46 protein-coding genes are annotated in these 42,131 nt (G+C 58.5%); 19 read left to right on the forward strand and 27 right to left on the reverse strand.

What is annotated here, in order from left to right; genetic code table 11:
* The 3 genes from PROAA_RS01815 to PROAA_RS01825 all read left to right on the forward strand — a co-directional run.
* Nucleotides 1–1,438 (forward strand): hypothetical protein (locus PROAA_RS01815; RefSeq protein WP_186409679.1); only part of this gene is annotated, 1,438 nt, incomplete at its 5' end.
* A 234-nt stretch (nt 1,439–1,672) separates the two neighbouring features.
* Nucleotides 1,673–1,969, forward strand: a complete 297-nt coding sequence (locus PROAA_RS01820; RefSeq protein WP_186409680.1) for a type II toxin-antitoxin system RelE/ParE family toxin — start codon at nt 1,673–1,675, stop codon at nt 1,967–1,969.
* Between the two features lie 5 nt (nt 1,970–1,974).
* A complete protein-coding gene (locus PROAA_RS01825; protein WP_186409681.1) occupies nt 1,975–2,274 on the forward strand; it encodes an addiction module antidote protein in 300 nt (99 codons plus the stop codon).
* Nucleotides 2,275–2,357: 83 nt separating this feature from the next.
* Here the strand turns inward: PROAA_RS01825 and PROAA_RS01830 are convergent, their stop codons facing one another.
* Nucleotides 2,358–3,122 (reverse strand): GNAT family N-acetyltransferase, encoded by a 765-nt coding sequence (locus PROAA_RS01830; protein WP_186409682.1) that lies wholly within the window; start codon nt 3,120–3,122, stop codon nt 2,358–2,360.
* A gap of 157 nt (nt 3,123–3,279) precedes the next feature.
* Between PROAA_RS01830 and PROAA_RS01835 the strand changes: the two genes are divergently transcribed.
* From PROAA_RS01835 to PROAA_RS01850, 4 genes are all read left to right on the forward strand, one after another.
* Nucleotides 3,280–4,188 carry a cation diffusion facilitator family transporter gene (locus tag PROAA_RS01835; RefSeq protein ID WP_186409683.1) on the forward strand — a complete coding sequence of 303 codons (909 nt, stop codon included), beginning with the start codon at nt 3,280–3,282 and terminating at the stop codon, nt 4,186–4,188.
* Nucleotides 4,178–5,134 (forward strand): S1/P1 nuclease, encoded by a 957-nt coding sequence (locus PROAA_RS01840; RefSeq protein WP_186409684.1) that lies wholly within the window; start codon nt 4,178–4,180, stop codon nt 5,132–5,134. The genes PROAA_RS01835 and PROAA_RS01840 overlap by 11 nt, the downstream gene beginning before the upstream one ends.
* Before the next feature lie 102 nt (nt 5,135–5,236).
* Nucleotides 5,237–6,250, forward strand: a complete 1,014-nt coding sequence (galE, locus tag PROAA_RS01845) for a UDP-glucose 4-epimerase GalE (protein WP_186409685.1) — start codon at nt 5,237–5,239, stop codon at nt 6,248–6,250.
* 90 nt (nt 6,251–6,340) lie between these two features.
* Entirely contained in the window at nt 6,341–7,045 is a 705-nt protein-coding gene (locus PROAA_RS01850) for a 2-phosphosulfolactate phosphatase (protein WP_186409686.1), read from the forward strand.
* A gap of 95 nt (nt 7,046–7,140) precedes the next feature.
* Here the strand turns inward: PROAA_RS01850 and PROAA_RS01855 are convergent, their stop codons facing one another.
* The gene (locus PROAA_RS01855; RefSeq protein WP_186409687.1) at nt 7,141–7,977 is read right to left on the reverse strand and encodes a M48 family metallopeptidase; all 837 of its coding nucleotides are present in this window, start codon (nt 7,975–7,977) and stop codon (nt 7,141–7,143) included.
* A 251-nt stretch (nt 7,978–8,228) separates the two neighbouring features.
* Here PROAA_RS01855 and PROAA_RS01860 point away from each other — a divergent pair, with 251 nt between their 5' ends.
* Complete coding sequence (locus PROAA_RS01860) at nt 8,229–8,459, forward strand: hypothetical protein (protein WP_186409688.1); 231 nt, start codon at nt 8,229–8,231, stop codon at nt 8,457–8,459.
* Nucleotides 8,460–8,529: 70 nt separating this feature from the next.
* Here the strand turns inward: PROAA_RS01860 and PROAA_RS01865 are convergent, their stop codons facing one another.
* Nucleotides 8,530–9,096: a hypothetical protein gene (locus PROAA_RS01865; RefSeq protein WP_186409689.1), complete on the reverse strand. Its 567-nt coding sequence runs from the start codon at nt 9,094–9,096 to the stop codon at nt 8,530–8,532.
* 10 nt (nt 9,097–9,106) lie between these two features.
* A complete protein-coding gene (locus tag PROAA_RS01870) occupies nt 9,107–10,294 on the reverse strand; it encodes an alpha-hydroxy acid oxidase (protein ID WP_186409690.1) in 1,188 nt (395 codons plus the stop codon).
* A gap of 386 nt (nt 10,295–10,680) precedes the next feature.
* Between PROAA_RS01870 and PROAA_RS01875 the strand changes: the two genes are divergently transcribed.
* Nucleotides 10,681–11,055, forward strand: a complete 375-nt coding sequence (locus PROAA_RS01875; protein WP_186409691.1) for a surface-adhesin E family protein — start codon at nt 10,681–10,683, stop codon at nt 11,053–11,055.
* A gap of 80 nt (nt 11,056–11,135) precedes the next feature.
* Here the strand turns inward: PROAA_RS01875 and PROAA_RS01880 are convergent, their stop codons facing one another.
* The 11 genes from PROAA_RS01880 to ccmA form a co-directional block, all read right to left on the reverse strand.
* Entirely contained in the window at nt 11,136–13,229 is a 2,094-nt protein-coding gene (locus PROAA_RS01880; protein ID WP_186409692.1) for a putative bifunctional diguanylate cyclase/phosphodiesterase, read from the reverse strand.
* 5 nt (nt 13,230–13,234) lie between these two features.
* On the reverse strand, nt 13,235–13,855 hold the full coding sequence (locus tag PROAA_RS01885) for an MEDS domain-containing protein (protein WP_186409693.1): 621 nt from the start codon (nt 13,853–13,855) through the stop codon (nt 13,235–13,237).
* A 140-nt stretch (nt 13,856–13,995) separates the two neighbouring features.
* Nucleotides 13,996–15,237 carry a c-type cytochrome biogenesis protein CcmI gene (ccmI, locus tag PROAA_RS01890; protein ID WP_186409694.1) on the reverse strand — a complete coding sequence of 414 codons (1,242 nt, stop codon included), beginning with the start codon at nt 15,235–15,237 and terminating at the stop codon, nt 13,996–13,998.
* Nucleotides 15,234–15,758, reverse strand: a complete 525-nt coding sequence (locus tag PROAA_RS01895) for a cytochrome c-type biogenesis protein (protein ID WP_186409695.1) — start codon at nt 15,756–15,758, stop codon at nt 15,234–15,236. The genes ccmI and PROAA_RS01895 overlap by 4 nt, the downstream gene beginning before the upstream one ends.
* The gene (locus PROAA_RS01900) at nt 15,755–16,342 is read right to left on the reverse strand and encodes a DsbE family thiol:disulfide interchange protein (RefSeq protein ID WP_425393992.1); all 588 of its coding nucleotides are present in this window, start codon (nt 16,340–16,342) and stop codon (nt 15,755–15,757) included. Before PROAA_RS01900 ends, PROAA_RS01895 begins: the two co-directional genes overlap by 4 nt.
* 6 nt (nt 16,343–16,348) lie before the next feature.
* The gene (locus PROAA_RS01905) at nt 16,349–18,340 is read right to left on the reverse strand and encodes a heme lyase CcmF/NrfE family subunit (RefSeq protein ID WP_186409697.1); all 1,992 of its coding nucleotides are present in this window, start codon (nt 18,338–18,340) and stop codon (nt 16,349–16,351) included.
* A gap of 23 nt (nt 18,341–18,363) precedes the next feature.
* Nucleotides 18,364–18,843 carry a cytochrome c maturation protein CcmE gene (gene ccmE, locus PROAA_RS01910; RefSeq protein WP_186409698.1) on the reverse strand — a complete coding sequence of 160 codons (480 nt, stop codon included), beginning with the start codon at nt 18,841–18,843 and terminating at the stop codon, nt 18,364–18,366.
* A complete protein-coding gene (gene ccmD, locus PROAA_RS01915) occupies nt 18,840–19,067 on the reverse strand; it encodes a heme exporter protein CcmD (protein WP_186409699.1) in 228 nt (75 codons plus the stop codon). The genes ccmE and ccmD overlap by 4 nt, the downstream gene beginning before the upstream one ends.
* Before the next feature lie 18 nt (nt 19,068–19,085).
* Nucleotides 19,086–19,829: a heme ABC transporter permease CcmC gene (ccmC, locus tag PROAA_RS01920; protein ID WP_186409700.1), complete on the reverse strand. Its 744-nt coding sequence runs from the start codon at nt 19,827–19,829 to the stop codon at nt 19,086–19,088.
* Nucleotides 19,829–20,497: a heme exporter protein CcmB gene (gene ccmB / locus PROAA_RS01925; protein WP_186409701.1), complete on the reverse strand. Its 669-nt coding sequence runs from the start codon at nt 20,495–20,497 to the stop codon at nt 19,829–19,831. The genes ccmC and ccmB overlap by 1 nt, the downstream gene beginning before the upstream one ends.
* Before the next feature lie 70 nt (nt 20,498–20,567).
* Nucleotides 20,568–21,182 carry a cytochrome c biogenesis heme-transporting ATPase CcmA gene (ccmA, locus tag PROAA_RS01930; protein ID WP_186409702.1) on the reverse strand — a complete coding sequence of 205 codons (615 nt, stop codon included), beginning with the start codon at nt 21,180–21,182 and terminating at the stop codon, nt 20,568–20,570.
* A gap of 440 nt (nt 21,183–21,622) precedes the next feature.
* On the opposite strand from ccmA, the gene hypF reads away from it, so the two are divergent.
* A complete protein-coding gene (gene hypF, locus PROAA_RS01935) occupies nt 21,623–23,929 on the forward strand; it encodes a carbamoyltransferase HypF (protein ID WP_186409703.1) in 2,307 nt (768 codons plus the stop codon).
* 6 nt (nt 23,930–23,935) lie between these two features.
* Here the strand turns inward: hypF and PROAA_RS01940 are convergent, their stop codons facing one another.
* The 6 genes from PROAA_RS01940 to PROAA_RS01965 all read right to left on the reverse strand — a co-directional run bounded on the left by PROAA_RS01940 (nt 23,936) and on the right by PROAA_RS01965 (nt 30,684).
* The gene (locus PROAA_RS01940) at nt 23,936–24,973 is read right to left on the reverse strand and encodes a septal ring lytic transglycosylase RlpA family protein (RefSeq protein WP_186409704.1); all 1,038 of its coding nucleotides are present in this window, start codon (nt 24,971–24,973) and stop codon (nt 23,936–23,938) included.
* Nucleotides 24,974–24,999: 26 nt separating this feature from the next.
* Nucleotides 25,000–26,106, reverse strand: a complete 1,107-nt coding sequence (gene rodA, locus PROAA_RS01945; protein WP_186409705.1) for a rod shape-determining protein RodA — start codon at nt 26,104–26,106, stop codon at nt 25,000–25,002.
* A 3-nt stretch (nt 26,107–26,109) separates the two neighbouring features.
* Complete coding sequence (gene mrdA / locus PROAA_RS01950) at nt 26,110–28,011, reverse strand: penicillin-binding protein 2 (protein ID WP_186409706.1); 1,902 nt, start codon at nt 28,009–28,011, stop codon at nt 26,110–26,112.
* Between the two features lie 11 nt (nt 28,012–28,022).
* Nucleotides 28,023–28,544 carry a rod shape-determining protein MreD gene (mreD, locus tag PROAA_RS01955; RefSeq protein ID WP_186409707.1) on the reverse strand — a complete coding sequence of 174 codons (522 nt, stop codon included), beginning with the start codon at nt 28,542–28,544 and terminating at the stop codon, nt 28,023–28,025.
* Nucleotides 28,545–28,548: 4 nt separating this feature from the next.
* Nucleotides 28,549–29,478: a rod shape-determining protein MreC gene (gene mreC / locus PROAA_RS01960; RefSeq protein WP_186409708.1), complete on the reverse strand. Its 930-nt coding sequence runs from the start codon at nt 29,476–29,478 to the stop codon at nt 28,549–28,551.
* 162 nt (nt 29,479–29,640) lie between these two features.
* A complete protein-coding gene (locus tag PROAA_RS01965) occupies nt 29,641–30,684 on the reverse strand; it encodes a rod shape-determining protein (RefSeq protein ID WP_186409709.1) in 1,044 nt (347 codons plus the stop codon).
* Between the two features lie 100 nt (nt 30,685–30,784).
* Here PROAA_RS01965 and gatC point away from each other — a divergent pair, with 100 nt between their 5' ends.
* The 4 genes from gatC to gatB are packed head-to-tail and all read left to right on the forward strand — an operon-like array spanning nt 30,785 to nt 34,567.
* Nucleotides 30,785–31,072: an Asp-tRNA(Asn)/Glu-tRNA(Gln) amidotransferase subunit GatC gene (gene gatC / locus PROAA_RS01970; RefSeq protein WP_186409710.1), complete on the forward strand. Its 288-nt coding sequence runs from the start codon at nt 30,785–30,787 to the stop codon at nt 31,070–31,072.
* Between the two features lie 5 nt (nt 31,073–31,077).
* Complete coding sequence (gene gatA / locus PROAA_RS01975; protein WP_186409723.1) at nt 31,078–32,571, forward strand: Asp-tRNA(Asn)/Glu-tRNA(Gln) amidotransferase subunit GatA; 1,494 nt, start codon at nt 31,078–31,080, stop codon at nt 32,569–32,571.
* 5 nt (nt 32,572–32,576) lie between these two features.
* The gene (locus tag PROAA_RS01980; RefSeq protein WP_186409711.1) at nt 32,577–33,095 is read left to right on the forward strand and encodes a hypothetical protein; all 519 of its coding nucleotides are present in this window, start codon (nt 32,577–32,579) and stop codon (nt 33,093–33,095) included.
* 17 nt (nt 33,096–33,112) lie between these two features.
* Nucleotides 33,113–34,567, forward strand: a complete 1,455-nt coding sequence (gene gatB, locus PROAA_RS01985) for an Asp-tRNA(Asn)/Glu-tRNA(Gln) amidotransferase subunit GatB (RefSeq protein ID WP_186409712.1) — start codon at nt 33,113–33,115, stop codon at nt 34,565–34,567.
* Between the two features lie 39 nt (nt 34,568–34,606).
* Here the strand turns inward: gatB and PROAA_RS01990 are convergent, their stop codons facing one another.
* Both PROAA_RS01990 and pyrE read right to left on the reverse strand, forming a co-directional pair.
* Nucleotides 34,607–35,233 (reverse strand): hypothetical protein, encoded by a 627-nt coding sequence (locus PROAA_RS01990; RefSeq protein ID WP_186409713.1) that lies wholly within the window; start codon nt 35,231–35,233, stop codon nt 34,607–34,609.
* Nucleotides 35,217–35,864: an orotate phosphoribosyltransferase gene (pyrE, locus tag PROAA_RS01995; protein ID WP_186409714.1), complete on the reverse strand. Its 648-nt coding sequence runs from the start codon at nt 35,862–35,864 to the stop codon at nt 35,217–35,219. Before pyrE ends, PROAA_RS01990 begins: the two co-directional genes overlap by 17 nt.
* A 35-nt stretch (nt 35,865–35,899) precedes the next feature.
* Here pyrE and PROAA_RS02000 point away from each other — a divergent pair, with 35 nt between their 5' ends.
* From PROAA_RS02000 to PROAA_RS02020, 5 genes are all read left to right on the forward strand, one after another.
* Nucleotides 35,900–36,682, forward strand: a complete 783-nt coding sequence (locus PROAA_RS02000) for an exodeoxyribonuclease III (protein WP_186409715.1) — start codon at nt 35,900–35,902, stop codon at nt 36,680–36,682.
* Nucleotides 36,683–36,804: 122 nt separating this feature from the next.
* On the forward strand, nt 36,805–37,125 hold the full coding sequence (locus PROAA_RS02005; protein WP_186409716.1) for an ElaB/YgaM/YqjD family protein: 321 nt from the start codon (nt 36,805–36,807) through the stop codon (nt 37,123–37,125).
* Nucleotides 37,126–37,138: 13 nt separating this feature from the next.
* On the forward strand, nt 37,139–37,549 hold the full coding sequence (locus PROAA_RS02010; RefSeq protein ID WP_186409717.1) for a phage holin family protein: 411 nt from the start codon (nt 37,139–37,141) through the stop codon (nt 37,547–37,549).
* Nucleotides 37,530–37,850, forward strand: a complete 321-nt coding sequence (locus PROAA_RS02015; RefSeq protein WP_186409718.1) for a YqjK family protein — start codon at nt 37,530–37,532, stop codon at nt 37,848–37,850. Before PROAA_RS02010 ends, PROAA_RS02015 begins: the two co-directional genes overlap by 20 nt.
* A 26-nt stretch (nt 37,851–37,876) precedes the next feature.
* The gene (locus tag PROAA_RS02020; protein ID WP_245664118.1) at nt 37,877–38,185 is read left to right on the forward strand and encodes a hypothetical protein; all 309 of its coding nucleotides are present in this window, start codon (nt 37,877–37,879) and stop codon (nt 38,183–38,185) included.
* A 59-nt stretch (nt 38,186–38,244) separates the two neighbouring features.
* Here PROAA_RS02020 and PROAA_RS02025 read toward each other — a convergent pair whose 3' ends face one another.
* From PROAA_RS02025 to metX, 4 genes are read right to left on the reverse strand one after another with little or no spacing between them, the layout of a single operon-like run.
* Complete coding sequence (locus PROAA_RS02025) at nt 38,245–38,982, reverse strand: uracil-DNA glycosylase family protein (RefSeq protein WP_186409719.1); 738 nt, start codon at nt 38,980–38,982, stop codon at nt 38,245–38,247.
* Nucleotides 38,972–40,246, reverse strand: a complete 1,275-nt coding sequence (locus PROAA_RS02030; RefSeq protein ID WP_186409720.1) for an AmpG family muropeptide MFS transporter — start codon at nt 40,244–40,246, stop codon at nt 38,972–38,974. The genes PROAA_RS02025 and PROAA_RS02030 overlap by 11 nt, the downstream gene beginning before the upstream one ends.
* Complete coding sequence (metW, locus tag PROAA_RS02035; RefSeq protein WP_186409721.1) at nt 40,246–40,866, reverse strand: methionine biosynthesis protein MetW; 621 nt, start codon at nt 40,864–40,866, stop codon at nt 40,246–40,248. The genes PROAA_RS02030 and metW overlap by 1 nt, the downstream gene beginning before the upstream one ends.
* Nucleotides 40,863–41,990 (reverse strand): homoserine O-succinyltransferase MetX, encoded by a 1,128-nt coding sequence (metX, locus tag PROAA_RS02040; protein WP_186409722.1) that lies wholly within the window; start codon nt 41,988–41,990, stop codon nt 40,863–40,865. The genes metW and metX overlap by 4 nt, the downstream gene beginning before the upstream one ends.
* Between the last annotated feature and the right edge of the window lie 141 nt (nt 41,991–42,131).

Below are 42,131 nucleotides of genomic sequence, written 5' to 3' on the forward strand. Positions count from 1 at the left end.
ACTAGATGACCTTGTAGGGTTTGTCGGTACCGTGGCATCTGGGGCTGACTTAACGAAGCTAGAGGAAGTTCTTTCGCCGGACTACGCGTCACATGCAGAAGTTTTGAATACAATGACGCATCTTCGCGGAGCTAAGGACGAGGCGGTTATTTTTGCTGCTGATCATGTAAAGAACACCTTACCCAAGCTTTCGAGCGCAGTGAAGGAAGTTCTGAATATGGGCGCTGACAAAGCCTACACGAAGGTTTTTCAAGCGCTTGGCAATAACGTGCGGCGTTCGGGTAATGCGTTATCTGAGGTTGTCGATCCAAACGGTCTTCTGCTACTACCGTCTGCGATTACTCAAGTGATCAAGCTGTTCCGTTTACAGAATCGCTTACAGAGGGCGCAGCATAACTATTTCGCAATTGATGCGCTGCGACATCCTTTAGAAATACGCTATCTTAGGGAGCGCATTTCACCTTTCTACACGGTTGCAGTTTCTACCGACTCAACCAGCCGCCGCACGCGGCTTGTTGACCTTGGCTACGGAAAACAAGCAATTGACGAGCTTGATGCAAAAGAGTACCCATCAGAAGTAAAGGACTCTAGGAAGACCGCGATTGGTTACTCGGCATTCGTGTCACAGGACATACAGTCTTGCCTTGCAAGTTCCAGCATATATATCCGGAATTCCGGTACGCCTGAGGAGAAGGACTTTCGTGAGTTAGGTAGGCAACTATGCCGATATGTAGCATTGATGCAGCATCCTGGCCTTGTAACACCAACAGCTGTTGAACGCTGCATGCATGCGGCGTTTGCCGCAAAACTCAATTCTGGGTGCATATCTCGACAGGTTGGCGCTGTCGTCACAGATTCTAGCTATTCGATCAAGGCAGTCGGTTGGAATGACGCGCCACGCGGACAAGTGCCATGCCTTTTGCGAAATACGTCTCACGCGTTGAACAAGAAGTGGGATGAGATAGCCTACAGCAAATTTGAACTCGGGGACGATACGTTTCGCGCTGCATTATCCAAGACCCCGCTGGGAAAACTTGCTCAAGAGCATACTAATGGACGCAACATCACCTATTGCTTTAAGGCAATTTACAACGGCATAAAGAAGGATAAGAACCAAGTCCACACACGCTCACTTCACGCAGAAGAGAATGCGTTTTTACAGATTTCTAGAAGCGGTGGCCAAGGATTGGACGGAGGATGTCTGTTCACAACGGCGAGTCCTTGCGAATTGTGTGCCAAGAAAGCGTATCAGTTAGGGATTAAGCAAATCTACTACATTGACCCATATCCCGGGATTTCACTTGACCACGTTCTGTCTGGAGGAACCAGCCCGCCAGCTGTAACGCTTTTCTCTGGTGCGATTGGGCGTGCTTACCACGAGCTATATGAACCGACTATGGCCTATAAGGATGAACTAGATCGCCTCTGTTCGGGGTAGGCCTGTCGGCACAAGAGCTAGCGCAGGGTTCCGAACAAGTATCGGCAAACCTTCATAACCAGCGGGGTTGAGGATATAGAGCCATTGGGGTCAGAGTGATTTGGGTTCTGAAATGTCAATTGTCTCTGACCTCCATGGCTATTTCGTCTCGTCGCGACGATCCAGCCCGATTGAATACCCCAAAATGGCGCGTATGGCATTGACAGATTGTAGCCACAGGGCTACAGTCACGCTGTGATTGAAATTCGCAAAACCGTCCTCTTTGCTCAGTGGCTCGACGACTTGCGCGACCTCCAGGCGAGAGCGCGCGTCCAGGCAAGGATTGAAAGGCTCGCTGCTGGAAATCCCGGAGATGTCGAACCGGTTGGCGAAGGTGTCTCGGAGTTGCGAATCAACTACGGCCCCGGTTACCGGGTGTATTTCAAGAAGCGCGGGCGAGAGCTGATCATTCTGCTGGCTGGTGGCGACAAGACTACCCAAGCCAAGGACATCAAGGCGGCATTGCGCCTCGCACGTAATCTTTCGGAGTAGCAACCATGACCAAGACCGTTACCACTCGCTATGACGTCGCCGAGCACCTCAGAACCCAGGAGGAAATGGCCGCTTATCTTGAAGCCTGCCTTGAGGAAGCCGACGGGGATGCTGCATTCATTGCCAAAGCACTCGGCGATATTGCTCGCGCCAAGGGTATGTCACAGGTCGCACGCGATGCCGGGCTGTCTCGCGAAAGTCTTTACAAAGCGCTATCCGGTGATCGTAGCCCCGGCTTCGACACCATCCTTAAAGTCATCCGCGCACTTGGGCTGAAGTTGCATGCCGAAGCTGGTCACGGCTGACGAGGTGCCCAACCCTGCGGCGCGGGGGGCGCTGCGCGATGCCAGGATTCATGTTTCCTATCGCCACAACTTGAAGGGACGCTTCAGTCCTTGTTGCCCAGAAAGTGCTTGGCGTAGCGATTGTTCAGGCGCGACATTGGCATCAGGATCTGCAGGTCGGCGGTGTTGAAATCGGGGTCCCAGGCGGGATCGCCGCAAACGTAGGCGCCGGCGCGCAAGTAGCCTTTGAGCAGCGGCGGAAGTTCGGCCGGAAGGTCATTCCTCAAAGCCGCCAGCGGCAGCGGGCAACGCGGGAAGACGCGGTATTCGAGCGGACTCAGGTTTGCGTCAAGGCGCTTGTAGAGGCTTGCTGCGGCGTGTCCTCCATCGGCCATGCTGATGCTGGCACATCCGATCAGGTAGTCGTAGCGATTGTCCAGCATGTATTTGGCCAGTCCCGCCCAGAGCAGTGAAATCGTCGCTCCGCTGCGGTAGTCGGCGTGTACGCAGGAACGGCCGATTTCGACCATGCGCGGGCGCAAATGCTGCAAGCGGGTCAGGTCGAATTCGTTTTCCGAATAGTATCCGCCGATCTTGCGCGCATTGTCCGGCGACAGGATGCGGTAGGTGCCCACCACGGCGCCGGAGTTCTCGTCGCGCACGACGAGGTGTTCGCAATACGGGTCGTAGATGTCCTGATCGACGCCCGGCTGGCGCGTCGGCAGTCTGGCGCCGAGTTCGCCGGCAAAGATGTGGTAACGCAGCTTCTGCGCTTCAAGTATTTCCCGCTCGCTTCGGGCGAAGCCGACCGACAAATTGCGGCGTGCCGGCTTCTGGTGCTGGCGGGTTTCGGTTACGCTGGATGTCATGGTTTATCCCCTTGTTGCGTTGTTGTGCTTGGGGCGAACTTTAGAAAAACGCCATTACAGCGAGATTGCGCGACGGTTAAGTTTCTGTGCGACGCGAATGTGAGCTCATGTGGTTCTTTGTTCTTGCGTGGCCTGCGATAATGCAGCGATGAATGTCATGAGTCCCATAAGCCCCCCCTCCCTCAAGAACTACGCCTGGCTGTCGATCTGCGCCGCGCTGGCCACGATTCTGCTCAAGGGGATTGCCTGGTGGATGACCGGTTCGGTCGGCCTGCTTTCCGATGCGCTTGAATCCGTCGTCAATCTTGCCGGGGCGATGATGGCTCTGGCCATGATCACGGTCGCTGAACAGCCGGCGGACGACGATCACGCCTATGGGCACGGCAAGGCCGAGTACTTTTCCGGTGGCTTCGAGGGGCTGCTGATCCTGCTCGCCGCGGTCGGCATCGGCGTGGCTGCCATCGAGCGGCTGCTGCATCCGCAGCCGCTGGAGCAACTCGGTGTCGGGCTCGCGGTATCGGTGGTCGCCTCGCTCGTCAATCTGTTTACCGCCCGCATCCTGCTGGCTGCCGGACTCAAGTATCGGTCAATGACACTGGAGGCCGATGCCCATCACCTGATGACCGACGTATGGACTTCGGTGGGTGTGATTGCCGGGGTCGGGAGTGTCGCGCTGACCGGTTGGTTGTGGCTCGATCCCGTGCTGGCGCTCCTGGTCGCAGCGAATATCGTCTGGACCGGCTGGAAACTGCTGTACCGGTCGACGCAGGGTTTGATGGACGTGGCCCTGCCCAGCGAAGACAACGATTTGGTGCTGGCGATCCTGGACCGTTATCGCGAACAGGGGATCGACTTCCATGCCTTGCGCACGCGCGAGTCGGGTGCGCGCCGCTTTGTCGAGCTTCATGTTCTGGTTCCCGGCGAATGGACGATCCAGAAAGGCCATGAGCTCGCCGAGCGGCTGGAAGGCGATATTCGAGATGCGTTGCCGCGTGCGACGGTGCTCACGCACCTGGAGCCCCTGGACGACCCGGTGTCGCATGCGGATATTGAGCTTGACCGCTAGTCGGTTGGCGCTTTCGGCATTCCGCTGTTGGCGCCTGCTGTTGCCATGTACGCTGCTGCTGTTAATGCCAACGTCGGTGTGGGCGTGGAATGCCGCCGGACATCGGCTGGTCGCGAGCATTGCCTGGGAGAATCTTGACGCTCGCGCCCGTTCGGTGGCTGCGGATCTGTTGCGCGATCACCCGGACTACGAACGCTGGCGCAACAGGGCAGGGCATGACGACTCCGGCCGGGCGATCTTTATCGAGGCGTCGACCTGGCCCGACGATATCCGCAGCGACCCTCGCTTCTACAGCGCCGGCATTGACCCGGCAACTGAAACTCTGCCCGGCTTTCCGGACATGGAACGGCATCGCGATTGGCATTATGTGAATCGTCCGCTGGATGATTCGCCTTCGGCTGATCGGCAGCGGGAATCCCTATCCGGCTTGCTCGACCGGCAGCTCGTTGCGCTGGCCAAGGTGCTCGGTACGCCCGGCGCCCCCCGAAGCGAACGCGTCTATGCCTTGCCCTGGTTGATCCATCTGGTCGGCGATGCGCATCAGCCGCTGCACACCAGCATCCGGCTCGATCCGGATGGCAAATGGGACAAGCTGGGCAACGGCGTGCTCATAACCAATCCGTTCAATCCGCGCAAACGCTCGTCAACGCTCCACGCCTATTGGGACGATCTGCCGGGCCCGCCCTGGCTGCGCGGCGAACGACTCGACCGGGCAAGCCGGGCGCTGATCGGTGCATATACTTGCCCCGCGCGATCAAACTCGGCGCAGTGGATTGACGAAAGCTGGCGACTGGCACGCAGCAGTGCCTACCCGCCAGATGACGAATACATTCCAACCCTCAGTGCGGCGTTTCATGAGCAGGCAAAGCAGATCGCCAACCGGCGGGTTGCCGAAGCGGGGTACCGGCTTGCCGATTTGCTCAATGACGAGCTCGGCAAGCAATAGACGGGGGCAAGGCTTTCCCTTCCTGCTCGAAAGGTGCCCGCTGCCCGTTCGCGTTCGCCGAATGAATCGCGGATAATCACGCTTCAGTCTTTGGAGTACACCATGAGCATTCTGGTTACCGGCGGTGCCGGCTATATTGGTTCACACACCTGCGTCGAACTGCTCAATGCGGGTCATGCGGTTACGGTTTTCGACAACTTTTGCAACAGCAATCCCGAGTCGTTGGCGCGCGTCGAACGCATCACCGGCAAAAGGCCTGGCCTAGTTCGCGGGGATGTGCGCGACCGCGCGGCGCTGGTTTCCGCACTGCATGAGAGCGGGGCCGACGCGGTGATTCATTTTGCCGGGCTAAAAGCCGTGGGCGAGTCGGTGGAAAAACCGATCAGCTACTATGACAACAACGTCGTCGGAACCCTGCGCCTGCTTGAAGCGATGGGCGAGTGCGGCGTGAAAACCCTGGTCTTCAGTTCATCGGCCACGGTTTATGGCGACCCGCAGCGCCTGCCGCTGACCGAAGATCACCCCTTGTCGGCAACCAACCCCTACGGCCGCAGCAAGCTGATGATCGAGGAGATTCTGCGCGACCTGTACCGCAGCGATCCGACCTGGCGCTTGGGCCTGCTGCGTTACTTCAATCCGGTCGGGGCCCACGACAGCGGCCTGATCGGTGAAGACCCGCGCGGCGTCCCGAACAACCTGCTGCCCTTTGTCGCGCAGGTGGCGGTGGGGCAACGCGAGTTCCTCAATGTATGGGGTGACGATTACCCGACGCCGGATGGTACCGGCGTTCGCGATTATATTCACGTCGTCGATCTGGCACTCGGGCACCTCAAGGCTCTTGCGCGCCTGCAGACGCACGCCGAATGCCTGACGGTGAATCTGGGCACCGGCACCGGGTACAGCGTACTTGAGATGGTGCGGGCATTTGAACAAGCCAGCGGACGGCCCGTGCCTTACCGGATTGCCGCGCGCCGGCCGGGTGACATTGCCTCCTGCTATGCCGAGCCGAAACAGGCACTGGCCTTGCTGGGCTGGCAGGCCGAGCGCGGGCTGGATGCGATGTGTGCGGATGCCTGGCGCTGGCAGAGCAGCAATCCGAAGGGTTTTGAAGGCTAGAATGGTGGCCCATGCGCCGTCATACGTGATCCGTGATACTCCAGATACCGCGCGGGAATACTGAAGCGCAAGAAGGTCAGAAAATTCACCATGCGCACCAGCCGCCTTTATCTCAATCGTCTGAATCAGGCGCCCGACCACATCGATGCGGTGGTCGTGATCGACGTGTTGCGTTCATTCTCGGTCGCTGCTTACGCCTTTGCGGCGGGCGCCAGCGTGATCTACCCGGTGGAAACGGTTTCCGAGGCGCTTTTCTTGCGAGCGGCGATGCCCGAGGCGGTGACGACCGGTGCGGTGGCCGGTGGCGACGCGGCGCCGGGTTTCGATTTCGGCAATTCACCCACCGCACTGCAAAACGCCGATCTGGCTGGCCGCCCGCTGATTCAGAGCACCGCCGCCGGCGTTCTCGGCCTGACCCGGTTTCGCCACGCACGCGCCTTGTTTGCCGGCAGCCTGCTCTTTGCCCGAGCAACGGCCCAGGCGCTGCTTGAGTTGAACCCGGACGAGGTGTGCTTCGTGATTACCGGCGAGTGGGTCGACCGCGACGGCGACGAGGATGTAGCCTGCGCCGATTATCTGGAAGCCTTGCTGTCCGGCGCAAATCCGGACCCGGCGCCGTATGCCGCGCGCGTACGCGATTCGGATTTTGGTCGCCGCTTTCTCGCCGGCACCAACCCCAGCCTGCCAGCCAGTGACCTGGAGCTTTGCGCGGTGGCGGATCAGTTTGACTTTGCGTTGCGTGCAGAACATCGGGGCGGTCGTCTGGAGCTTCAGCGTTATCGCCCGGGCGGTTAGTTGGCGGCGTTGGCCCACCAAGCCATGCGCAAGGGCACAGACCTGACGGTGCGCTACTGGCGGCTGTCAGCCGGCGCCAATCGTCGAATTTCGAATCATCGCCGACGCGCCGCAACGTAAAGCGGCTGCACGCGCTCGGCATAGTTGCGCAGATCGGCGATGCGCGAATCGTGCGACGGGTGCGTCGACAGCCACTGCGGAACGCCGCCATCGGACACCTTGGCCATCTTCTGCCACAGGCTGATTGCCGCGTACGGGTCGTAACCGGCGCGCGCCGCGAGTTCGACGCCGATACGATCGGCTTCCTGCTCCATGCCGCGCGAGTTGGGGCGCATATACGCCAGTTCTCCGATCGTGCTCAGCGCGCTCTGGCCGAGATCCGGATCGATGCCGAAGTACGAGCCGATCAACAGGCCGCCGACGGCAGCGGCGACGCCCATGCCTGCCGATTGGCCAGCCTTCTCGCGCCCGTGCTCGCGCAAGGCGTGCGCGATTTCGTGCCCCATCACCGCCGCCAGTTCGTCATCGGTTACGTCCAATTGGTCGATCAAGCCGGTATACACCGCGATCTTGCCGCCCGGCATGCACCAGGCGTTCACCTCCTTGGCACTGATCACATTCACTTCCCAGCGCCAGCCGGGCGCATCGCTGCGGAAAGCGGCGGTCGCCGGAATCAGGCGGTTGGCGATGGTACGCACGCGCTGCAGTTCGGCGGGATCGCGATTGAGCAAGCGCTTGGCGCGTGCCTCGTCGATCGTCTCCTGATACGCCTTTGCGGCCGACCGATTGACCTCGGCCGACGAAATTAGCATGGTTTGCTGGCGATCGACGCCGACGACGCCTTTCGACGTCGTGCGCGTCGTCGCGCAACCGGCGACCGCGCCGGCGATCAGCAATGCGCAGAACCAATTCAAAATAGACTGTCGGGACATGAGCACTCCTGGAAAAGACGAAACTATGGACAGCAGGCGGGCAGTGGAGTTCAGGCCGCAGCACCGCCGGACCGGGGCCGCGGCGCGACGACTCTACAGCGGCCATACTTGAAACGAGCTTCCTCGGAAGGCTGAGTCGGTGATCTGGCGAGATCGGCTCGGCGAACGATGTTGCTCGCAATCGGCCGGTCTTTCATGATGTAGAGCTGCATCCAGAGACGGCCAACGGCATCTACCGTATCGGCCTGGTGATGTTTACCCTTGCCTCGTTGGCGTGCGTGCTGTCCGATTTGCTCGCCACGCTAACCTTGATGCGCGCGCTACAGGGCATTGGCGCGGCCGGAATCATGAGCGTTGCGGACAAAATTTGGATAGGAAAGAGTCGCAGGGGCATGGGTGAGTTTCATTTGTACTGCCAGCGCGGCGAGGCGGAAAACCGGATCAAGGAAACCCAGCTCGACCTCTTCGCGGAACCTCGTTGAAACTGCCTTGAACACCAGTAACAACGCGCCTTAAGGCAGTTCCGCCGACTTCCTCGGTGGAATTTTCGGGCTAGTTGCGGGGCGCAAGCCTTAGCCAGAGCTGCGCGTCGAACGGCACCATGACCGCGCCGGCTTTGCCGTTTGACGAGTATTGATCCGCCCTGCCGAACAGCACCTTCTCGAAGGATACGTTCAAGACGATGTACGGTGTGCCTTCGAATGCAATGGACAGGCGGCGAAGGAGTGCTGGATCGAGGAGAACTGCCGAGGCAAGCTTGGCCCGCTCAGCCGGTTTTGCCTTGGAAATGCGCGCTGCCCAGTCAGGCTTGCCAAGCGCGGAATCTGCGATGGTTCGGGACAGCCAGGGATAGGCGACGGCTCTTCCGAGCGAGAGAGAGGAAAGCTCGGAAGAACTGGCGGGCCGGTTGCGCAGCCACTCGGAAACGATCCGATGGTAGGTTTGTTCGTCGATCTCGCAGCGTTCAAAAGCAGTGGTGTGTGGACGAAGCGAAGCGGACGACCACGAAGGATGCTCCTCGATAAAAGGCGTGCAGGCAAATACAACACTCGGGCCGAAAACGAAGCCGGAAGTCAGGCAGACGCCTAGAACGAGGCGCGAGATGGCTGCGGTGGGCATATGGCAGTGTTCAGTTTGCGTTTTCACGAACCAGCAGGTGAGGGCCGAGGTCGGCCAGTGAGTTGCATCCCAGTTGCCCTAGAACGCGGTCCACTTCCGCGGTGAGCAGGCCGATGGCGTGACGTGCGCCGTCCTCTCCCCCGGCGGCAAGGCCATACAGCGGTGCAGTCCCGATCATTACCGCTTGTGCACCCAGGGCGATTGCCTTGACCACGTCGGTGCCGCGCCGGAACCCGCTATCGACGATGATGGCGAGTCGGTCGCCAACTGCGCCGGCAATATCGGGCAGCACTTCGATCGGCGAGATACAGCCATCGAGCTGCCGCCCACCGTGATTGGTGAGGACGATCCCGTCGCAACCCAGGTCGGCGGCTCGTTGCGCGTCAGCGACGTTCAGCACTCCCTTCAGGATCAGCTTTCTCGGCCACTCTTCGCGCAGCCACTTCAGATCGTCCCAGGTTACGTCGGGCACCAGCAATTGCGGCAGGTAGGCGACCCCTGCACGGGCGCTACGTGCTTCCGGAGGCAGGGCTTCGAGGACATTCTCGAATCTCGGTACGCCGTGCGGGATGATTACATCCACAACCCATCGCGGGTGGCGCGCAATATCGGCGAGGTTGCGCAGCGTCAGTTTCCCCGGTGCACGATAGTTGCGCCGGTCCCATTCCCGGAATCCAAAGACATTTGCGTCTGACGTCACGACCAGTGCTTCGTATCCGGCGAGGCCCGCTCGACGAACAATGTCGCGAGCGATCGACCGGTCCTTCATGATGTAGAGCTGCATCCACAATCGCCCTCCCGTATCTGCCGCGAGCTCCTCGATGCGAACATTCGAGAATGTGCTCAGGGTGAACGGGATGCCGGTGGCCATAGCGGTACGTGCAAGGGCTGAATCGCCACGATGACACAGCATGCCATTCATGGCTGTCGGAGCAATGATCAACGGTGAGCGCGATTCCTGACCGAACAGCATGATGCGCTGGTGCCGAGCGGTGGTGTCCACCAGGGTGTCGGGTACCAGGCCGATTGCTTCAAATGCCGCGCGATTCCGGTGCAGGGTGACTTCGTCTTCAGCGCCGCACTCGACGTATTCGAATGCGAAATGCGGGACGCGCCGACGTGCAATCGAGCGCAACTCCTCGATAGATAGTGCGCGACGGAAATCGGTACCGGTGTATAGCTTGCGCTGGAGCGCCATGTTGGCGACCTGTCGTATGAAAGGGTTACCACGCAATCGTACATTTGAATGCGAAATAAGTGGCCACACTTTTGTCAGACGGCCAAGAACTCCAAAAGCAAGCGTGGTTCGCGCGTGATGTTTCCGGTATATTTCTCATAGCAATGCTTGGTGGCGAACTTCCAGGGCGAGCCTTGGCATTGACCACCGAAGCAAATTGATTGAGGTCAGGGAAATATGTCAGGACAAGCAACTAACCGTGAGCATTCGGTCCGTGGAATCCACTCCGTCATGGCATGGCGCGAACAGTTGGTTTTCGGTTTCCTTACGCAGGCATGTCCAGACCTCGGAACTGCGCCATGATTGGATCGGCTTTTCCCCAAAAAATTGTGCGGCGAGCATTCTGCGTGCTGGCCTCGTTTCTGCTCGCCGGCAGTGTGCAGGCGGAATGGTCCCAACTCGGCAGGACGGATACGTTTCGCCTCTATCTGGACCAGAAATTGATTCAGAAAAGCGGCGATTTCGTGCAGGTGTGGCAACTGATGGATTTTACGGTCGCGCAGTGGGCGGATGCGCGGACAGCGGTCGGCTCAATCAAGAATCTGATCGAGTATGACTGTACCCAGCCACGTTTACGAACGCTTGCCGCCGAGGCCTATACCGAACAGATGGGGGCCGGCCGGCTGGTGGCGAATGAGCGATTGTCGGACCCGCTATGGGAGAACGTTGCACCCGGAAGTACTGCCGAACAGATACGGAAAATCGCCTGCGGGAAGAAGTAGAACGCCGTGTGCCATCCAGGGATCGGTTTCGGCAAGTCCGTTCCTGCAGTCAACGTCATTGAGCAAAAACGACCGCGCGATCACGCTTGATTTGCAAATGCTTCAAAGTCTTCCAGGGGCAGTGGGCGGCTGAAGAAGTAGCCCTGGTAGGCGTGGCAGCCTGAAGCCGCCAGAAAGTCTTTCTGCGCCTCTGTTTCGACACCCTCGGCGATCACCCCCAGCCCCAGGCTCTGGGAAAGCGCCACGATGGTTCGCGCAATGGCGGCGTCGTTGGGGTCGCTGAGCACATCACGAACGAACGACTGGTCGATCTTCAACTGATCCAGCGGCAGGCGTCTCAGGTAGGAGAGCGAGGAAAAGCCGGTGCCGAAATCATCGAGAGCGAAACTGACGCCTCTGGCTTTCAACAGAAACATCTTCTCAACGATTCCCTCGACGTCGGATACGAACAGGCTTTCGGTCAGCTCAAGTTTCAATCGTTGCGGATTGGCGCCCGTTTGCTCGAGTACCGCCAACACTTGGTCGACGAAGTCGTCGGCGTGGAACTGGCGCGCGCTGACGTTGACGGCCACCGTCAAGTTCGTCATCTGCGGAACGGCTGACCAGACTGCCAGTTGGGCGCACGCTGTTTCCAGAACCCAGCGACCTAGCGGCACGATCAGACCGGTATCCTCGGCCAGGCGAATGAACTCAAGGGGGGGCACCAGGCCACGTTCGGGATGTTGCCAGCGCACCAGGACTTCGGCCCCCGTCACGCGGCCATCGTCAAGCATCTGGGCCTGGTAGTGCAGCAGGAATTGGCTATCGACGAGTGCTCGACGCAAATCGTTTTCCAGAGCGGCCCGTTCTTTCACCGCCGACTCCAGTGCGGGATCATAGAAGCGGGCTGCATTGCGGCCGGCCGTCTTCGACTCGTACATGGCCAGATCGGCCTGCTTCATCAGACTATCGACGGTTGATGAATCGTTCAGGAACAGGGTGATGCCAATACTTGCCGTGCAATGGTGGGGAATTTCGCCCAGCGTGTAAGGCTGATTGAGCGAAGCAAGAATCTTTTCAGCGACCGTTTCAATCGCTGTTGCGGCCTGGGTCTCGATCGCACTCAGCCCGGCAAGCACGACCACGAATTCATCACCGCCCAGGCGCGCCACGGTGTCGCCTTCGCGCACGCACAGCATCAGACGCCAGGCTACCTGTTTCAGCAACTGGTCGCCCATGTCATGCCCGAGCGTGTCGTTGAGCGTCTTGAAATTATCCAGATCGATGAACAGCAATGCACCATGACAGCCCGTTCGCGAACTGACGGCAATGGTCTGTTGCAGCCGATCCTGCAGGAGCGTTCGGTTGGGCAGCCCCGTGAGCTGGTCAAAGTAGGCCAGATCCTGAATGCGTTCTTCGGCTTTTCTTCGCCCGGTGATGTCTTCGGCCGACGACAAGGTTCCCGTGATTGCCCCAGCTTCATCGCGAATCAGCCTGTTGTTCCAGGCGATCGTCAGTTCCTGCCCCGAGGCATTGATGATGCGGTTCTCGTAGTGCTCCAAGAGCTGCGTTTCTCCAGCCATCAGCGTGTCGAAGACTTGGTGTATTTCAGCGCGCTTGTCCGCCGGAACGAAATTGTCAAACCAGGACATTCCGAGCAGCGCGCTTTCGCTCTTGCCCAGCAACTGCGCGCCTTTCCTGTTGATCATCATGATCCGGCCTTCGCTATCGAGGGCCATGAGCATGACGCCGGCAATGTCAAGGTAGCGCTGTGCCGTATCGCGCTCCCTGGTCAGGTCGGCGTTCCGTATCTCGATCTGGTATTCGAGTTCGTGTTCGCGAGATTCGAGGATCCGGCGCTGTCGCCGCTCGTCCAGGATGATCGCCAGCATGAAGAGGAAATTGCGAATATGGTCAATATAGGGTTCAAAGGCCCCCATGTACTTGACCTTGAAAACAAGTTCGCCAAGGTTGCTGGAGCCGCATGCAAGAAGAAAGCGCTCGGGGGCGCCATCAGGGCTCGAAGATCCGGCATGGAATTCAACGAACCCGACTCCCGGAATATCGGACAGCCCTTCGAGAACGAAGGGAATGATCGCATCGTCCGGAAGCGAGGCAACGACACTCTGCATCAGCAAGAGCTGACCCAGCACTTGCACATCCACACCAGAACTTGCCGGTATCCGGGAACTCATGAGCGTCAATGATTGCGTGTGAGGAATTCGTCCGGTTGGATGTAGCAGGGGTTGCGAACCACGGCACCACGGATCACCATCATCGGGTGGACTTTAAGAATCTTCATGAGCGTTGCGCCATCGAAGGTGTTGGCGTCGTACTGACAGACGGCGGTTACCGGGTGTTCCTTCAGCAACAGGCTGACGCGGGATTCGTACTCCAGCAGACGCGAACCACCCGGTATGTGCTGGACCTCGGCAGACATCTCGCCGATGACGCGACAGGCAGGAAAGCCGTTGGTGACCGAATCTTCCTGGAACTGACGCAACAAACCGATCATCCGGTCCGGGTCGAAGAGGCCGCCCTGAAAATAGACGTCACTCGCGGCGGTGCATGAGAAGGCTCCGGATTCCTGGAGGCCATCGCTCGACAGGCTATGTTTGGCGAGGTGCCTGGCCAGGTGCGCTCGGTCGAGATTGTCAGTGAAGCAGGCGACCCGCTCTCCCGCGACGAGTCCACTGCGCAGAAATTCGAGCAGCGATTTCAAGCGCTCTTCGTCATGGTTGAAGATTTGGCAGACGTGCATCCCGGCGGGGAAAATTTGCTTGGTGAATCCGAGCGAAATCGTATGCGGTTCGTGTGACATGAGCGACCCCTTCGCAAAGCCTGACTATCAAACTTACGTCTTGGGATACTGTGCCTCGCAGATGCCGCTCCGGTATAGCCAGCGGACGGGAAATCGCTTTGTCCGAGCGGCATGCGAAGGCTCAGTCTAGCAGAGTTGGCTCAGGGCTGAATCTGATCAATCACCAGCTTGATGTTCTTGCTGCCGGGTTTGACGCCCTTGATACTGCCAAAGAGGTCGCCGCTTGAGCTTTGCGCTTTTCCGGCTTTGGCCACGCGCGCTTCGACGCTGACTGTCTTGAACCCGGAAATCTTCTTCCCGCCCGGCAAGGCCATTGAATCGTCGAAACGGAATTTGAGCGGCAGGTCGGCAAGCTGTGCGCGCACCACCGCCAGCGGCATGCGCGACCCTTCTTCGGCTCGCGCAAAAACGAAGAGCAGATCGCCGGGTTTGGCCTGCGCGGCAATCTTGCTGCTGATCGTCACCACACCGCTGATGCTTTCCGCAGGGATGGCATTAGGGCCGGTCGTGGTTATTCCTGGCGGCTTACCGCCGCTCTGTGCGTCGATTTCGCGCGCCTTGGCCACTGCCAATTCCAGCGACTGCGCCTCTTCCGAGCCAGGTTCGAGTTGTTGCAGCAGACGCTCCCAGTATCGGGCCACGGCGGAAAAATCCCTGCGCTCTGAGGCCGCCGCACCCGCCAGGAACAGCGCCTGCGGTTCGTTCGGGTCAATCTCCAGCGCGCGGGAAAGCAACTTGTCGGGTTGGCCCGCTAAGCTGCCACCATTGGCTTGCGCCAATACTTCGGCATAATCGGCCAGCAAGCTGGGGTCAGCATCGACCAGTGCGCCGCCGTGACTGTAGGCCTCGGCCGATTCGGAAAAACGGCCCAGGACCTTGTAGGAACGGGCGAGCATGACCCACCCTTTGGTGTCATCCGGGTTCTGCTTGAGCTTTTCGACCAATTTGCCAAGCATCGCTTCGATCTGCTGTGGCCCGATTTGCGTCTGCGTCTGCGTCTGCGTTTGCGTCGGATCGAGCGCCTGCGGATTGCCGAGGATCAGATAACCGGCCGTCGCGGCCAGCGGAAGCGCGATGAGCAAGGCCAGCGCGGTCTGGCGTCCGCCGCTCTTCGCCTGTGGCACCGTCTCGGGATGAACCTCGTCGAGCAGACGGCGCTGCAGTTCGCTTTTTGCCTGTTTCAGATCAGCGTCGGTGAGAATTCCTTCATCGTGGTCGCGTTCGAGTTCGCGCATCTGGTCACGAAAAATGTCCAGATTGGCTTCACCTCGATTGACCGTCTTTGCCGGCTTGGGGGTACGCCAAAGCGGCAACAACAGAATGCCCAGGACGACGAGGACGAGCAGCGCCGAGGCCAGGATGAAACCAGTCGTGGAAGTCATTTCGGCGGTTCTTCGATATTGAGCAGGCTGTCGGCCTGATCCTGTTCTTCCGCACTGAGCGGCGAGTCTATGATGGCCTTGTTACGGCGGCGCAGATAAACAAAGAGTGAGCCGATGGCGCCGACGAGGAGCAGCGCCGGACCAAACCACAAAAGCAGGGTTGTTCCCTTGAGCGGCGGACGGTAACGCACGAAGTCGCCGTAGCGGCTGACCATGAAATCCATGATCTCGCCGTCGCTCTTGCCGTCCTTGATCAGCGTACGAATCTCGCGACGAAGGTCGTTCGCCAGTTCGGCGTGGGAGCCGGACAAGGATTCGTTCTGGCAGACCAGACAGCGCAATTCAGAGGAAATCGCCACCATGCGCTTTTCGGCGACCTCATCCTCGGCGAGTGGCGTAGCTTCCTTGGAAAAAACCGGATTTACCACAGAGACACAGAGAACACAGAGAAGAGCAAAGTAGAAACCAGCCGAGAAATATTCTCTGCCCTTATGTGGCTCCTTGGAGAAAGATGCGTTCATTTATTCAACTCCGCAACCAGCGGCAGAATCTTGCCTGAAAAATCATCAGGACTGATCGGCCCCGTGTGCTTCATGCGGATGATGCCGGCCTTGTCGATGACGTAGGTTTCGGGTACGCCATAGACGCCGTAGTTGATGCCAACGCGGCCGTCGAGGTCAAGCACCGACAGGCGGTAGGGATTGCCATGCTGGTTCAGCCAGGCGTTCGACCGCTCCAGTGCCAGCTTCATTTCGGCGTCGGCGGTGAGCTTGTCCGAATCCAGTGCGCCGTCACCGCTCACTTCCTTGTAGTTGAGCCCGACCAGCGTTATCGCTTTGTTCTTCGCCATTTCAACGAGTACCGGATGTTCCTGCCGGCAGGAAACGCACCAGGTTGCCCAGACATTGAGCAGCCACACTCTGCCGAGCATGTCCTTCGGCGAGAATGTCCGCTCCGGCGAAGCCACTTGTGGCAGCGTAAACATCGGTGCCGGTTTGCCGACCAGTGGCGATGGCACATCGCGTGGATTGAGGTTGAGCCCGACAGCGAGCAGGATCACAAGAACGACAAAGCCGATCAGCGGCCAGAGAAAGCGGTTCATGATTCGTCCTCAGGCGCGCCGGGCCAGCGCGCCGAGTTGACTCGATGCGGCTCGGGACTTTATCCGATAGCGACGGTCAGTCAAAGCGAAGAGGCCGCCGACCGCCATCAGCACGCAACCGCCCCAGATCCAGTCGACAAATGGTTTGTGATATACGCGAACGGCCCAGGCGCCGTCTGGTCGGGACTTGTCGATCGGTTCGCCGAGCGAGATGTAAACGTCGCGTAGCAGGCCGGTATCGATTGCCGCCTCGGTCATCGGCATCGATCCGGAAACGTAGTTGCGTTTCTCCGGGTGCATTTTCCGAACGCGCTTGTCGTTGTTGAACAGGTCGATATCGCCGACCAGCGCCATGTAGTTGGGCCCCTTTTCCTGACGGACCCCGTTGAATCTGAAGGTGTAACCCCCCACGCTGACGGTATCGCCAATTTCCATTTTCACGTCTTTTTCGGTTTGGTAGCCATTGACCATCGTCACCCCGACGACGAAGACGGCAACGCCGACATGGGCCGTATGCATGCCGAAAAAGCTGCGCGGCTGCTTCAAGGCGGCGGTCACGAAGGGCTGGCCGGCGCGCGCTGCCTGCACGCGCCCGGCGAAATTGAGTGAGCCCGAGAGAACGATCCACGCGGCAAGCAGCAGGCCCAGGGCCACCAGCGGCTTCCATTCGCCGAACAGGAAAGGCGCCACGATGCCGACCGCTGCCGCCGCGAAAAAAGCCAGGCGCAGGATGCGCGCCAGCTCGCCGAAGCTGGCCTGCTTCCAGCGTGCAAACGGAGCGACGCCCATCAGGAATAGCGCCGGGATCATCAACGGTGCGAAGACGGAATCAAAGTAGGGCGGGCCGACCGACAGCTTGCCCAGGCCGAGCGCGTCGATGAGCAGCGGGTAAAGCGTGCCGAGCAAAACGGAAGCACAGGCGACGACCAGCAGAACATTGTTGGTGAGCAGCAGCGATTCACGTGAAAGAAGGCCGAATCTGCCGCCCAGACCGACCTTTGGCGCTCGCCAGGCAAAGAGTGCGAGCGAGCTGCCGATGACTGCAACCAGAAAGACGAGAATAAATATGCCGCGCGTCGGATCGGTGGCAAAGGCATGCACCGAGGTCAGCACGCCGGAACGCACCAGGAATGTACCGAGCAGTGAAAGCGAAAAGGCGGCAATGGCCAGCAGCACCGTCCAGTTCTTGAAGCTGCCACGTTTTTCGGTCACCGCCAGCGAGTGAATCAGCGCTGTGCCGACCAGCCATGGCATGAACGAAGCATTCTCGACCGGGTCCCAGAACCACCAGCCGCCCCAGCCAAGTTCGTAATACGCCCACCAGGAGCCCAGTGCGATGCCGAGGGTCAGGAAGATCCACGCCGCGGTCGTCCACGGGCGCGACCAGCGGGCCCAGGCGGCGTCGAGCTGGCCGGAGAGCAGGGCGGCGACGGCGAAGGCATAAGCGACCGAGAAACCAACATAGCCCATGTAGAGCATCGGCGGATGGAAGATCAAGCCTGGATCCTGCAACAGCGGGTTGAGGTCGCGTCCTTCCTCGGCGCCCGGCAGCAGGCGATCGAAGGGGTTGGAGGTAAGCAGGATGAAGAGCAGGAAACCGGCGGTAACCAGTGCCAGCACGCCGAGTACGCGGGCGATCAAGTAGTCGGGAAGCTGTTTCGAGAAGATCGAAACCGCCAGCGTCCACAATGACAGCATTACCACCCAGAGCAGAAGCGAACCTTCATGGCCGCCCCACACGGCGGCCACCCGGTATTGAACAGGCAACAAGGTATTGGAATGCTGTGCAACATAGATGACCGAGAAATCGTTGTGAACGAATGCGCTGGTCAGGCACCCGAAGGCCACGGCCATCAGTACGGCCTGGGCCACTGCGGCGGGACGCGCCAGGGCGATCCAGCCGGGACGTCGCAGATGGGCGCCGATCAATGGCAGGGTGCCTTGTACGAGCGCTACGCAGAGCGCGACAATGAGAGCGAAGTGTCCGAGTTCGGGGATCATGATCGGTGGTCCGTTTCCTTCATTTACGGCTTGAGGGTCTTGGCGCTGGCTTCGGCGGCCGCCTTGTTGGCTGCCGCGCGCTCATGCGCGTCGCCGATAGCTTTGGTGGCTTCCGGCGGCATGTAGTTCTCGTCATGTTTGGCGAGTACTTCACTGGCAATGAAAATTCCATCCTCGCCGAGTTTGCCCTGGGCGACGGCGCCTTTCCCTTCTTTGAACAGGTCGGGCAGGATTCCCTTGTAAGCAACGACGATGTCCTTTTCGGTATCGGTCACGACAAAACGCAGGGTGACTCCATCGGGCTCGCGCTTGATCGAGCCTTCCCTGACCATGCCCCCGATGCGGAAAGACTTGCCCACGGGGGCTTCGCCCGCAGCGACCTGTGTCGGCGAAAAGAAGAACACCAGATTGCTCTGGAACGCATTCAGTACCAGGGCAACGACCAGGCCCAGAATGGCCAGGCCACCGATGATCAGCGCGATACGTTTGTGACGTGTTTTCAATGCTTGCCTTTGGGAGATGTTTTGCGATCAGCGCTGCGGGCAGCGCTCTTGTCGGAGCGCTCGGCGCGGAATTGGCGTTTGAGACGTGCAACGAGACTCTTGTGACCCTGAATCAGCAAAACCGGTTCCAGTGCCATTAAGACCGCCATGACGCCAACCGAACCCCAGACATAGATACCGTGGTTCCCCATGGCCAGAAATTCCGAAAAACTGTTCCAGTACATGCCTTGCTCCTTGCCGTCCTAGGTATCCAACTCGGCGCGCACCCAGTCGGTGTGCCGCTCGCGTTCCAGCATGATGCTCCGTACCCGCATCAACGCCACAGCGATCGAGTACATCCAGCAAGCGAGGGCGCAGAGCAGCATGCCCCAGAGCATCGTCGTGGCCATCGAAGGCGATTTTGTCAGACTGACCGACGAGCCCTGATGTAGGGTGTTCCACCATTTCACCGAGAAATAGATGATCGGGATGTTGACCACTCCGACCAGCGCCAGGATGGCCCCCGCCTTGTCGGCACGGCGCGGGTCGTCGATCGACGACTGCAGGGCGATGAAGCCGACGTAGAGAAACAGCAGGATCAGCTCAGAGGTCAGGCGCGCGTCCCAGACCCACCAGGTGCCCCACATCGGTTTGCCCCACAGCGCGCCCGTCCAGAGTGAGAGAAAGGCGAAAAGCGCTCCGGTCGGCGCCAGTGCCGTGGCCATCATGCCCGACAGGCGGAAATTGAAGGCCAGCCCCAGTCCGGCCCAGAAAGCCATCACCAGGTAAATGAACATCGACATCCACGACGCAGGTACGTGCAGGAAGATGATGCGGTAGCCTTCGCCCTGCTGCGCGTCCGTAGGCGCTACCAGAAAGCCGATGTAGAGCCCGGTGATGCCGAAAATCGCCGCCAGCGTCCAGAACCACGGAATCATTCTGCCGGCAAGCGGATAGAACGCTTGCGGGCTGGCAAATTTGAACCAGTTGATCAGTTTGTTACTCATTATTCCAAGGCAATCCGTAATGCCGCTGCAGTTGGCCACGGTGCAAAAAACACGCCGCCCAGCGTTAGTGCGCCAAGCAGCGACAGATGGGCTTGCGCCCCGAGTCCGGTGACGACAGCATCAACCGCGCCCGCGCCAAAAATAAGCACCGGAATATACAGGGGAAGAACCAGCAGCGAAAGTAGCACACCGCTGCCGCGCACGCCCAGCGTCAGCGCTGCACCAATGGCTCCGATGCCGGACAGCGCGGGGGTGCCGATCAGCAGCGAGATAACGAGCGTCCAAAGGGCCTCGCTGGATAGGTCGAACTGGATTCCGAGCACCGGTGCCAGCAGAGTCAGCGGAAGCCCCGAAACCAGCCAGTGTGCAAACACCTTGCCGAGCACGATCAAGCCGAGTGGTTGCGGTGCCAACGCGAGCTGTTCCAGGGTTCCATCGCGATGGTCGTCGGCAAACAGGCGCGGTAGCGACAACAGGGTGGATAGCAGGGCGGCGACCCACAGTACACCCGGTGCCAGCGTGCGCAACAGCTCCGGCTCCGGCCCGACACCCAGCGGAAACAGACTGACCACAATGATGAAAAAGAACAGCGCCGATACGATATCCGACCGGCGACGCAGGGCCAGACGAAGGTCGCGACCGACGATGGCTCGAATCAGGGCAAGCATTCGTCAGTCGTCACTCAATGCGAAGTAGCGAAGCGGGCGTCAACATTTTCTATCTCAATTAGCATTACTTCTAGTTCAGCCGCAGTTCACGCACCGTGCCTGCGACAACCTCGACCGCTTGATGGGTGGTCAGCACGGCCAACCCACCGCGTTGCAGATGGGTACCGATCAGGCCGGCAACCAGTTCGACCGCGGCCGTATCCAGCGCCACGTAGGGTTCATCGAGCACCCACAGCGCCCTGCGCTCATTGACCAGCCTGGCCAGCGCCACACGGCGTTTCTGCCCCTGTGAGAGGTAGCGACAAGCCAGATCCTCACGCCCGGCAAGGCCGACAATCTCAAGTGCATCAAGTGCTGCAACTTCATCGAGATGTTCGCCGGCTAGTCTGGCGGAGGACAGCAGATTCTCGAGCGGCGTCAACTCTTCCTTGATGGCGTTGAAATGGCCGAGATAACACAACTCCCGGCGAAATTCCTCGCCGAGCTTGCCAATCAGCTCGCCCCGCCAGCGAATCTCGCCATCAGCCGGCGGTGACAGCCCGCAGAGCATGCGCAGCAGACTTGTCTTGCCGGAGCCATTTTTTCCCTGTAAATCAAGCATCTCGCCACCATCAAGGCGGAAACTGAGCTTCGAAAAAAGGCTTCGCTCGCCGCGTACGCATTCAAGGTTGGAGGCTTCTAACATGCAGGGAACCCGAAAGGGAGCAGAGTCACATTATGCAGCCTTGAATCTGGTTTTTGTTTGATGCAAATCGGACTCTCAAGTTTGACTTTGTCCCGGAGTAGAATCAGCGTCAATACCCCGAGCTATTTCCCTGAATCCACGTTCAATGCTATTGTGCATGCCGGCTTTAACAAAGTTGAGTATGATGCTATATCTGTTAAGGTGATCCGGAACGATATGCGAAGCATACACGATCAAGGTTTCCTGTCACCGGATCAAAAAAGAGAGAACGTGCCTGAAAAGGGCCGTCTCGTCACTGAATGGAGTTGCCGTGCTTTTGCCGTACTTGTTGGCAGCAAGATAACGAAAACATAAGGAAAATCAACCTGATCCGGCAATCCGGCGTAATTCCGGGCTGAAGGAAGTTAACCTTTCAACGAAAAAGATACGGACCCTTACCCGTGCAAACTTCCGATAACTCACACAACGTCTGCCAGCGCATCCGGCTCAGCGGTGTCGTGCAGGGCGTTGGCTTCAGGCCGTTTGTCTGGCGTCTGGCCAAGGAGCTTCTGCTTACTGGCTGGGTCAGAAAAGACGCGCGCGGCGTCGAGATTGAAGTGTGTGGTGCAGCGGAACAGGTACAGAATCTGATCGAGCGCTTGCAGAACGATGCTCCGGTGAAGGCGCACATCGATTCGGTGACGGCGCAGAACAGTCATGTTGAATGCGTAGCCGATGATTTCTATATCCTGAATAGTCGTAGCGGTCGTGCTCCAGCGATGGTCGGACACGACTCGGCAGTCTGCCGCGATTGTCTGGCCGAAATGTTCGATCCGGCGAACCGGCGCTGGCGCTACGCGTTCACCAACTGCACAAATTGCGGTCCGCGCTACACAATTGCTCGTGCCCTTCCGTACGCTCGTGAACGAACCAGCCTGAAGAACTTTCCCCGCTGCCCGAAGTGCCAAAACGAAACCCAACGAAAGGATGGGCGGCACCACAATGATGAGGTGAATTGTTGTCCGAAGTGTGGGCCGCAGCCTGAATTGCTGGATGCCGAGGGGCGGCCTCTGCCGGGTGATCCGATTACGCAGGCCGTGGCGCTTCTGGCGCAGGGGAAGATTGTCGCGATCAAAGGCATGGGCGGGTTTCATCTGGCCTGCGACGCTCGCAACGCGGTTGCAGTCGCTGTCCTTCGCGAGCGCAAGCAGCGGGATGAGAGGCCTTTCCCCGTGATGCTTGCCAACGCCTCGTCCGCGAGTGCTTTTGTTCAACTGGGTATCGGCGAACCGGGTCTGCTTGCAATGGCAGAGCGACCAATCATTCTGCTCAAGAAACGCCCAAGCTGTGACAAAGCCTTGCCCGGTGTGACGACCGGGCTGGGCTGGTTGGGGGTGATGATGCCCTTCACACCGCTACAGTACCTGCTCTTCCATGAATCTGCTGGTCGCCCGCAAGGCCTTGGCTGGCTGGATCGTCCGCAGAAACTCGCGCTGGTCATGACCAGCGCCGACCCCGGTGGTGAGCCAACAGCCATTAGCAACGAGGAAGCCTTGCTGCGCCTGTCCGGTATTGCCGATGCTTTTCTGCTGCATGACCGTGAGATAAAGTCCCGTTGCGACGACAGTATTGCGCGCTCGGGCCCTGGTGGGCTGCAACTTGTGCGCCGCGCGCGTGGCTACGCGCCGAACGCGATCAAGCTGCCACGATCCGGCCCGTCTGTTCTGGCGGTAGGCGGTTGGTTCAAGAATACAGTCTGCGTGACCCGTGGCGACGAAGCGTTTATTTCGCAGCATATCGGCGATCTGGATAACGCGGCAGCCTGTGATTATTTTGAATCAACCGTAACGCGTCTCCTCAAGCTCCTTGGCATCAAACCGGCGCTGGTTGCCCATGATCTTGACCGTAGCTTCCATTCGACGCGATTTGCCCTGGACTTCGCACAGCAGAGGGGCGTTCCGGCGCTCGCCGTTCAACATCACCACGCTCACACGGCTGCGGTTCAGGCCGAACACCGGATTGACGCTCCGGTTATCGGGCTGTCGCTCGATGGTATCGGCCTGGGGGCGGATGGTGGCGGTTGGGGGGGAGAGCTGTTGCGCGTCGATGGCGTATCGATGGAGCGTATCGGTAGTCTTGCGCCGATTGAACTCGCCGGTGAGCAGGCGCTGAGAGTGCCCTGGCGCCTGGCGGCGGCGGTGCTGCAGCAACTTGGTCGCGGCAAGGAAATTGAAAAGCGCTTTCCCGAGCAGCGGAGCGCTGCGGCGGTCGAAAAAATGCTTCTGCAAGGCATCACTTGTCCAAAGACATCGAGCCTTGGCTGTTACATCAATGCGGCAGCAGGTTTGCTCGGCATCAGCTCGATGATGGCTTTCGATGGCCAGGCGGCGGAATTGCTCGAAGGGATGGCCGATCGTTACGGTGATGTTCTGCCACTCAATGGCGCCTGGTCAATTGAAAACGGTTGTCTGAATCTGCAGCCGCTGCTGGCCGTTCTGGCCGATGAAAAGATACCCGAACGCGGTGCGGCGATCTTTCATGCCACGCTGGTTGCCGCCTTGACTGATTGGGTGTGTGCCATTGCGCCGTCAGGAAGCAAGATCGTGGGCAGTGGGGGCTGTTTCCTCAACCAGGTGCTTGCACGGGGTCTGCGCGCACGTCTTGGAGGCCGTGGCCTGCAATTGATCGAGGCTCGCCGTCTGCCGCCCAACGATGGAGGACTGGCCGTCGGTCAGGCCTGGGTTGCCCTGCAGTACCTGCTGGGGTAGGGCGAATTATCGAGCTACAAACCCGGGTTTGTAGCCGAGCGCCAGTCGAATTTTCTCGGCCACTTTTTCGGCATCGGCGCGACTTGCGTAAGGGCCGAGATGTACTCGGTACATACCGCCGCCGGCATTGATCCGGATCCCTTCCTGCAACCAGTCCAGCTCGCGCGATAAATGCGAACGCAGATTTTCGGCATTGTCGGCGTTGGAGAAAGCCCCAAGCTGCAGGAAGACGCCTGTTGTGGCGACAGGCGGTGCGGAAGCCGAGACAGGCAGCCGTGCTGACGCTCCGGATGGTGGGGATTGGTCGGAGGCTTCGTCGCCATCCGCTCGGGTCGCCAGTATTTCAATCACGTCGCGTTGAGCCGCAGGGACCGGTGACTTGGCGGTCTGAGCCGGCGGGTTGATCTGGGCGTAGGTCAGTTCGGTTGAGTCGCCGGGTAAAACAGTCTCTACTTCAACCTGCGTGCTGCCATCGTTGATATAGCCGAGGCGGTGCGCAGCAGCATAGGAGAGGTCGATGATTCGGTCGGCATGGAAAGGGCCGCGATCCGTTACGCGAACAACCACGGTCTTGCCATTGCTCACACGCCTGACCCGCACATAGGACGGCACTGCCAGCGTCGGGTGTGCAGCGGTCATCGAGAACATGTCGTAGGGTTCGCCGATTGAGGTTTTCTGGCCGTGAAACTTCTTTCCGTACCAACTGGCGATGCCTGACTGCCGGAAGTGTTTGAGGCTGGTGTCCGGTATATACGACTTGCCAAGCACGTTGTACGGCCTGTTGGCAAAGCGATGCAGGGGTTCGCTGCGCGGCTGGGCGTCCGGAATGTCGTCCAGATTGTCCGGAATGTCGTCACCGGGGCCGTCGTCCTTGTAATACCCGCCGCCATGCTTTTGTATCACGCCAGGCTTGCGCGCAGGGCTTGTTGATTGGTTGCCGGGCGACGGGCCATCGGTGGCGCGTGGGATCTGACTGCTACAGGCGGAAAGAAACACCAGCACCAGCAGCAGCTCAGGCAGTGCGTTGCGCTTCTTGCCTGTCATGCGCACTCTTCTATTCACTACTCGCGTCATTTTTTGACCAGCATTCGGTGTGAATGAATGCTCATGAGAATTCCCAGGCCGAGAAACAAGGTCACCAACGCGGTTCCACCATAGCTCATGAACGGCAGCGGGACCCCGACCACCGGCAAAATACCGCTGACCATGCCCATGTTAACGAAGGCATATGTGAAGAAGCTCAAGGTGATTGATCCACCCAGAACACGCGCGAAAAGCGTCGAAGCGTTGGCCGAGATCATGAGTCCACGGGCTATCAGCAGCAAATAGAGGGATAAAAGAATACTGTTGCCCAGCAAGCCGCGCTCTTCCGAGAACACGGCGAAAATGAAGTCGGTATGTCGTTCGGGGATAAATTCCAGGCGAGTTTGGGTTCCCTCAAGCCAGCCTTTGCCGAATCTTCCTCCGGATCCCATGGCAATCGTCGACTGAATAATGTGATATCCGGAACCGAGCGGATCGGTTGTCGGGTCGATCAATGTGAGGATCCGCTTGCGCTGGTAGCCGTGCAGCATGGTCCACGCAAAGGGCGCAACGCTGGCGCCCGCGATGATCATGCCGATGATCGCTTTCCATGGCAGGCCGGCAAAGAAAATAACGTAGAAACCCGAAGCGCCGACGAGAATCGCTGTTCCCAGGTCGGGCTGCTTGGCGATCAGACCGAATGGAATGAGCAGCAACAGGCCGGCAATCACAAAATGTCGGAAACGCAAGCCGGATTCGTACTTGTGAAAGTACCAGGCCAGCATCAGAGGCATCGCAATCTTGAGAATCTCGGCCGGTTGGATGCGTGTGAAACCCAGGGGTAACCAGCGTCTGGCCCCGTTGACCTTGACTCCCACCAGGAACACCAGAATCAGAAGAATAACGCCCACGATATAGAGTGGGACAGCAAAGCGCATCAGTTTTTGCGGGGGAGTCTGGGCAAGGGCCCACATTACCGCGACACCGATCCCGAGGTTGAGCAACTGGCCGGTTGCACGATTGTTGGAGTCGTAGGTGGCGCTATAGACGGTTGCTATCCCGAACGCCATCAGGACCAGCGCTATTGCCAGCAAGGGGCCGTCGATATTTCCGGTGAGGCGCACCCAGAACCGGTTCAGAATTTGCTGGAACAAAGCCTAATTCTCCTCTTCCGGCGTGTCGTCTTCCTTTGCCGCGCCTTTGGGCAGCTTGCCCAGCAAGTAGTAGTCGAGCACCATGCGAGCGATCGGCGCTGCCGATTGAGAACCAAAGCCGCCATTTTCGACCAGTACAGCGAGCGCTATCTTGGGGTGATCCGCCGGCGCAAAGGCAATGAAGAGACCATGGTCATGTAATTCCTTCTTCAGTTTGCCGGCTCTGTATTCGGCGCCTTTCAGGCTGAAAAGCTGCGCCGTGCCTGTCTTGCCGCCCGAAACGTATTCCGCACCGGCAAAAGCGCGGGCGCCCGTTCCTTCCTTATTGACGCCAACCATCGCCTTCTTGATTATTTCTATGTTCTCGGGCTTCCAGGCGAGTGTGCGCAGTGGTTCAGGCTCGATCAAGACCTTTTCGCCCGTCTTGGTATCCGTAATGTACCTGACGAGGTGCGGTCGGTAGAACACGCCGTCGTTGGCTACGACCGCGATTGCTTGCGCTAGCTGGATCGGTGTGTAGGCGTTGTAGCCTTGACCGATCCCGATCGAGATCGTTTCGCCGGCATACCATTTCTGTTGCTCCCGGCTTTTGAAGCGACGCCTTTTCCATTCCGGCGAAGGCAGCACACCCTCCGACTCGCCTTCAATATCGATGCCGCTACGGCTACCCAGACCCAGGCTGCCCATGAAGCGCGCGATATTGTCGATGCCCAAATCGTTGGCTAGCATGTAGTAGTAGGTGTCGCAGGAATGGACAATCGACTTGTACATATCGACCGTGCCATGCCCCCCCTTCTTGTCATCGCGAAAATGATGTCCGCCGAAGTTGTAGAAGCCGGGGTCGGAGATTGTCTGACCGGCCGTGCGTTTGCCGATTTCAAGCGCGGCCAGGGCCATGAAAGGCTTGAATGTTGAACCCGGTGGGTAGGCCCCGTTCAGTGCCCGATTGACCATGGGGCGATCCGGCGAGTTGTTGAGCAAATCCCATTCATCCGAACGAATGCCATCGACAAAAAGATTCGGATCGAAAGTAGGTGTCGATACGAGCGCGAGAATTCCGCCGGTCGACGGCTCGATGGCGACCAGCGCACCACGACGATCGCCAAACGCCTGTTCGGTGATTTCCTGCAATTTGGCATCGAGTGTCAGAGTCAGGTTATTCCCTGAAACAGGAGGGGTGCGCGACAGACTGCGAATCGCGTGACCTCCTGCATCGATTTCGACCTCCTCATAACCCGTCTCGCCGTGCAATTGAAACTCGTACTTCTGCTCCAGGCCGGTTTTTCCTATGTGGTCTGTGCCTCTGTAATTGGCTGCCTGCTCGTTCTTCTCGATGATTTCAAGATCGGTCTTGTTGATCCGATTGATATAGCCAATCGCGTGCGAGGCTCTTGAGCCGAGTGGGTATTGCCGGAACAGTCGCGCCTTTACTTCGACGCCGGGAAAACGGTAGCGATTGGCCGCAAATCGGGCAACTTCCTCGTCGCTCAATCGCGTGCGAATCGGCAGGCTCTCAAAAGACCTGCTCTCATCAAGCAGCTTGCGGAATCGACGCCGATCCTTGGACTCAATTTCTACCAGTTTGCCGAGATCCTCGATCATTGCATCGAGATTCTCGATTTTGGACGGCGTGATTTCGAGAGTGAACGCCGTGTAGTTCCGTGCCAGAACGATGCCATTGCGATCCATGATAACCCCGCGGTTGGGGGCAATCGGCACCAGTGAAATACGATTGTCTTCGGCTCGCGTTGCGTAATAGTCGTGCTGAATCACTTGCAAGTAGAAAAACCGCGCGAACAGAATGGCGAAGCCCAGCACCACCACGCTCGCCGCAATCACGACGCGGAAGCGGAACCGTTCAATATCGCTATCGTGTGTGTTCTGCGGTGAATACCGGGTACGCAAGGCAAATTTCCTCAAATTGGCCGGTTGGCGTCTCGGTCGACTGGTTGATACTGTGGCAGAAGCAGAATGAAAGTGAGTGGAAGCCACAACAGGGCGCCTACGAAGGGTCCGGCAAAGAAGCTCAATCCAGGAAGGATCGCACCCGGCATGGCGCGAACACTGAATTGCACAAGCTGGACAAGCAGCAACAGCGGGAGGATATGCAAGGCCTGCTGACCGAGCGGAAACCACAGGATGCGACGCGATAGCGCGGAGGCGGCATAGATAGCCAGAACGTAAGCAAGTGCATGCTGCCCCATCAGGCTGGAATCGGCGACATCCATGGCCAATCCGAAAATGAAGCCTGATCCCATGCCGACGTAACGTTGCTCGCGAATGCTCCAGAAGATGAGTAGCAAAGCCGCCCAGTCCGGCATCCATGGCCAGGCCGAGGTCGGCAGAAAGTTTAGCAGCAGCGCGGCCAGGAGCGTGATCAGGATGTACCAGGGCCGAACCGGCTGCAGAATGCGGGATGAGGATGAAGTGGGTTGCATCGACCTATTCCTTTTGCAATCGTTTCTTCTTCGCCCCGGATTTGGCCGAAGATTTTGCGCCAATGTCAGCGGCTTCGCTGTTCAACTGAGCGGGTAGAGGAATCGTCTCTCGCGGATCAAGCACCATGACTTCGCCGAAGTTCTCAACGCCCGCGACGGGGACGCAGTAGATGCGAGCAAACGAGTATGAGGTATCGCGTTCGATGCTCACAACTTTGGCCACCGGGAGACCGGGCAACCATATCCCATCCAGCCCTGAAGTTACCAGGAGGTCGCCGATCTGTACATCCGCATTGGCCGGCATGAAACGCAACTCAAGCTGGCCGTTGCCCAGCCCGAAAACGACCGAACGCAGCCCGTTGCGCACGACCTGAACGGGTACAGCCTGCTCCTTGTCGGTAATCAGGGTGATCTCCGAAACAAAGGGAAAGACCCGGGTGACCTGGCCGACGACACCCGCGTCATCGACGACCGGTTGCCCGGGAATGATATTGTCCTGTTGGCCCTTGTCGGCGATCACGCGGCGCGAGAAGGGGTCGCGTGCTGCATAAAGGATCTGAGTCACCCGTCCATTCGCCTTGAGCCTGCTCTTTACATCAAGCAGCTTGCGCAGGCGCTCGTTTTCCACTTCGAGATGCTGCGTGCGCAATCGTGTCTCGGCGACGTCCAGTTGGGCGCGTTTCAAGCGGGCATTTTCATCCTGAAAGCGCGAGATGGCCGAAAAATAGCTGCCGACATTCTGGAGTGCTTCGACAGGAGCATGTGCAGCCTGTTGTATGGGGTGGGTGAACAATGACAAGCCTTGCCTGAGTAGCTCAAGCGTCTGAAAACGGGAATCAACGAAAATCAGGGCTAACGAAAGCGCAGCATAGAATGTCAGCCGGGCCAGCGGTGCAGGTCCGCGCTTGAAGAACGGCGGCGGTTGATGATCCATTGCTTCAGCAAAAGGTACGGAATGAGGAACAGGAGGTCATTGCGGCAATCAACGCGCGGTGATTACTCAAGAAGTTGACGACACGAACAAGCTGAACAGCCCGCACAAGTGACGGGGAAGAGCAATACCGCTCACGCTTCCCCTTTTGTTCGCGACCGCATCTCAGTCCGAGGTAAATATACTGCCGAGCTTGTCCATCCTCTCGAGCGCCATGCCGCAACCGCGCGCCACACAGGTCAGCGGTTCCTCGGCGACGATCACCGGCAGGCCGGTTTCTTCCATCAGCAGGCGGTCAAGGTCGCGCAACAGCGCACCACCGCCCGTCAGCACCATTCCTTTGTCGGCGATGTCGGCGCCGAGTTCGGGCGGCGTTTTTTCGAGTGCTGACTTGACCGCTGAAACAATGCTGTTGAGCGGCTCGGTGAGCGCTTCAAGAATTTCGTTCGAGGAAATGGTAAATTTGCGCGGAATGCCCTCGGCCTTATTGATTCCGGAGACTTCCATTTCACGTACTTCGGCACCCGGGAACGCCGAGCCGATGCACTTCTTGATGTTCTCAGCCGTGTTTTCGCCGATCAACATGCCGTAGTTACGACTGATGTAGTTGATGATCGCTTCGTCAAGCTTGTCGCCCCCTACGCGCACCGAACCCGCATAAACCATACCGCCGAGGGAGATTACCCCGACTTCGGTTGTCCCGCCGCCGATGTCGACGACCATCGAGCCGGTTGGCTCCGAAACCGGAAGATCCGAACCAATCGCGGCCGCCATTGGCTCTTCGATAAGAAATACCTGACTGGCACCAGCACCGATCGCCGATTCGCGAATGGCGCGGCGCTCAACCTGCGTCGAACCCGAAGGGACGCAGATGATGATGCGGGGGCTTGGCGAAAGCAGGCGGGAATCGTGCACCTTGCGGATGAATTGCTTGAGCATCTGTTCGGTGACGGTGAAGTCGGCGATCACGCCGTCTTTCATTGGGCGAATAACCGTGATGGCGCCTGGCGCTTTGCCAAGCATATTCTTGGCGGCAAGGCCGACAGCCTGGATCGTCTTCTTGGCGTTCGGGCCGCCTTCCATGCGAATGGCGACAACTGACGGCTCGTCGAGGACGATGCCTTTGCCGCGAACGTAGATCAGCGTATTGGCAGTACCTAGATCGATTGCCAGATCGTTTGAGAAATAACTGCGTAGAAAACTGAACATGCCTGAATATCCGTAAAAGCTCCGCAGGGGCTGCGGTCAGCAAAGCATTTATGATACCTTATATGGCTCTTTGTTTTAACACCTTACCGATCTCATAGCCATGTCGCTCACCCTGGAACAAGTTCGGCGCGTCGCGCACCTCGCCCGGATCGAAGTCAGCGATGCCGAAGCGGAAACCACGCTCGGTCACCTGAACGGAATATTCGGCCTGATCGAAGAGATGCAGGCCGTCGACACCCGGGGCGTTGAGCCCATGGCACATGCTCAGGATCTCGCTCAGCGCTTGCGTAGCGACCGCGTCACCGAAGAAGATTGCCGCGATGCCTTTCAGGCCATTGCCCCCGAGGTCGAGGCCGGCCTGTACCTCGTGCCGAAGGTGCTCGAATGACCGCGATGATCGCCCGCAACGTTTCGGCGTTGTCGCAGGCATTGGCGGCCAAGGAGATTTCCAGCGTCGAGCTGACACAACTCTATCTCGACCGGATTGCCCGCCTGAATCCTGAAATCAACGCGTTTGTCACCGTTGACGCCGACAAGAGCCTGGCGCAGGCAAGAGCGGCCGACGAATCGCGTGCCGTCGGGAAAGCTGGCAAGGGCGCCGGACCGCTGACTGGTATTCCGCTCGCGCAGAAGGACATCTTTTGCACAAAGGGCTGGCTGACCACATGTGGTTCGAGGATGCTCGGCAATTTCGTTAGCCCTTACGATGCAACCGTTATCGAAAATTACAACGCCGCGGGTGCGGTGATTCTTGGCAAAACGAACATGGACGAGTTCGCCATGGGCTCCTCGAACGAAACGTCCTACTTTGGTGCGGTGAAAAACCCCTGGGATACGGCACGCGTCCCTGGTGGTTCGTCGGGGGGTTCGGCAGCGGCTGTGGCCGCCCTGATGGCCCCTGCGGCGACCGGTACCGACACCGGGGGTTCCATCCGCCAGCCGGCGGCCTTGTGCAATCTGACCGGATTGAAGCCGACCTACGGCGTGGTTTCTCGCTACGGCATGGTCGCCTTCGCTTCTTCGCTCGACCAGGCCGGCCCGATGGGACGCTCGGCCGAAGACTGCGCGCTGCTGCTCAATGCCATGGCTGGCTTTGACGAACGCGATTCCACCAGCCTCAGTCGCGAAAAAGAAGACTATGGCCGCGAGATATCCGCCGCCGCTGGCGACAAGCCGCTGGCCGGACTGAAAATTGGTTTGCCCAAGGAGTTTTTCGGCACCAGCGAAAGATCGGGTTGCAGTCCTGAAGTCATGCAACTGGTTGACGCGGCGATCGCCGAATACCGCAAGCTGGGTGCAGAAACGGTCGACATCAGCTTGCCGAACATGAAGCTTTCGGTGCCCGCCTATTACGTGATCGCGCCGGCCGAGGCCAGCTCGAATCTCTCGCGCTTCGACGGCGTTCGCTATGGCTACCGCGCCCCCGAGTACAGCGATTTGAACGAAATGTACGCCAGGAGCCGGGCCCAGGGCTTTGGCGTCGAAGTCAAGCGCCGTATTCTGATCGGTACCTACGTGCTCTCGCACGGCTATTACGATGCCTACTACCTGCAGGCGCAGCGGGTACGTCGTTTGATCGCCAACGATTTCGTGGCTGCCTTCCGGCAGTGCGATGTCATCATGGGACCCACCAGCCCGAGCACTGCGTTCAATCTTGGCGAAAAAGCGGCTGATCCGGTCCAGATGTATCTCTCGGACATCTATACCATTGCCGTCAACCTCGCCGGACTGCCGGGAATGTCGATTCCGTGTGGTTTTGCCAGCAGCCTGCCTGCGGGTCTGCAACTGATCGGCGACTATTTCAGCGAGGCAAAGCTGCTCAATGTCGCGCACCGATATCAGCAGACAACCGACTGGCATTTGCGGCATCCATCAGGTTTTGACTGACTTTGATGAGGTTGATATTCGCCACGCTGCTTGCTTTGCTTCTCGGAGCCTGTGCTACCCCCGAGACGGCATCGCCTGATTCGTCCGGGCAGGTAGCGGCTGGCGCTTCTCAACCAACAGAAAAAATCAGGTCGCAGCCGCTGAAGCACTTGTTGGGCCGTACGCTCAAACCCATGCCTGACAAGGCGCTTGACGTGCGCACCAAGTGTCGTTTCCGCGATGTGGCCGGCGGGCGGGGAGCAATGGATTTGCAGGTGACGAAGGCCGAAGTCAAACGTTTCGTAGCCGAGGTGAGCATTCCCAAGCAGGGCGTATGCCATTTCGATATGAAGTATTTCAAGCAGACCGAGAGCTTTCCCAATGTGGTATTGACTGATGGCGCGAGCGGCTGCGTCGTCCGTATGTGGGAGCAGGAAAAGGGCGTTACGGTCGCTTTCAACGCCTGCCAGTCAAAGTGTGGTGGAGACGCTTTCAGTTATCTCTGGCCGATTCTGGTTGACACTCGGAATGGCCGTTGTACTTGACAGGTGGGCACGAAACGATGAGCAAATGGGAAGTTGTAATTGGCATCGAGACACATGCGCAACTCGCGACCAACTCGAAAATTTTTTCCGGCAGTTCGACGGATTTTGGTGCGGCCCCCAATGTGCAAGCCAATGCTGTTGACATTGCGCTTCCCGGAGTGTTGCCGGTACTGAACAAGGGTGCTGTCGAATGCGCCATTCGATTCGGGCTGGCCGTTGATGGGGAGGTTGCAGCGAAATCGGTTTTCGCTCGCAAGAATTACTTCTACCCGGATCTACCCAAGGGCTATCAGATCAGCCAGTATGAATTGCCGGTAATCGTTGGCGGCAGACTGGCGATTCAACTGGGCCAGGGAGACAGCCTCTCTGAGAAGGTCATCACCCTGACACGCGCGCATCTGGAAGAGGATGCCGGCAAATCGCTGCACGAGGATTTCCATGGCAAATCGGGAATTGACCTCAACCGTGCCGGAACGCCTTTGCTTGAAATCGTCAGCGAACCCGACATGCGGTCCTCAGCCGAAGCTGTGGCCTACGCCAAGGCGCTGCACGCATTGGTTCGCTGGATCGGTATCTGTGACGGGAATATGCAGGAAGGGTCCTTCCGCTGCGATGCAAACGTCTCGGTTCGACCGGTCGGGCAGCAGAAGCTAGGAACCCGGCGCGAGATAAAGAATCTCAACTCCTTCCGCTTCATGCAGCAGGCCATCGACTACGAGGTGCAGTGGCAGATCGCCGAAATCGAGGAGGGCCGTTCGATCCAGCAGGCCACCGTGCTGTTTGACGCCGGAACTGGCGCGACTAGTGCGATGCGCTCTAAGGAAGACGCACATGACTATCGCTATTTTCCCGATCCCGATCTGCTGCCGCTGCTTATTGATCGCGATTGGGTCGAGCGAACGCGGGCGAGCATGCCGGAATTGCCGGTCGCCAAACGCGACCGCTTTGTCGCCCAGTACTCGCTGTCTTCCTATGATGCAACGACGCTCACCGCGTCGCGCGAAGTGGCCGGTTATTTCGAGGAAGCCGTGGCCGTTGGCGGTATCGGCAGCGCCAAAATTTGCGCCAACTGGGTGACGGTCGACCTCGCTGCGCGTCTTAATAAGGAAGGCCGCGAGATCGGCGAATCACCCGTCTCGCCCCACCAGCTTGGCGGATTGGTGGCGCGCATCGCCGACAAAACGGTATCAAACAACATAGCCAAGAAAGTGTTCGAAAGCCTGTGGAGCGACGAAGGCAAAACAGCCGATGACATCATCGAACAGCACGGTTTGAAGCAGATTACCGATAGCAGTGCAATCGAGGTGCTGATCAACGGGGTACTGGCAGCCAATGCATCGATGGTCGCCGAGTTCAAGGCCGGTAAGGAAAAAGCCTTCAATGCGCTGGTCGGCCAAGCGATGAAAGCGACCAAGGGCAAGGCCAACCCGCAACAGGTTAACGAACTGTTGCGAAAAAAACTCGGAGAGTAAAATTTCAAACGGTCTGCCGGAGTAACAGGCTCGCTGTCTCTATTGTCGCGTCAGTCCACGGCGGCTCAAATCGATGTACCGTCGTTTGTCCTCATCGTATTTCTCGCGAATGATCTTGAGTTCCTTTTGCTTGGACTCGATGATCGATTCCTGCGCCGTTATCTCGAAAGCCGTGTCGTTTAGTCCCTTCTGAACTGCAGCCGGCAACTGCTTCTTCTTGTAGAACTCGGCTTCGTCCTCGTATTGCTTGCGCTGCGCACGAATTTCGGCAATCTTCTCCTGAGCGGCTGCGATTGACCTCTGAACATCGTCCTGGGCGCGCGAACGCATTGCTTCAATGTCTTTCACGCTACCGTAAGTGTTGAGCAGTGCCTGATCCTTGCGCTGTTGTTCCTTGAGTGCCGCTTCTTCTTCTTTGCGTTTCGCCTCTTCAAGGGCTTGCTGGGCGCGCTCTTCGGCGGTCAGTGGAGCAGCCACGTTACGTAGAGTACGACCGGATGCGCCAATCTCTCGATAAGCCCGCCCGTAACACGCTTGTGGCAGCACATCGCCGCACACTTGCATGCCCTTTGCATCATCGCAGCAATAGAGTTTCCCTGCGGCCATGCCCGAACCACTGAGCGCAAGCGCAATAGCCAATACGCCTAGCTTAATGAGCGGATGCAATACCATACTCTTGGCGATAAAGTGTTACTGCGGACTGATGCTCCTTGAAGTCGGAGCGCTCACGGAGAAATGCCATCAAATCGTCGAGTGTGGCCACCGCCACCACCGGGATTGCGAAATCCCGCTCCACTTCCTGCGTCGCCGACAAGTGCCCTCTGCCGCGTTCCATGCGATCGAGTGCGATGACCACGCCGCACGGTGTTGCGCCCGCTGCACGGATCAACTCGACCGATTCGCGCACTGAGGTGCCGGCAGAAATGACATCGTCAATGATCAGCACACGTCCGGCCAGCGGGGCGCCGATGATGCTACCGCCCTCGCCGTGATCTTTGGCTTCCTTGCGATTGAAAGAAAAGGGCAGGTTGCGACCCGCGCGTGCCAGTGCCAGAGCACTCACGGCAACAAGAGGAATGCCTTTATAGGCAGGTCCGAACAGGGTATCGACTGCAAGGCCGCTGGCGAGGATTGCTTTAGCGTAGAATTGCGACAGTCGGTCAAGCGCCGCACCATCATTGAACAAACCGGCATTAAAGAAGTAGGGCGACAGCCGCCCCGCCTTGGTCTTGAACTCGCCAAAACGCAGAACGTCCTGTTCCAGGGCAAACTCGATGAATTCCTGACGAAAGTCCATTGTGTACTAGCCAAAGCCTCGGGCGCGGAAGTGACATGTTACGCATCATTAACCTAAACCTCAACGGCATTCGTTCCGCGTGGCGCAAGGGAGTTTTGCCATGGTTGTCCGCTCAGAACGCTGACGTCGTTTGTCTGCAGGAATTGAAAGCACAGTTTGCCGATCTCTCTGACGAGATGAAGGCGCCCGCCGGTTTGCACGCGTACTACCACTACGCCGAAAAGAAGGGCTATAGCGGCGTCGGGTTGTGGTGTCGGCGGAAGCCTGATGCCGTCACCGAAGGTTTCGGTCACGCAGAGTTCGATGCGGAGGGGCGCTATTTGCGCGCCGATTTCGGCCCGCTCTCCGTGATTTCGCTTTATCTGCCATCCGGTTCGAGTTCGCCGGAACGTCAAGCGGCGAAGTTCAGTTTCATGGACGTGTTTCATCCGCACCTCCTTGATCTGGCGAAGAGTGGCCGCGATGTCGTGGTGTGCGGCGACTGGAACATTGCCCACCAGGAAATCGATCTCAAGAACTGGAAAAGCAACCAGAAGAATTCCGGTTTTCTGCCAGAGGAACGGGCCTGGGTCAGCCAAGTGCTGAACGAGGGTAACTGGTGCGACGTGTATCGCCAGCTACACGCAACAAGCACTGACGAGTGCTACACGTGGTGGTCGAACCGCGGGCAGGCCTGGGCCAAGAACGTTGGCTGGCGGCTCGACTATCAACTGGCCTCGCCAGCTTTCGCCCGCACCGCCCATGCTGCTGCTGTATACAAGGCCCAGCGTTTTTCCGACCACGCGCCGTTACAGATCGACTATGACTATGTGCTGTGAATCACGCTGTGACTCAGCGCATTGATAAGTGGCTTTAAATTAGATACCCTGAGGGTTGTGGTTCACGAGCACTCCCATCGTTTCGTGCCATTTCCCTTTTCCCTTATCACATGAGGTGTCCCATGACTGAAGTTAACGAAATGTCCAACAATAGCAAACAGAAATTCGTCTCGGATATGAAGAGTGTCGTCGCCGATGCCGAGGAAATACTTCGTGCGACTGCAGGTGTCGCTGGTGAAAAAATGGCCGATCTACGTGAGCGGGTCGGTGAGCGTTTGCGCGACGCCAAGCTGCGTATCGCTGACGCCGAGGCGCTGCTGGTCGATAAGACCAAGGCGGCGGCGCGAGCTACCGACGACTATGTCAATCAGAACCCTTGGCAGGCTGTCGGCGTCGCAGCGGGCATCGGTTTCCTGTTCGGTATCATTATCGGCCGTCGTTAGGCAGAACTTCGCTATGAGCGACAGGTCAGGCAGAGGGAACAGCGGTTTATTCCATGCCCTGAAAAGCATCGTCGTCACGCTGCTTGCGAGCGGGAAGACGCGGCTTGAACTTCTCGGCAACGAACTCGAAGCTGAGAAGCTGCGTGCCATTCATTTGATTCTGATGGCGCAGGGAATGGTGTTCTGTTTCGGAGTCTGTACGCTGCTCATTGTGGCCTTGCTTACTGCATTGTTCTGGGACAACCGGCTGCTTGTCTTGAGCGTGTCAACTGGGCTGTTCCTTGTTCTTAGTGGGGTTTTTTTCGCTCTGTTCAAGCGGTCGCTGCAGCGGCCCGAGCAAGTCTTTGCAACCAGTATTGCCGAGCTCAAGGAAGATCTGCGCCAGTTGAAAGAGGCGGTTGGCCATGAATCAGCGGCTGAATGAACTGCTTATTCGGCGTGGCCGATTGCTCGAACGCATCGCCACCCAACGTGCTGCGTTGGGTCAGGAGATGCCGCCTTTGCGAGCCGCACTGTATACGACGGATCGCATTGTGGCCGGCGTGCGCAGTGGTGTCGTCTTCATCAAACAACATCCCAGCATAGTTACCGTCGCTGTTGCAGTGCTGGTCGTCTTGAAGCCGGGGCGCATCGTGCGCTGGGCAAAACGTGCTTTCTTCACTTGGCAAACCTGGCGGACACTGCGTGACAAATTGCCGATATTTGGTCTGAAAGCCGGTTTGTGAGCGTTGAGCAAAGGGGCGAGACAGAATTGGCAAAAGCCAGTGTAGTTTCGCGCATGCTGGCCTCCCAGAAACGGCAGGCGCGAGGATTTGTCGCTGACGTCGTGCGCATGCGCGGATTGATGCCCTTGCTGATGAAAAATCGCAACGGCGACAAATGGACAGCCAATGAAAAGTCCGAACTCCTGGACCAGTTGCGAGTTCTATCGCGCGTTTCACCGTATCTATTGTTTCTGCTCCTGCCTGGTTCCGCACTGTTGCTGCCAGTTTACGCTTGGTGGCTTGACCGTCGGCGCGTACGGCGTGCGGCGCGCCCGGTTTCAGAGACTCTACCCTAGGGATACGGGTATCGTCTCACGCTTTCCGGGGTCATCGCGGCCAGGATATTGCTGCTGGGTTAGTGCCAGACTCCCTGGGCGATCAGTTGCCGTGTCGCCGCTTCAGCCCAACCCCTGTTGGCTGCCGGGCTGGCTGGGCTGGGATGCAGCACTTTCCCGATGCTTACGTCCATACCTGTCAAAGCCTCGGTGGCGCGTTTCTCGGCAAAGCCGCCGACCCCGATCACCCACTGCGCTTCGAGCGCTGTCACGAGTTGCCTGAGATGTCGATCACAGGCCGCATTGAGCGGCTCCTTCTCGGCTGAAGGAAGTTTGTCCGGCGTAATGTTTCGGCCGCTGTCGAAAAAGGCCAAGGGACAATAGTTGGCAACAAAGTGGTTGGCGAAGAAAGCTTCTGCCTTGCCGAAGCGCTGTTGGAACAGTCCCCATAGACGTCGACCACTGACCTCGGAGCGCGTACAGGAAAATCCTTCAATCCGGCGTTTCGGGTTCTCCATTGCCGGTTTGTCAATTTGCGTTCTGATTCCCATCCAGTCGCGTACGGCAGCAATCTCGCCAAAGGGAACACCGCATTGAACCATGCCGAACGGTCCGGGATTCATACCGATGAAAACCACTTTTTTGCGGCACGCGCCATAGCGGCGCAAATAGAGCTCGTGTGCCTCCCAAGCGTAAGCCAGCGGATTATAGATATGTGAAACTGGTAGAGCAAAGGTAAGTTTTTCAACCCTGGCCGACAGCTCACGAGCGGCGGCGATCAGCAGCTCGGCGCTTGAGGCGCTTGCCTCAGACGCCAACTTGCGCTCCTTTGACCGGCACTATCTTCCACGGGGCCACCCGAGGAAGCAGCAGCATGCCGGGAATCGCCAGCGCAGTGCACAGCAGGAAGAAGCTGTACCAGCCGAGGCTTTCCACGAGCCAACCCGCCGAAGCGTTGAAAAAGGTGCGCGGCACGGCAGCAAGGCTGGTGAACAACGCATATTGGGTTGCGGTATAGGCGGGGTGTGTTGAACGGGCTATAAAGGCGACGAAAGCCACAGTGCCCAGGCCAACGCCAAGCGCCTCGAAGCCAATGACGGTTGCGAGCGCCAGGCGTTGGTCAACGCCAATTTCCGTTTGTGGTCCGAGCCAGGCCAGCCAGGCAAAACCAAGAATCGATAGCAGTTGCACAACACCGAACAGCCACAGCGCGCGATTGATGCCCAGACGCACCATCCACAGGCCGCCGAGAAGGCCGCCAAAGACCGCCGGCCATAGCCCGGCATGTTTGGCGATCAGGCCGATATCCGTTTTTGTGAAGCCCATGTCGAGGTAGAAGGGCGTCGCCAGTGCGGTGCACAGCGAATCGCCAAGTTTGTAGAGAAAAATGAAGGCAAGCACTAACAAGGCACCATGCAGACCAGAGCGACCCACAAATTCGTGGAAGGGCTCGACAACGGCTTCACGCAGGGTCTTTGGCCTGGCATAGGCGTTGGTCGGTTCCTGGACCAGCAGGATCATGACCATTCCGGGCAGCATGAAGGCGGCGGTGATCCAGAATACCTGTGACCACGGCAACAGGTCGGCGAGAATCAATGACAAGGAACCGGGCACCAGCCCGGCGACACGGTAGGCATTCACATGTACGGCATTGCCCAATCCCAGTTCGTTCTCCGTCAGCAGTTCGCGACGGTAGGCGTCCAGGGCGATGTCCTGGGTGGCGGAGAAAAGTGCGAGAAAGGTGGTAAGCCAGAGAACCGGGACGATGTCTGTGCTTGGCGACAGCCCGCCGAGCAGGCCAATGGTGAGCAGCAGGCCGATCTGCATGATCAGCGACCAGCTGCGCCGCCGACCAAGGACGGGCAGGGCATAGCGATCCAGGAAAGGCGACCAGAGAAACTTCCAGGTATAGGGGAACTGGATCAGCGCGAAAATACCGATGGTTTTGAGATTGACGCCCTCGCTACGCAACCAGGCCGGTAAGAGGTTCAGTAGCAGATAGAGCGGCAGACCGGAGCTGAACCCGGTGAAGACGCAGATCAGCATCTTGCGGGTCAGCAGCGCACTCAGCCAGGCTGGCATCAAGCCTTTCGACCCAGGCGATAGAAGGCCAGACTGCCGTTCAGATTCGGCTCGTCAGTCACCGGCTGTCCGGCATCGTCGAAAGCCAGCCGTTCGCGGATCTCGATGCCGAGTTTGTCGCATAGTGCGTCGAAGTCGGCAATTGTGAAGAAGCGCACGTTGGGTGTCTCGTACCATTCGAACGGCAGGTTCTCTGAAACGGGCATATGGCCTTGTGCAATCGCCTCCCGGTTGGCGCGATAGGCAAAGTTGGGAAAACTCACGACGGCTTCTTCAGCGACGCGCAGCATTTCGCCGAGAATTCGCTCGGTAGCGTGCATTGCCTGGAGCGCTTGGGAGATGATGGCGTGATTGAACGACCGGTTCTCGAAGCCGGAAAGGCCGCCTTCAATGTCGATCTGGATCACGTCGACGCCGTTGCGGATGCAGCCGAGCACGCTTTCGTGACTGATTTCGACGCCGTAACCGACGACGCCTTTGCTTTCGCGAAGATAGCGCAGCAACTTTCCGTCACCACAACCCAGGTCAAGTACGCGCTCTCCGGGCGGAATCCAGTTGGCGATGACGGCAAAATCGAAGCGCTCGCGCTCGATGGCCGTCAGCGGGTTTCCATTGCTCATACTGATATGTTCTCCAGGTAGGCGCGCAATACGGCGTGATAATAGGCGTCATCCAGCAGAAAGGAATCGTGCCCCGCGTCGCTATCGATTTCGGCGTAGGCAACGTGCCGCCTGTTGTGCAGAAGGGCAAAGACAATCTCGCGCGAACGCGCGGGAGAAAAACGCCAGTCCGTTGAGAAACTGGCGACAAAGAACTTGGCTTTGGCCCGCGCCAGCGCAGCGGCCAGGTCGCCATCGTAGGCGTAGGCGGGATCGAAGTAATCGAGGGCCTTGGTGGTGTTCAGATACGTGTTGGCGTCGAAGAAGCTGGCAAACTTGTCGCCTTGATAGCGCAGGTAGGACTCGACTTCAAAATCGACGTCAAAGCTGAACTTGTGCTCGCCATGGCGCAACTGACGGCCGAATTTTTCGCCCATCTGGCTATCCGAGAGATAGGTGATGTGGGCAACCATGCGCGCCAGCCGCAGGCCATGGACCGGCACGACGCCGTGTTCGGCGTAATGGCCGCCATGAAAGTCGGGATCGGAAAGAATAGCCTGACGAGCGACCTCGTTGAAAGCAATGTTTTGCGCCGACAGCTTGGGCGCGGAAGCAATCACCATGGCATGCCGTATGCGATCGGGGTACTGCAAGGCCCACTCGAGTGCCTGCATGCCGCCGAGGCTACCGCCGATGACTGCGGCCCAGGTATCTATGCCCAGATGGTCGGCCAGACGCGCGTGCGCCGCTACCCAGTCCTCGACCGTCACCATCGGAAAATCCGCCCCATAGCGTTTGCCGGTAATCGGGTTGACCGACAAGGGCCCTGTCGAACCGTAGCAGCCGCCGAGGTTGTTGACCCCGACGACAAAGAACTTGTCGGTATCGAGAGGCTTGCCGGGCCCAACCAGGTTATCCCACCAGCCAACGTTCGTGGGGTCGCTGGCGTCAACACCGGCAACATGATGACCGCCGGAAAGGGCGTGGCATACCAGCACGGCATTGGAACGAGCGGTATTCATCGTCCCGTAGGTTTCAAATACCAACTCGAAGCCTGGAAGCAGTGCACCGCTCTTGAGTGCAATCGGCTCATTGAAATGGGCCCGTTGCGGCGCAACGATCCCGACAGAATTTTGTTGTGACATCGTGAACTTATCGGAAGAAAAAACCCAGTCGGCCTGACAAAGCGGACTGGGCTGGTCCCGCTTTAGCCGTATTTATTAAGCGCCCGCAAGCTGATGATTCAAATCGGCGCTGGTTCGGAAACTTACCGGCAGTCCTTGGAA

Origin of the sequence: Candidatus Propionivibrio aalborgensis (genome assembly GCF_900089945.1) — a bacterium.
In the GTDB taxonomy this organism is placed as follows: Bacteria; Pseudomonadota; Gammaproteobacteria; order Burkholderiales; family Rhodocyclaceae; genus Propionivibrio; species Propionivibrio aalborgensis.

Excerpts from the sequence above, each read along its gene's own strand:
- ccmB (WP_186409701.1), bottom strand. The coding sequence starts at position 20,497 with ATGCTTGCCCTGATTCGAGCCATCGTCGGTCGCGACCTTCGTCTGGCC.
- gatA (WP_186409723.1), top strand. The coding sequence starts at position 31,078 with ATGATCGCCCGCAACGTTTCGGCGTTGTCGCAGGCATTGGCGGCCAAG.
- mreD (WP_186409707.1), bottom strand. The coding sequence starts at position 28,544 with ATGCAACCCACTTCATCCTCATCCCGCATTCTGCAGCCGGTTCGGCCC.
- PROAA_RS01825 (WP_186409681.1), top strand. The coding sequence starts at position 1,975 with ATGACCAAGACCGTTACCACTCGCTATGACGTCGCCGAGCACCTCAGA.
- PROAA_RS01835 (WP_186409683.1), top strand. The coding sequence starts at position 3,280 with ATGAGTCCCATAAGCCCCCCCTCCCTCAAGAACTACGCCTGGCTGTCG.
- PROAA_RS01940 (WP_186409704.1), bottom strand. The coding sequence starts at position 24,973 with ATGACAGGCAAGAAGCGCAACGCACTGCCTGAGCTGCTGCTGGTGCTG.
- ccmD (WP_186409699.1), bottom strand. The coding sequence starts at position 19,067 with ATGTACTGGAACAGTTTTTCGGAATTTCTGGCCATGGGGAACCACGGT.
- PROAA_RS01830 (WP_186409682.1), bottom strand. The coding sequence starts at position 3,122 with ATGACATCCAGCGTAACCGAAACCCGCCAGCACCAGAAGCCGGCACGC.
- PROAA_RS01895 (WP_186409695.1), bottom strand. The coding sequence starts at position 15,758 with ATGAACGCATCTTTCTCCAAGGAGCCACATAAGGGCAGAGAATATTTC.
- PROAA_RS01880 (WP_186409692.1), bottom strand. The coding sequence starts at position 13,229 with ATGAGTTCCCGGATACCGGCAAGTTCTGGTGTGGATGTGCAAGTGCTG.
- PROAA_RS01860 (WP_186409688.1), top strand. The coding sequence starts at position 8,229 with ATGTTTACCCTTGCCTCGTTGGCGTGCGTGCTGTCCGATTTGCTCGCC.
- PROAA_RS01855 (WP_186409687.1), bottom strand. The coding sequence starts at position 7,977 with ATGTCCCGACAGTCTATTTTGAATTGGTTCTGCGCATTGCTGATCGCC.
- PROAA_RS02015 (WP_186409718.1), top strand. The coding sequence starts at position 37,530 with ATGAATCAGCGGCTGAATGAACTGCTTATTCGGCGTGGCCGATTGCTC.
- PROAA_RS01870 (WP_186409690.1), bottom strand. The coding sequence starts at position 10,294 with ATGGCGCTCCAGCGCAAGCTATACACCGGTACCGATTTCCGTCGCGCA.
- PROAA_RS02000 (WP_186409715.1), top strand. The coding sequence starts at position 35,900 with ATGTTACGCATCATTAACCTAAACCTCAACGGCATTCGTTCCGCGTGG.
- PROAA_RS02030 (WP_186409720.1), bottom strand. The coding sequence starts at position 40,246 with ATGCCAGCCTGGCTGAGTGCGCTGCTGACCCGCAAGATGCTGATCTGC.
- gatB (WP_186409712.1), top strand. The coding sequence starts at position 33,113 with ATGAGCAAATGGGAAGTTGTAATTGGCATCGAGACACATGCGCAACTC.
- ccmC (WP_186409700.1), bottom strand. The coding sequence starts at position 19,829 with ATGAGTAACAAACTGATCAACTGGTTCAAATTTGCCAGCCCGCAAGCG.
- ccmA (WP_186409702.1), bottom strand. The coding sequence starts at position 21,182 with ATGTTAGAAGCCTCCAACCTTGAATGCGTACGCGGCGAGCGAAGCCTT.
- pyrE (WP_186409714.1), bottom strand. The coding sequence starts at position 35,864 with ATGGACTTTCGTCAGGAATTCATCGAGTTTGCCCTGGAACAGGACGTT.
- PROAA_RS02010 (WP_186409717.1), top strand. The coding sequence starts at position 37,139 with ATGAGCGACAGGTCAGGCAGAGGGAACAGCGGTTTATTCCATGCCCTG.
- PROAA_RS01850 (WP_186409686.1), top strand. The coding sequence starts at position 6,341 with ATGCGCACCAGCCGCCTTTATCTCAATCGTCTGAATCAGGCGCCCGAC.
- gatC (WP_186409710.1), top strand. The coding sequence starts at position 30,785 with ATGTCGCTCACCCTGGAACAAGTTCGGCGCGTCGCGCACCTCGCCCGG.
- mreC (WP_186409708.1), bottom strand. The coding sequence starts at position 29,478 with ATGGATCATCAACCGCCGCCGTTCTTCAAGCGCGGACCTGCACCGCTG.
- metW (WP_186409721.1), bottom strand. The coding sequence starts at position 40,866 with ATGAGCAATGGAAACCCGCTGACGGCCATCGAGCGCGAGCGCTTCGAT.
- PROAA_RS01885 (WP_186409693.1), bottom strand. The coding sequence starts at position 13,855 with ATGTCACACGAACCGCATACGATTTCGCTCGGATTCACCAAGCAAATT.
- PROAA_RS01965 (WP_186409709.1), bottom strand. The coding sequence starts at position 30,684 with ATGTTCAGTTTTCTACGCAGTTATTTCTCAAACGATCTGGCAATCGAT.
- galE (WP_186409685.1), top strand. The coding sequence starts at position 5,237 with ATGAGCATTCTGGTTACCGGCGGTGCCGGCTATATTGGTTCACACACC.
- ccmI (WP_186409694.1), bottom strand. The coding sequence starts at position 15,237 with ATGACTTCCACGACTGGTTTCATCCTGGCCTCGGCGCTGCTCGTCCTC.
- PROAA_RS01905 (WP_186409697.1), bottom strand. The coding sequence starts at position 18,340 with ATGATCCCCGAACTCGGACACTTCGCTCTCATTGTCGCGCTCTGCGTA.
- PROAA_RS01865 (WP_186409689.1), bottom strand. The coding sequence starts at position 9,096 with ATGCCCACCGCAGCCATCTCGCGCCTCGTTCTAGGCGTCTGCCTGACT.
- PROAA_RS02005 (WP_186409716.1), top strand. The coding sequence starts at position 36,805 with ATGACTGAAGTTAACGAAATGTCCAACAATAGCAAACAGAAATTCGTC.
- metX (WP_186409722.1), bottom strand. The coding sequence starts at position 41,990 with ATGTCACAACAAAATTCTGTCGGGATCGTTGCGCCGCAACGGGCCCAT.
- PROAA_RS01980 (WP_186409711.1), top strand. The coding sequence starts at position 32,577 with ATGAGGTTGATATTCGCCACGCTGCTTGCTTTGCTTCTCGGAGCCTGT.